The 57361-nt window shown below is 59.8% G+C and carries 53 protein-coding genes and 1 riboswitch (1 of these 54 cut by a window edge); of the genes, 16 read left to right on the top strand and 37 right to left on the bottom strand.

Going from position 1 to position 57361, the window contains the following annotated elements:
* Positions 1-1037, bottom strand: partial view of a potassium-transporting ATPase subunit KdpA gene (kdpA, locus tag FBY04_RS10635; protein WP_084318824.1) — the 5' portion only. The gene continues 658 nt to the left of window position 1, outside the view; 1037 of the gene's 1695 nt are visible here — the first part of the coding sequence; its start codon is at positions 1035-1037; its stop codon lies off the left edge, out of view.
* 8 nt (positions 1038-1045) lie between these two features.
* Entirely contained in the window at positions 1046-1135 is a 90-nt protein-coding gene (gene kdpF / locus FBY04_RS10630) for a K(+)-transporting ATPase subunit F (RefSeq protein WP_007899818.1), read from the bottom strand.
* Positions 1136-1559: 424 nt separating this feature from the next.
* Between kdpF and eat the strand changes: the two genes are divergently transcribed.
* The gene (gene eat, locus FBY04_RS10625) at positions 1560-2924 is read left to right on the top strand and encodes an ethanolamine permease (RefSeq protein WP_084322389.1); all 1365 of its coding nucleotides are present in this window, start codon (positions 1560-1562) and stop codon (positions 2922-2924) included.
* Positions 2925-3050: 126 nt separating this feature from the next.
* Complete coding sequence (locus FBY04_RS10620; RefSeq protein ID WP_064678955.1) at positions 3051-3218, top strand: DUF2897 family protein; 168 nt, start codon at positions 3051-3053, stop codon at positions 3216-3218.
* A 152-nt stretch (positions 3219-3370) separates the two neighbouring features.
* Here FBY04_RS10620 and FBY04_RS10615 read toward each other — a convergent pair whose 3' ends face one another.
* Positions 3371-4222 (bottom strand): DUF1989 domain-containing protein, encoded by an 852-nt coding sequence (locus tag FBY04_RS10615; protein ID WP_145315187.1) that lies wholly within the window; start codon positions 4220-4222, stop codon positions 3371-3373.
* A gap of 15 nt (positions 4223-4237) precedes the next feature.
* Positions 4238-4891 carry a GntR family transcriptional regulator gene (locus FBY04_RS10610; RefSeq protein ID WP_145315186.1) on the bottom strand — a complete coding sequence of 218 codons (654 nt, stop codon included), beginning with the start codon at positions 4889-4891 and terminating at the stop codon, positions 4238-4240.
* A gap of 176 nt (positions 4892-5067) precedes the next feature.
* On the opposite strand from FBY04_RS10610, the gene FBY04_RS10605 reads away from it, so the two are divergent.
* Entirely contained in the window at positions 5068-5625 is a 558-nt protein-coding gene (locus tag FBY04_RS10605; protein WP_145315185.1) for a TetR/AcrR family transcriptional regulator, read from the top strand.
* On the opposite strand, the gene fabF is transcribed toward FBY04_RS10605, so the two are convergent.
* The 3 genes from fabF to FBY04_RS10590 all read right to left on the bottom strand — a co-directional run bounded on the left by fabF (position 5622) and on the right by FBY04_RS10590 (position 8274).
* On the bottom strand, positions 5622-6896 hold the full coding sequence (fabF, locus tag FBY04_RS10600; RefSeq protein WP_145315184.1) for a beta-ketoacyl-ACP synthase II: 1275 nt from the start codon (positions 6894-6896) through the stop codon (positions 5622-5624). The genes FBY04_RS10605 and fabF overlap by 4 nt on opposite strands.
* Positions 6897-6928: 32 nt before the next feature.
* Positions 6929-7723 carry an SDR family oxidoreductase gene (locus tag FBY04_RS10595; RefSeq protein ID WP_145315183.1) on the bottom strand — a complete coding sequence of 265 codons (795 nt, stop codon included), beginning with the start codon at positions 7721-7723 and terminating at the stop codon, positions 6929-6931.
* 206 nt (positions 7724-7929) lie between these two features.
* A complete protein-coding gene (locus FBY04_RS10590; RefSeq protein ID WP_145315182.1) occupies positions 7930-8274 on the bottom strand; it encodes a helix-hairpin-helix domain-containing protein in 345 nt (114 codons plus the stop codon).
* Positions 8275-8642: 368 nt separating this feature from the next.
* Here FBY04_RS10590 and FBY04_RS10585 point away from each other — a divergent pair, with 368 nt between their 5' ends.
* Positions 8643-9668 carry a glycosyltransferase family 4 protein gene (locus FBY04_RS10585; RefSeq protein WP_145315181.1) on the top strand — a complete coding sequence of 342 codons (1026 nt, stop codon included), beginning with the start codon at positions 8643-8645 and terminating at the stop codon, positions 9666-9668.
* Positions 9669-10051: 383 nt separating this feature from the next.
* Here FBY04_RS10585 and ihfB read toward each other — a convergent pair whose 3' ends face one another.
* The 10 genes from ihfB to mtnA form a co-directional block, all read right to left on the bottom strand.
* Entirely contained in the window at positions 10052-10348 is a 297-nt protein-coding gene (ihfB, locus tag FBY04_RS10575) for an integration host factor subunit beta (RefSeq protein WP_008031786.1), read from the bottom strand.
* A gap of 135 nt (positions 10349-10483) precedes the next feature.
* Positions 10484-10762 (bottom strand): hypothetical protein, encoded by a 279-nt coding sequence (locus tag FBY04_RS10570; RefSeq protein ID WP_084322380.1) that lies wholly within the window; start codon positions 10760-10762, stop codon positions 10484-10486.
* A 216-nt stretch (positions 10763-10978) separates the two neighbouring features.
* Entirely contained in the window at positions 10979-12673 is a 1695-nt protein-coding gene (gene rpsA / locus FBY04_RS10565) for a 30S ribosomal protein S1 (protein WP_007939922.1), read from the bottom strand.
* Positions 12674-12793: 120 nt separating this feature from the next.
* Positions 12794-13483, bottom strand: a complete 690-nt coding sequence (gene cmk, locus FBY04_RS10560) for a (d)CMP kinase (protein WP_084322379.1) — start codon at positions 13481-13483, stop codon at positions 12794-12796.
* Positions 13480-15687: a bifunctional prephenate dehydrogenase/3-phosphoshikimate 1-carboxyvinyltransferase gene (locus FBY04_RS10555; RefSeq protein ID WP_235864464.1), complete on the bottom strand. Its 2208-nt coding sequence runs from the start codon at positions 15685-15687 to the stop codon at positions 13480-13482. The genes cmk and FBY04_RS10555 overlap by 4 nt, the downstream gene beginning before the upstream one ends.
* A 28-nt stretch (positions 15688-15715) precedes the next feature.
* Entirely contained in the window at positions 15716-16828 is a 1113-nt protein-coding gene (gene hisC / locus FBY04_RS10550; protein WP_084322377.1) for a histidinol-phosphate transaminase, read from the bottom strand.
* A 10-nt stretch (positions 16829-16838) separates the two neighbouring features.
* Positions 16839-17933: a prephenate dehydratase gene (gene pheA, locus FBY04_RS10545; protein ID WP_007899727.1), complete on the bottom strand. Its 1095-nt coding sequence runs from the start codon at positions 17931-17933 to the stop codon at positions 16839-16841.
* On the bottom strand, positions 17933-19018 hold the full coding sequence (gene serC / locus FBY04_RS10540; RefSeq protein ID WP_084322376.1) for a 3-phosphoserine/phosphohydroxythreonine transaminase: 1086 nt from the start codon (positions 19016-19018) through the stop codon (positions 17933-17935). Before serC ends, pheA begins: the two co-directional genes overlap by 1 nt.
* Before the next feature lie 223 nt (positions 19019-19241).
* Positions 19242-21896 carry a DNA gyrase subunit A gene (gyrA, locus tag FBY04_RS10535; protein WP_084322375.1) on the bottom strand — a complete coding sequence of 885 codons (2655 nt, stop codon included), beginning with the start codon at positions 21894-21896 and terminating at the stop codon, positions 19242-19244.
* 436 nt (positions 21897-22332) lie between these two features.
* Positions 22333-23409 (bottom strand): S-methyl-5-thioribose-1-phosphate isomerase, encoded by a 1077-nt coding sequence (gene mtnA, locus FBY04_RS10530; RefSeq protein ID WP_084322374.1) that lies wholly within the window; start codon positions 23407-23409, stop codon positions 22333-22335.
* Positions 23410-23516: 107 nt separating this feature from the next.
* Between mtnA and FBY04_RS10525 the strand changes: the two genes are divergently transcribed.
* The 5 genes from FBY04_RS10525 to FBY04_RS10505 all read left to right on the top strand — a co-directional run bounded on the left by FBY04_RS10525 (position 23517) and on the right by FBY04_RS10505 (position 28482).
* Positions 23517-24851: a TRZ/ATZ family hydrolase gene (locus tag FBY04_RS10525; protein ID WP_145315180.1), complete on the top strand. Its 1335-nt coding sequence runs from the start codon at positions 23517-23519 to the stop codon at positions 24849-24851.
* Between the two features lie 57 nt (positions 24852-24908).
* On the top strand, positions 24909-25607 hold the full coding sequence (gene ubiG, locus FBY04_RS10520) for a bifunctional 2-polyprenyl-6-hydroxyphenol methylase/3-demethylubiquinol 3-O-methyltransferase UbiG (protein WP_038982154.1): 699 nt from the start codon (positions 24909-24911) through the stop codon (positions 25605-25607).
* A 4-nt stretch (positions 25608-25611) separates the two neighbouring features.
* Entirely contained in the window at positions 25612-26283 is a 672-nt protein-coding gene (gene mupP, locus FBY04_RS10515; protein ID WP_145315179.1) for an N-acetylmuramic acid 6-phosphate phosphatase MupP, read from the top strand.
* A 158-nt stretch (positions 26284-26441) separates the two neighbouring features.
* On the top strand, positions 26442-27182 hold the full coding sequence (locus tag FBY04_RS10510; RefSeq protein WP_145315178.1) for a YciK family oxidoreductase: 741 nt from the start codon (positions 26442-26444) through the stop codon (positions 27180-27182).
* 373 nt (positions 27183-27555) lie between these two features.
* Positions 27556-28482, top strand: a complete 927-nt coding sequence (locus tag FBY04_RS10505; RefSeq protein ID WP_145315177.1) for a GGDEF domain-containing protein — start codon at positions 27556-27558, stop codon at positions 28480-28482.
* A gap of 97 nt (positions 28483-28579) precedes the next feature.
* Here FBY04_RS10505 and FBY04_RS10500 read toward each other — a convergent pair whose 3' ends face one another.
* The 4 genes from FBY04_RS10500 to FBY04_RS10485 form a co-directional block, all read right to left on the bottom strand.
* On the bottom strand, positions 28580-30454 hold the full coding sequence (locus FBY04_RS10500) for an MFS transporter (RefSeq protein ID WP_084322370.1): 1875 nt from the start codon (positions 30452-30454) through the stop codon (positions 28580-28582).
* Between the two features lie 100 nt (positions 30455-30554).
* Positions 30555-31706: a TDT family transporter gene (locus tag FBY04_RS10495; protein WP_145315176.1), complete on the bottom strand. Its 1152-nt coding sequence runs from the start codon at positions 31704-31706 to the stop codon at positions 30555-30557.
* A 106-nt stretch (positions 31707-31812) separates the two neighbouring features.
* Positions 31813-32124 (bottom strand): cupin domain-containing protein, encoded by a 312-nt coding sequence (locus FBY04_RS10490; protein ID WP_084322392.1) that lies wholly within the window; start codon positions 32122-32124, stop codon positions 31813-31815.
* Between the two features lie 44 nt (positions 32125-32168).
* A complete protein-coding gene (locus FBY04_RS10485) occupies positions 32169-33359 on the bottom strand; it encodes an MFS transporter (RefSeq protein ID WP_145315175.1) in 1191 nt (396 codons plus the stop codon).
* Positions 33360-33451: 92 nt separating this feature from the next.
* Here FBY04_RS10485 and FBY04_RS10480 point away from each other — a divergent pair, with 92 nt between their 5' ends.
* Complete coding sequence (locus FBY04_RS10480) at positions 33452-33991, top strand: TetR/AcrR family transcriptional regulator (protein WP_084322367.1); 540 nt, start codon at positions 33452-33454, stop codon at positions 33989-33991.
* 238 nt (positions 33992-34229) lie between these two features.
* The gene (locus FBY04_RS10475) at positions 34230-37700 is read left to right on the top strand and encodes a hybrid sensor histidine kinase/response regulator (RefSeq protein ID WP_145315174.1); all 3471 of its coding nucleotides are present in this window, start codon (positions 34230-34232) and stop codon (positions 37698-37700) included.
* Between the two features lie 16 nt (positions 37701-37716).
* Here the strand turns inward: FBY04_RS10475 and rmuC are convergent, their stop codons facing one another.
* Positions 37717-39081, bottom strand: coding sequence for a DNA recombination protein RmuC (gene rmuC, locus FBY04_RS10470; RefSeq protein WP_178118273.1), 1365 nt, complete (start codon positions 39079-39081; stop codon positions 37717-37719).
* Positions 39082-39256: 175 nt separating this feature from the next.
* Positions 39257-39580: a sel1 repeat family protein gene (locus FBY04_RS10465; RefSeq protein WP_145315172.1), complete on the bottom strand. Its 324-nt coding sequence runs from the start codon at positions 39578-39580 to the stop codon at positions 39257-39259.
* 985 nt (positions 39581-40565) lie between these two features.
* Between FBY04_RS10465 and FBY04_RS10455 the strand changes: the two genes are divergently transcribed.
* The 3 genes from FBY04_RS10455 to FBY04_RS10445 all read left to right on the top strand — a co-directional run bounded on the left by FBY04_RS10455 (position 40566) and on the right by FBY04_RS10445 (position 42964).
* Positions 40566-40790, top strand: coding sequence for a hypothetical protein (locus tag FBY04_RS10455; protein WP_008031832.1), 225 nt, complete (start codon positions 40566-40568; stop codon positions 40788-40790).
* A gap of 275 nt (positions 40791-41065) precedes the next feature.
* On the top strand, positions 41066-41548 hold the full coding sequence (locus FBY04_RS10450) for a hypothetical protein (RefSeq protein WP_084322391.1): 483 nt from the start codon (positions 41066-41068) through the stop codon (positions 41546-41548).
* A 144-nt stretch (positions 41549-41692) separates the two neighbouring features.
* The gene (locus FBY04_RS10445) at positions 41693-42964 is read left to right on the top strand and encodes an OmpP1/FadL family transporter (RefSeq protein WP_084322363.1); all 1272 of its coding nucleotides are present in this window, start codon (positions 41693-41695) and stop codon (positions 42962-42964) included.
* 174 nt (positions 42965-43138) lie between these two features.
* Here FBY04_RS10445 and FBY04_RS10440 read toward each other — a convergent pair whose 3' ends face one another.
* The 14 genes from FBY04_RS10440 to cobO all read right to left on the bottom strand — a co-directional run bounded on the left by FBY04_RS10440 (position 43139) and on the right by cobO (position 54739).
* Positions 43139-43690 carry a glutathione peroxidase gene (locus tag FBY04_RS10440; RefSeq protein WP_145315171.1) on the bottom strand — a complete coding sequence of 184 codons (552 nt, stop codon included), beginning with the start codon at positions 43688-43690 and terminating at the stop codon, positions 43139-43141.
* A 55-nt stretch (positions 43691-43745) separates the two neighbouring features.
* The gene (locus FBY04_RS32665; protein WP_256666840.1) at positions 43746-43868 is read right to left on the bottom strand and encodes a hypothetical protein; all 123 of its coding nucleotides are present in this window, start codon (positions 43866-43868) and stop codon (positions 43746-43748) included.
* Positions 43865-45073, bottom strand: a complete 1209-nt coding sequence (locus FBY04_RS10435) for an MFS transporter (protein WP_084322361.1) — start codon at positions 45071-45073, stop codon at positions 43865-43867. Before FBY04_RS10435 ends, FBY04_RS32665 begins: the two co-directional genes overlap by 4 nt.
* A gap of 52 nt (positions 45074-45125) precedes the next feature.
* Positions 45126-45530, bottom strand: a complete 405-nt coding sequence (locus tag FBY04_RS10430) for a MarR family winged helix-turn-helix transcriptional regulator (RefSeq protein ID WP_084322360.1) — start codon at positions 45528-45530, stop codon at positions 45126-45128.
* Between the two features lie 189 nt (positions 45531-45719).
* Positions 45720-46451, bottom strand: coding sequence for an adenosylcobinamide-GDP ribazoletransferase (locus FBY04_RS10425; protein ID WP_145315170.1), 732 nt, complete (start codon positions 46449-46451; stop codon positions 45720-45722).
* Positions 46452-46453: 2 nt separating this feature from the next.
* A complete protein-coding gene (cobC, locus tag FBY04_RS10420) occupies positions 46454-47029 on the bottom strand; it encodes an alpha-ribazole phosphatase family protein (protein WP_145315169.1) in 576 nt (191 codons plus the stop codon).
* Positions 47026-48081 (bottom strand): nicotinate-nucleotide--dimethylbenzimidazole phosphoribosyltransferase, encoded by a 1056-nt coding sequence (gene cobT / locus FBY04_RS10415; RefSeq protein WP_145315168.1) that lies wholly within the window; start codon positions 48079-48081, stop codon positions 47026-47028. The genes cobC and cobT overlap by 4 nt, the downstream gene beginning before the upstream one ends.
* The gene (gene cobU / locus FBY04_RS10410) at positions 48078-48599 is read right to left on the bottom strand and encodes a bifunctional adenosylcobinamide kinase/adenosylcobinamide-phosphate guanylyltransferase (protein ID WP_145315167.1); all 522 of its coding nucleotides are present in this window, start codon (positions 48597-48599) and stop codon (positions 48078-48080) included. Before cobU ends, cobT begins: the two co-directional genes overlap by 4 nt.
* Before the next feature lie 149 nt (positions 48600-48748).
* Complete coding sequence (locus FBY04_RS10405) at positions 48749-50200, bottom strand: cobyric acid synthase (protein WP_145315166.1); 1452 nt, start codon at positions 50198-50200, stop codon at positions 48749-48751.
* Positions 50197-51189 (bottom strand): threonine-phosphate decarboxylase CobD, encoded by a 993-nt coding sequence (gene cobD, locus FBY04_RS10400; protein WP_084322354.1) that lies wholly within the window; start codon positions 51187-51189, stop codon positions 50197-50199. The genes FBY04_RS10405 and cobD overlap by 4 nt, the downstream gene beginning before the upstream one ends.
* Complete coding sequence (gene cbiB, locus FBY04_RS10395) at positions 51182-52090, bottom strand: adenosylcobinamide-phosphate synthase CbiB (protein WP_145315165.1); 909 nt, start codon at positions 52088-52090, stop codon at positions 51182-51184. Before cbiB ends, cobD begins: the two co-directional genes overlap by 8 nt.
* The gene (bluB, locus tag FBY04_RS10390; protein ID WP_145315164.1) at positions 52087-52737 is read right to left on the bottom strand and encodes a 5,6-dimethylbenzimidazole synthase; all 651 of its coding nucleotides are present in this window, start codon (positions 52735-52737) and stop codon (positions 52087-52089) included. Before bluB ends, cbiB begins: the two co-directional genes overlap by 4 nt.
* Entirely contained in the window at positions 52734-54131 is a 1398-nt protein-coding gene (locus FBY04_RS10385; protein WP_145315163.1) for a cobyrinate a,c-diamide synthase, read from the bottom strand. The genes bluB and FBY04_RS10385 overlap by 4 nt, the downstream gene beginning before the upstream one ends.
* Positions 54128-54739 carry a cob(I)yrinic acid a,c-diamide adenosyltransferase gene (gene cobO / locus FBY04_RS10380; RefSeq protein ID WP_084322350.1) on the bottom strand — a complete coding sequence of 204 codons (612 nt, stop codon included), beginning with the start codon at positions 54737-54739 and terminating at the stop codon, positions 54128-54130. Before cobO ends, FBY04_RS10385 begins: the two co-directional genes overlap by 4 nt.
* A gap of 80 nt (positions 54740-54819) precedes the next feature.
* Positions 54820-55055, bottom strand: a riboswitch (cobalamin riboswitch).
* A gap of 154 nt (positions 55056-55209) precedes the next feature.
* Between cobO and FBY04_RS10375 the strand changes: the two genes are divergently transcribed.
* Positions 55210-55794, top strand: a complete 585-nt coding sequence (locus FBY04_RS10375) for a hypothetical protein (protein WP_145315162.1) — start codon at positions 55210-55212, stop codon at positions 55792-55794.
* 67 nt (positions 55795-55861) lie between these two features.
* Positions 55862-57175: a sorbosone dehydrogenase family protein gene (locus tag FBY04_RS10370; RefSeq protein WP_145315161.1), complete on the top strand. Its 1314-nt coding sequence runs from the start codon at positions 55862-55864 to the stop codon at positions 57173-57175.
* Positions 57176-57361: the final 186 nt, after the last annotated feature.

Genomic DNA, 57361 nt, shown 5'->3' with positions numbered 1-57361 from the left:
GCTGCCGTCGTGGTCACCGACCACAGCACCGTGGCGGTGGTACCGAAGCGCGCTTCCTTGCCTTCAAGCGGCGCGGTCTGTTCGACGGCGACGTTGTTCAGGGTCGGATTCGGTTGGTACTCGGCCCACAGCGAAGTCGCGCCGCCAATCAGGAACAGCGCCAGCATGCAGGCGATGATTGCGCGACTCTGACGCAGGTCTTTCACGTAGTGGCCGAAGGTGAACACCAGGGCAACCGGGATCAGGATGATTGAGGCCACCTCGAACAGGTTGCTCCACGCCGTCGGGTTCTCGAACGGATGCGCCGAGTTGACGCCGAAGAAGCCACCACCGTTGGTACCCAATTGCTTGATCGCAATCTGGCTGGCGGCCGGGCCGAGCGGGATCACCTGATCGACGCCTTGCATCGTCACGGCATTCACGTACTGCGCGAAGGTTTGCGGCACGCCCTGCCAGACCAGATACAGCGCCAGCAGCAGGCACAGCGGCAGCAGGCCATAAAGGGTGGCGCGGGTCATGTCGACCCAGAAATTGCCCAGGGTTTTGGTCGACTTGCGACCGATGCCGCGACACAACGCAACCAACACGGCCAGACCGGTGGCGGCGCTGACGAAGTTCTGCACGGTAAGGCCGACCATCTGGCTCAGGTAGCTCAGGGTCGCTTCGCCACTGTAGGACTGCCAGTTGGTGTTGGTCATGAAGCTGACGGCGGTATTGAACGCCTGTGTCCACTCCTGGCCCGGCAGGTTTTGCGGGTTCAGCGGCAGGTGGTCCTGGAACAACAGAATCGCGAACAACAGCAAGAAGCCCGCAAGGTTGAAGGCGAGCAAGGCCAGGGTGTATTTCTGCCAGCTCTGTTCGGCCTGCGGATCAACACCGGCCACCCGATAACAGCCCCGCTCCACCGGCCCTATGATCGGTGTCAGCCAGGTGCGCTGCCCCTCCATGACCTTGTAGTAGAACCGCCCGAGAAACGGTGCCGGGATCAGCACCACGGCGAAGAAGGCCAGGATCAGCCAATAGTCATAACTGTGCATAGCCGCTCCTAGTTCCGATCCGCGCGCAACAGCGCAACCAACAGATAAATGAACAGCCCCACTGCCAACAGCAGTGACACCCCGTCCAGAACGCTCATGGAAGTTCTCCGTGTTACGGCGTATTGCCGCGTGTGGAGTCATTGTCGGAAGGAAGGCTGTAAAGGAACGAGACCGAGGGTGTTGGCTGTGCATAAAGAAAGCGTAAAGAGTGGGTTTATGCCTTCGTTACAGCCGAGTTTGCGGCATTTATTCGGGCCTCTTCGCGAGCAAACCCGCTCCCACATTTGGTTTCCAGCGAACATAGATTGGGTGTTCGACGCCAATCAAATGTGGGAGCGGGCTTGCTCGCGATGGCGGCAGAACAGACGACAACGCCCTCAACTGGCGCACAAAAAACGGTAATTCGGTGGCAAACATCCCCGATACGACACCTTTTTACGCTTTACGACTGCCACCACAACACTGGCACGCCCACTGCACACGCCCTCCCCCGAGCTTTACAAACCGTTCAGGGAGCAAACGATGAACACACAACTCAAACCCACTCTGGGCACGCTGCACCTGTGGGGCATTGCGGTCGGACTGGTAATTTCCGGTGAGTATTTCGGCTGGAGTTACGGCTGGGGCGTGGCCGGGACACTTGGATTTCTGGTGACCTCCTTCATGGTCGCCACCATGTACACCTGCTTCATCTTCAGTTTCACCGAGCTGACCACCGCCATTCCCCACGCAGGTGGCCCCTTTGCCTACAGCCGCCGCGCCTTTGGCGAGAAAGGCGGATTGATCGCCGGATTGGCGACGCTGATCGAATTCGTCTTCGCCCCACCGGCCATTGCGCTGGCCATCGGCGCGTACCTGAACGTGCAGTTCCCGGCACTCGATCCGAAGCACGCGGCGGTCGGCGCCTACATTGTGTTCATGGGCCTGAACATCCTCGGCGTGAAACTGGCGGCGACATTCGAGCTGGTGGTCTGCGTCCTGGCAGTCGCCGAGTTGCTGGTGTTCATGGGCGTGGTGGCGCCGGCGTTCAGCTTCAGCAACTTTGCGCTCAATGGCTGGGCCGGTTCCGATGTGTTTGGCGCACCGGCGATTGCCGGGATGTTTGCGGCGATTCCATTCGCGATCTGGTTCTTCCTGGCCATCGAAGGTGCAGCCATGGCCGCCGAAGAAGCCAAGGACCCGAAACGCACGATTCCGAAGGCGTACATCAGCGGCATTCTGACCTTGGTGCTATTGGCCATGGGCGTGATGTTCTTTGCGGGCGGCGTCGGCGACTGGCGCACCCTGTCGAACATCAACGACCCACTGCCACAAGCAATGAAAACCGTGGTCGGCGAAAGCTCCGGCTGGTTGCACATGCTGGTATGGATCGGCCTGTTCGGCCTGGTGGCGAGTTTCCACGGGATCATCCTCGGCTACTCGCGGCAGTTCTTCGCCCTCGCCCGTGCCGGATATCTGCCGGCATCGCTGGCCAAACTCTCGCGTTTCCAGACGCCACACCGGGCGATCATCGCCGGTGGCGTGATTGGCATCGCGGCAATCTACAGCGACGGTTTGATCAACCTGGGCGGCATGACGCTGACGGCGGCAATGATCACCATGGCGGTGTTCGGCGCAATCGTGATGTACATCATGAGCATGCTCAGCCTGTTCAAACTGCGTAAAACCGAACCGAACCTGGAACGCACATTCCGCGCGCCGTGCTACCCGCTGGTGCCGTTCATTGCATTGGTACTGGCGGTGGTGTGCCTGGTGGCGATGGCCTGGTTCAACACATTGATCGGGTTGATCTTCCTCGGTTTCATGGCGGCGGGTTTCGTGTACTTCATGCTGACGGCGCAATTGCGCGCCGATGCGCCGGCGGATGCGATGCTGACAGGCCTCTGAATCGCAGCAGGTGTTGCGGGCAGATCAGGCATAGAATGGAACCACTGCGAAACTGAATCGCTCAAAGTGGTATGCACGATCGGTTGGCGAAACCCGTCAGCCGGCCTGCCCTCAAGGAGAGCCTTTATGCCCTGGTATGCCTGGTTGATTCTGGTCGTTGCAATCGGCTCGATCGTGGGTGGTTTGATGATGCTGCGTGACACCGCCAACAAGGTCGAGCTGACCGAAGAGCAACGTAAACGCGTCGCTGAACGCAATGCGCAAGCGGATGCCAAGGATGCGCAGGACCGCTGAAACAAAAATCCGCTGTTGTGAGCGGAGTTTGTTTTTCACCCTTTAGGAGCGAGCTTGCTCGCGATGGACGTTAACGATAACGCGTGTTTACTGGCTAAACGCGGCGCTCTTGAGTCCATCGCGAGCAAGCTCGCTCCTACAAGTGACTGGGTTTATTTTTCCCAATCGGCCTTGGCGATGTGCAAGCCATGCAGCCCTTTGTAGGCCGCACGCTCCGGTTGGCTCCAGCCTTCCAGCAACGAATCCTCCACCCTGTAAATCTCTACCCCCAACGGGCGACACACGCTGAGTGGGTCCTGCGCATCCGGCCCCCACATGGCCAGCGACAGATCGCCTCCCGGACAGGTCGACAGCGCACACAGCAAATCGATCTCGGCAAAAAACTCCAGGTAATCGCCCTTCTGCGCCGGACAGGCTTTCATGAAGTACATGTCGTCGTGATTGAGCCCCGTGCACTGGAAAATGTTCAGCACGTCATGCACGTCGAACTCAGTCAAGCCACGGGGCAACACGGCACGTGTCAGGTTCGAGTGGCAGTGATGATGGAAGTCTTCGCCGGTGAGCATTTTGTTCACGTAAGGATCGCAGCGAGTGCCCAGCAAGTCGTGCAGGCGACCGCCATGTTCGTCGATGCCGTAACCGGCCAGGCTGTCATCGGTGATGGTCACCAGCGGCCGTAAAAAAGGCAGGTTCGACCAGAGCCGGTCATGGGTGCTGACGTGCGCGCCCTGCAACTGGCGGGTTCGCGCCGCCCACAAGCGTTCACGCGGATCATTGGCGTTCCAGACGTTGAAATCGCCGACTTGCGGACCGACCGGCGTGGTCACGCGAAACACTTGTCCGGCCGGGACTTTCCAGGCGCGACCGGTGCGGATCGGCACTTCGAACTGCTCGATCAACGTGCGACGGTCCTTGCTGTCGCGGATCCGTTCGTAAAAGGCTTTGTCCACCTGCAACGCCGAGCCTTTGCTGACTTGATAAGCCGCCGGATAGTCTTTGTACATGGCACGAATCCTCGATCAGTGATGGGAGTGTGGAGCAAGCATTTGCAACAGGAGCTGTTCGGAGTCGTCGAGATAAAGGCTCATGGCATCCCCGGCAGCGCGTTTGTCACCTTCGGCGAGCAACTCATGGATCTGCCGGTCGCGCGCCAGCCACGGCGCCTGGAACCTCGACTCATCGGGAGCGGTGCAAAACACCAGGCGCAATTGCGCGACGACATTGGTGAAGAACTCATCGAACAACGGACTGCCCAGCAGCCCGACGATGTGTTGATGAAACGCCAGGCTGTGCGTACCGACGGCACGCCAGTCCTCGCGTTCATGGGCCAGTTCGGTGGCTTCCAGCGCCTCCAGCATCCGGTCGGACTGATAGTCGCGCAGCGGCTGGCTCGCGCTGATGGCTTGCAGTTCGAGGGTGCGACGCACGTTGAACAGGTCCCGCACATCCCCGGCCCCGAGCCTGCGCACCATCACGCCTTTGTTTCGCACATAAAGGGTCAGCCCCTCCTGCCCCAAACGATGCAAGGCTTCACGAATAGTGTTGCGGGAAGCGTTGTAGGCCGAGACGAGGTCGTTTTCCACCAGCGCCATGCCGGGCAGCAAACGTCCGCCAATGATGTCGGCACGCAATTCCAATGTGATGTGATCGACCAGGGACAGTCCGCTGTTCATGCTCATCGCCTCATGATTGTTCAACAATCGTCAGCGAACGAGTAATCAATATCCGTGCCAGCTCATTCGATGAGCTCTGACGGCGTTGGACGCATCTGCATGCTTTTTAGAAGTAGAAGTACAGTCACCATCCAATTTCCATTGGTTAAGATGGCGCATTGTTGCGGAGATTCCAGATGCGTTACTCGCAGGACCATAAAGCCCAGACCCATCAACGCATCATCAAGGAAGCCTCAGCGCGATTTCGCCGTGACGGTATCGGCGCGACCGGCCTGCAACCTCTGATGAAAGCACTGGGTTTGACTCACGGTGGCTTTTACTCGCATTTCAAATCCAAGGATGAGCTGGTCGAAAAAGCCCTGCAGGCGGCTGGCGAACAATGCGACGCTGTCTGCGCCGAGCTGTTCGCCCAGGAGCACCCGCTGGAGGCGTTCATCGACACCTATTTGTCCGAATGGCACCAGACTTCACCCGATCAAGGGTGTCCGCTACCGACCATGTCATCGGAGCTCGGCCTGCGTGGACAGCCAAGCCCGACTTCGGATGTGGTACTCAACGCGAGGCTCGAACAAATACAAGGCACCCTTGAGGGCGAGAACGCCGCCGACCAGAGCATCTTCATCATGTCAGCGCTGGTCGGGGCGTTGCTGCTGTCACGCAGTGTCGAGAGCCCCGAGCTGGCTCAGCGGATTCTCGACATCACACGCACATTTCTCAAAGAGCCCCGGGATTAACCCTGCCAGCGTTTGAACAATACGCTGGCGTTGACCCCGCCAAAGCCGAAGCCGTTGGACAGCGCGTATTCGATTGCCATCGGCCGCGCCTTGCCGTGGACGATATCCACACCTTGCGTGGCCGGGTCCGGGTTATCGAAATTGAGAGTGGCCGGCGCAATCTGATCGCGGATCGCCAACAGCGTGAAGATTGCCTCGATCCCGCCCGCCGCGCCGAGCAAATGCCCGGTGGCCGACTTGGTCGACGTGACCGCAATCTTGTTGTCTGAGCCGAACAACGACTTGATCGCCGCCAGCTCCCCCGCATCCCCGACCGGTGTCGAAGTGGCGTGAGCGTTGAGGTGCTGCACCTGGTCCGCAGAAATACCCGCCTGAGCCAGCGCCAGCGACATCGCCCGTCGCGCACCGCTGCCGTCTTCGGGGCCCGCGGTCAGGTGATAGGCATCGGCACTGGTGCCGTATCCGACCAGTTCCGCCAGCGGTTGCGCGCCACGAGCCAGAGCATGTTCCAGGGATTCGATCACCAGAAGACCTGCACCCTCGCCCATGACAAAGCCATCGCGATCGCGGTCGAAGGGCCGCGAAGCACGTTCCGGGGTGTCGTTGAAACCGCTGGACAAGGCCCGGGCAGCGGCGAAACCGGCAAGGCTGACGCGATCGATCGCCGCTTCCGCGCCGCCGCACACTGCAATATCCGCTTCGCCACAACGAATCAGCCGCGCCGCATCGCCAATCGCCTGAACCCCGGCAGCACACGCCGTTACCGGAGCACCCAGCGGACCTTTGAAACCATGCTGGATCGACACATGGCCCGCGGCCAGATTGACCAGGAAAGAAGGAATGGTGAATGGCGACAAACGTCGTGGGCCACGGCTGTCCGTGGTGCGCACCGCATCGGCAATCGCGCCGAAACCACCGACGCCCGAACCGATGATGGTAGCCGTGCGCTCCTGAGCATCAGCGGTTTGCGCCTGCCAACCGGCTTGCTCGATCGCCTGACGCGCCGCTTCCATGGCGAACAGGATGAACCGGTCCATCTTCTTCTGTTCTTTGGGCGGGGTTGCCCGGTCCGGGTCAAAACCAGCCTCGGCATCATCGGCCAGCGTCGGTACTGCACCGCCGACCTTGGCCGGCAGATCCGCCACGACTTCCTCCGGCAAAGTGCGCAAACCGGAGCGTCCGGACAACAGACGTGCCCACACCGCTTCGACACCACTACCCAGCGGCGACACCAGCCCCATGCCCGTTACAACCACTCGACGATCACTCATACCGCAATATCCTCATGCCGATTGCTGGCGCTTTATTTGTAACGCGCAGCGGCTTTGCTTTTGGAAAGGTTTGGCGCCATCACGTGTCGCGCCGCAACAAAGGCGTGCCACTCGCTGGCATCCGGCAACGACGGAATAGTGATCAGCTCGCCCTGGTCCAGACCCGACAGCGCCGCGTCGACCATCTCCCCTGCTTCCATGACCATATCCGCCGGGATCTGGGTGGCGTCGATACCAGAGCGCTCCCAGATTTCGGTGCGTGTTACGCCGGGCAACACAACCTGCACCTTGACACCCGTGCCATCGAGCTCGGCATTCAACGACTGGGTCAGGCTTAACACATAAGCCTTGCTGGCGCTGTAAGTGGCGTTGAAACGCTCAGGGAACAACGCCACCACTGACGCGATATTGATGATCGTGCCTCGACCCGCCTTGGCAAAACTGGCGGCCGCCGCCGATGCCAGCCGCGTGACCGCCGTCACGTTCAGTTGAATCAAGCGCTCCATCTGCTCCATATCGGAGTTGGCCAGCAAACCATCGGCCGCAACACCGGCATTGTTCAGCAACAGGCTGATGCTCGAATCACTGCGAAGGCGCTGCTCGAGCTTGAGTACATCATCCTTTTGCGTCAGATCCGCCTTGAGCACCTCGACCTGAACACCGTGCTCGGCGCGTAGCTTGCTCGCCGCCGCCTCCAGCCGCTCCTGATCACGAGCAACCAACAACAAATCAAAACCGCGCGCTGCCAACCGCTCAGCGTAGATGGCACCAATACCGGAGGAAGCACCGGTGACTAGGGCTGTGCCTTGGGTCTGGAGAGAATTCATGACAGTGCTCCTGAAAAAGTGTGTAGGGAAGACAATGCCCGCGCTTCAGAACGCTTCGGCCGATAACGAATTTATTATAGGCATAATCTAATAACAATATGATAGTCGTAATTTTTTCCATGCCGACGGGAGGTACTCAAGCGCTACTGACGTCAAAATGCAAAAAGGCCGGTCAATGACCGGCCCCTGGCGCTGAATCTACAAGCTTAGTTCACCTCGAGCTTTTCGCGGTTCTTATCCAGGATGGCTTTGCCTATCCCCTTCACCTCGAGCAGTTCATCTATCGAGGAAAATGGCCCGTTACTCTCCCGATACGCAACAATCGCTTTGGCTTTCGCTTCCCCTACGCCGGCCAGCTCACGCTGCAGTGTCGAGGCGTCGGCGTGGTTCAAGTCCAACTTGTCAGACTGGACCTGAGGTGAAATCTCCATGACCAGAGGTGCGTTGTCTGCACCGGGCTTGGCCGTCGGCGCAGCAACAGCTGCAACAGCTGCAACAGAGGTGCTGGTGAGCAGGGCAAAAACCAGGGAGTAGAAGTAGCCAGTACGCATAAGTGAAGCTCCATGACATCGATTGAGAAAGCAGCTTTTCCGAAGCTGCCTTCCAAACTTAGGCGATGTACGGGGTCTGTCAAAAATGGGTTGGTTACAGAATATGAAACAGTCGACGGCGACGGGGGGACGGATGAACCACGATAACGCTGCCGAGAAAGTTGGCAAAGGTGCCCGACGGACCAGTTATACTTGCTCCCATACCTCGCAGGCACCGCTCTCTTGGGTAAAAAGGCAATGTCCCAGCGACTGTGCGGATCGTTCCAAGTCGATATCACCCCTATTCGTAAACTTTCAGGCAGCCTCCCAATGAGCGTGAATGAAGCGCTGGGAAACACTGCGATGCATTTTCGGGAACATCAATAACAATGATTTACTTGTGGCTGGCACCGGCTCTTGCTCTTCTTTCTCTCGCGTTAACTGCCGCCCTGCGGCGATATGCGTTGTCTCGAAGCATCATCGATATCCCCAATGCCCGTAGCTCCCATACCATTCCAACACCGCGTGGTGGCGGGGTTGCTATCGTTGTGACATTCCTGCTTTCACTACCGGTTTTTGGGGTATTGGGACTGGTTCCTTGGCAGCAGCTGATCGCAATAGGCGGAAGCGGAGCGATCGTGGCTGTTATCGGGTTTATGGACGATCATGGCCATATCGCTGCCCGGTGGCGACTGCTCGGGCATTTTGCAGCCGGTATCTGGGCGCTTGCCTGGCTGGGTGGGCTTGCTCCGGTAGTGTTTTTCGGTATCACCCTGAACCTGCATTGGATCGGTAATTGTCTGGCGGTGGTTTATCTGGTCTGGCTGCTGAATCTTTACAATTTCATGGACGGAATCGATGGCATCGCGAGCGTTGAAGCATTGTCCGCTTGTCTCAGCGCATGTTTGCTCTACGGGTTAAGTGGCGCGTCGATGCTTATCTGGGGACCATTGACCATGGCCGTGGCCGTAGTGGGCTTCCTGTACTGGAATTTCCCGCCAGCGCGAATTTTCATGGGGGACGCAGGGAGCGGATTCCTGGGCATTGCCTTGGGAGTTTTGTCTTTGCAGGCTGCTTGGGTTTCTTCAGATTTATTCTGGGCCTGGCTGATTCTGTTAGGCGTATTCATCGTCGACGCAACCTTCACGCTGATACGTCGACTGCTTCGCGGCGATAAGGTCTATGAGGCTCATCGCAGCCATGCCTATCAGTTCGCATCACGCCAATATGGCAAGCATTTACCAGTAACGCTCGCCGTCGGCGCCATCAATTTGTTTTGGTTGTTGCCAATAGCTTACTGCGTAACTCAATTGGGCCTTGATGGTACTTGGGGAGTGGTTATCGCTTATGCCCCGCTGATTATTCTCGCCTCGAAATATCATGCAGGCCAGCTTGAGGCTTCTGTTCCGACTTGATTGTCTTCAGGCGCTCTGGAGTGGACCGACTGCGAGCGCCAAGAACAGTGATTGAGTAATGGCAGTTTCAGGAGCGGGGCCTTTGCATAGAGTGCTCCGCTTCTCATCCAGCTCAATCCTTTAAGCCGTCTCTGCGCTTGCCTCGACGCCTGATTCCCTTACCTATAACCAGACTCATTACCGGACCGGCGCCCCACCCGAACAACAATGCCAGGACGATATAGGCTGCTAACGGTAGTTGCGGAGTAGACCATCCGAAAAAGGTTAGCGCTGCAGGCTGATTGTTTTCAAGAATGAATACGATCACCAGCGTAACTAGCAACACTATCAACGTCAGTGCGATTACTCGCTTTGCGCTAGTCATCTACACCTCTTGCCGATAATCAGAGATCATTCTCTTCATCCTCATTCACCCGATCCCGCAACTCTTTCCCCGGCTTGAAATGCGGAACGAATTTACCGTCAAGGCTGACGGACTGGCCGGTTTTCGGATTGCGACCCACGCGTGGCGCGCGGTAGTGCAGGGAGAAGCTGCCGAACCCACGGATCTCGATGCGATCACCGGTGGCCAGGCATTGGGACATTTGCTCGAGCATGGTCTTGATAGCCAGCTCTACATCCTTAGATGAGAGCAGCCCTTGATGGGTGACAATTCGTTCGATCAACTCCGACTTCGTCATATTTTTCCCTTCTTTTTCAAGCAGCTAGGAAAAGCGCTTCAAAGGTTTTAGCATGCCCGGAAGAATTTGAACAGCCCGAGGTCTGACATATCTTTAGCGGTATTCAGCGCGAGCATTGATCCCGCCTTGCCCTGCTCATCTGCAGATGACCAGCATGGTGCGCGTCACGAAACCGGCGGGATTGAAGCCGAAAGGATATTCATCTTCGTCTTTGGCATCATCGGATCTCGTGACCACCTTGTAACCAGCTCCCTTGCACTCCTTGGCTGCGCGCTTGTGACACTTTTCCCACCCCGACCCTAACCCGGAACAATCGACCTCGATACCACTAACCCCGCGCACTGCATGAGTCTTGGCATTAGTGGTACAACCCGCCAATGTCAGTAATGCTATTGCGACAATCAGCTTGTTCATTCTTTTCCTTATGCCGGGCGCCCTGCCCGACTGCGTTCGCTTTTGGCTAAAGATTAGCTGCAAATAAACGATTGATCCGATTAAAGAAAGAGACAGCTTCGCAGGACTGTTGGTTTCATGGGCAGGCATTTTCACGCCAGGCATCCCTGGTCGCATCAAATCGCAGGCACAAAAAAGGGCGACCGAAGTCGCCCTTTTTCTATGGTCTGACAGAACTTAGTTCTGCTTTTCCATTTGTGCACGCAACAGGTCGCCCAGAGTGGTAGGACCAGGAGCAGCAGTGTCCGAAGCTGGCTTGTCGCGCAGGCTCTGGATTGCTTCTTTCTCTTCTTCAACGTCTTTCGACTTGATGGAGAGCTGGATTACACGGCTCTTGCGGTCAACGCTGATGATCTTGGCTTCTACTTCTTCGCCTTCTTTCAGAACGTTGCGCGCGTCTTCAACGCGGTCACGGCTGATTTCGGAGGCTTTCAGAGTCGCTTCGATATCGTCGGCCAGAGTGATGATGGCGCCTTTAGCGTCAACTTCTTTCACGATGCCTTTAACGATTGCGCCTTTGTCGTTCTCTTGAACGTACTCGGAGAACGGATCGCTTTCCAGTTGCTTGATACCCAGGGAGATGCGCTCGCGCTCTGGGTCAACCGACAGGATAACGGTGTCCAGCTCGTCGCCCTTCTTGAAGCGGCGAACGGCTTCTTCGCCCACTTCGTTCCAGGAGATGTCGGACAGGTGAACCAGACCGTCGATGCCGCCGTCCAGACCAATGAAGATACCGAAATCGGTGATCGACTTGATGGTGCCGGAGATTTTATCGCCCTTGTTGAACTGGCCAGAGAAATCTTCCCATGGGTTAGATTTGCACTGCTTGATGCCGAGGGAGATACGACGACGCTCTTCGTCGATGTCCAGAACCATAACTTCCACTTCGTCGCCGACTTGTACGACTTTCGAAGGGTGGATGTTCTTGTTGGTCCAGTCCATTTCGGAAACGTGTACCAGGCCTTCAACGCCTTCTTCCAGCTCAGCGAAGCAGCCGTAGTCGGTCAGGTTGGTTACACGAGCGGTAACGCGAGTGCTTTCTGGGTAACGGGCTTTGATAGCAACCCATGGATCTTCGCCCAGTTGCTTCAGGCCCAGGGAAACACGGTTGCGTTCGCGATCGTATTTCAGAACCTTAACGTCGATTTCGTCACCAACGTTGACGATCTCGGAAGGATGCTTGATGCGCTTCCAAGCCATGTCGGTGATGTGCAGCAGGCCGTCCACGCCACCCAGATCGACGAATGCGCCGTAATCGGTGAGGTTCTTGACGATACCTTTGACTTGCTGACCTTCCTGCAGGGATTCCAGCAGAGCTTCACGCTCGGCGGAGTTCTCGGCTTCGAGGACGCTGCGACGGGAAACGACAACGTTGTTGCGTTTCTGGTCGAGTTTGATGACCTTGAATTCCAGCTCTTTGCCTTCCAGGTGCGTAGTATCGCGCACAGGACGGACGTCAACCAGGGAACCTGGCAGGAACGCACGGATGCCGTTAACGTCGACAGTGAAGCCGCCTTTAACCTTACCGTTGATAACGCCCTTGACCACTTCCTCGGCTGCGAAGGCAGCTTCCAGAACAATCCAGCATTCAGCGCGCTTGGCTTTTTCACGGGACAGCTTGGTTTCACCAAAGCCGTCTTCAACCGAATCCAGCGCTACGTGAACTTCGTCACCGACGTTGATGTTCAGTTCGCCAGCGTCGTTGTAGAACTGCTCAAGCGGGATGAGTGCTTCAGACTTCAGGCCAGCGTGAACGGTTACCCAGCGAGCTTGGTAATCGATATCAACGATAACACCGGTGATGATGGAGCCTGCCTGAAGGTTCAGGGTTTTTAGGCTTTCTTCAAAGAGTTCCGCAAAGCTTTCGCTCATTTTAATTCCTGTTGATGAGGGCGAAGAATACGCCCATCTCCACATCCCAGACGATGTGGGTTAGTTTCATTTAAAAGAAGCACCCCAGGACTATGACTGGTCCCCTGCGAAGCTTCTTGGTCATCCGGCGATATCGCGAATGGCGATCTCACTCATGATGCGTTCCAGCACCTGATCGATGGATAATTCCGTGGAATCCAGCTGGATGGCGTCAGCCGCCGGCTTGAGCGGGGCTACCGCTCGCTGGGTGTCACGCTCATCGCGGACACGTATCTCATCTAGCAGACTCGACAGACTAACACCATCGACTTTGCCCTTCAACTGCAAGTATCGACGGCGCGCACGCTCCTCGGCACTGGCAGTGAGGAATATCTTCAGCGGCGCATCGGGGAAAACCACGGTGCCCATGTCGCGACCATCGGCCACCAGGCCCGGTGCTTCCTGAAATGCCCGCTGACGCTGCAGCAGAGCGTCGCGCACGGCCGGCAAGGCGGCCACTTGCGAGGCCCACGCGCCCACTTGTTCGTTGCGCAGGTCATCGGTGACATCGTCACCTTCGAGGATGATGCGCTGCGGATGACCTTCGGTCGCCCCGACGAACTGCACGTCCAGATGAGCCGCGAGCAGTTTCAGCGACTCTTCATTGGTCAAGTCCACGCCGTGGTTGCGCGCGGCAAATGCCAGCAGACGGTACAACGCACCGGAATCCAGCAGGCACCAGCCCAGACGCTTGGCCAGAATCCCGGCGATAGTGCCTTTGCCCGACCCGCTCGGGCCGTCGATGGTGATGACCGGTGGCTTGATATTCACGACTGAGCCTCTTGGGCAACACGGATACCGACCTGTGCGCACAGCGCCAGGAAGTTCGGGAACGAGGTCGCGACGTTGGCGCAATCATGAATGCGGATCGGTGCAGTGGCGCGCAGGGAAGCAACGCTGAAGGCCATGGCAATCCGGTGATCGCCGTGACCATGCACTTCGCCGCCGCCGATCAGGCCGCCGTCGATGATGATGCCGTCCGGCGTCGGTTCGCATTTGACGCCCAGTGCCAGCAAGCCATCGGCCATGACCTGGATCCGGTCCGATTCCTTGACGCGCAATTCTTCGGCGCCACGCAGGATGGTGCGCCCTTCGGCACAGGCCGCCGCCACGAACAGCACCGGGAATTCGTCGATAGCCAATGGAACCAGCGCTTCGGGAATCTCGATACCTTTGAGTTTAGCTGCACGCACGCGCAGGTCCGCTACGGGTTCGCCGCCGACTTCACGCTGGTTTTCCAGGGTAATGTCAGCGCCCATCAGACGCAGGATGTCGATTACGCCGGTGCGGGTCGGGTTGATGCCGACGTGCTCGAGCACCAGCTCGGAACCTTCGGCGATCGATGCCGCCACCAGGAAGAACGCCGAGGACGAAATATCGCCGGGCACTTCAATGTGGGTCGCGGTCAGCTTGTGCCCGGACTCGACCGAAGCGGTTGCGCCATTGACAGTGACCGGGTAGCCGAAACCGCGCAGCATGCGCTCGGTGTGGTCGCGGGTTGGCGCAGGCTCGGTGACGGTGGTCTTGCCTTCGGCGTACAGCCCCGCCAGCAGCAGGCAGGATTTAACCTGGGCGCTGGCCATCGGCATGGTGTAGGTCAGGCCTTTGAGTTTGTTGCCGCCACGGATGGTCATTGGCGGACGACCTTCTGCAGCGGTCTCGATCACGGCGCCCATTTCACGCAGCGGATTGGCCACGCGATTCATCGGACGCTTGGACAGCGAGGCGTCCCCCGTCAGGGTGCTGTCGAAGTTCTGCGCAGCCAACAGGCCGGACAGCAGGCGCATCGAGGTGCCGGAGTTGCCCAGATAGATCGGGCCCGGCGCAGGCTTCAGGCCATGCAGGCCGACACCGTGGATGGTCACGCGCCCATGGTGCGGACCTTCGATCACGACACCCATGTCGCGGAAGGCCTGCAAGGTCGCCAGGGCATCTTCGCCCTCAAGAAAACCTTCCACTTCGGTGGTGCCTTCGGCGAGGGAGCCGAGCATGATCGAACGGTGGGAAATCGATTTGTCGCCCGGTACACGAATCCGCCCAGTCAGGCGGCCACCAGGTTGTGCCAGGAAAATCAGGTCGTTGGAGTTCATAGCGTCCACATAAGCCCGGCGGGCCAGGATTTTACTGAAATGTTCGCGGGCAACCCGGGCGCGAGTGAATACGCCCAACAATTGGTGCCCATCCCCTGCATCGACCGCGTCGCGCAAGGCGTCGAGGTCGCTACGAAATGTATCGAGTGTGCGCAGGACAGCTTCGCGGTTGGCGAGGAAGATGTCGTGCCACATGACCGGGTCACTTCCCGCGATTCTTGTGAAATCGCGGAAACCGCCGGCAGCGTAACGGAAGATCTCAAGGTTTTCATTGCGTTTGGCCAGTGAGTCGACCAAACCGAACGCCAGCAAGTGTGGCAAATGGCTGGTCGCCGCCAGCACTTCGTCGTGACGTTCGACCTGCATATGCTCGACATCGGCGCCCAGTTCACGCCACAAACGGTCGACCACGGCCAGCGCGGCCGGATCAGTTTGATCCAGCGGTGTCAGAATCACTTTATGGCGACGGAACAGCTCGGCATTGGAGGCTTCCACCCCGCTCTGCTCGGAACCGGCAATCGGATGGCCCGGCACGAAACGCGCCGGCATGCCGCCAAACGCTTCGGTCGCGGCGCGTACGACATTGCCTTTGGCGCTGCCGACGTCGGTCAGAATCGCCTGGCCAAGGTCCATGCCGGCCAAACGGCCGAGCATTTTCTCCATGGCCAGGATCGGCACGGCCAGCTGAATCACGTCTGCGCCCTGGCAAGCAACCGCCAGGTCGTCTTCGCAGCGATCGACCACACCCAACTCAACCGCGAGCTTGCGCGACTGCGGATCGAGATCGACACCGACGACTTCGCGACACAGGCCGCTTTCACGCAACCCCTTGGCAAACGAACCGCCAATCAGTCCCAGACCGACCACCACCAGGCGACCGATCATAGGTTCAGCAGATTGCAGAGCAGTGACATCAACCACGAGCCAGGACCTTGGTCAGCGCCTCAAGGAAGCGGCTGTTTTCCGCCGGCAGGCCGATGGTGATGCGCAGGTGGTTCGGCATGCCATAGTTGGCCACTGGACGCACGATCACGCCTTCGCGCAACAACCCCTGGAAAACCGGAGCCGCCACACGACCCAGATCGACGCAGATGAAGTTACCCTTGGACGGAATCCAGCTCAGCCCGAGCTCGCGGAAACCCGCTTCAAGCTGCTGCATGCCAGCTTCGTTCAGGCGGCGGCTTTCAGCCAGGTAGTCGGCGTCTTGCAACGCAGCGCACGCGGCGGCCAGGGCCAGGCTGTTGACGTTGAACGGCTGACGGACGCGGTTCAGCACATCGGCAACCACCGCGGTGGACAAGCCATAACCGACCCGCAGCGCCGCCAGGCCATAAGCCTTGGAGAAGGTGCGCGAAACCAGCAAATTCGGGTAGGCCGCCAGGTAGTCGAGACCATCCGGCAGGTCGCTGCCTTCGGCGTATTCGATGTAGGCCTCGTCCAGCACCACCAGCACGTGTTCCGGTACGTCCTGCAGGAACTCGTCCAGCGCTTCGGCGCCAAACCAGGTTCCGGTCGGGTTGTTCGGGTTGGCGATGAAGACCACGCGGGTATCGGCATCGATGGCAGCCAGCATGGCCGACAGATCATGCCCCCAGTCTTTGGCCGGAATCACTTTGGCGGTTGCGCCGACGGCTTGCGTGACGATCGGATAGACCGCAAACGCATGCTCGCTGAACACCGCGTTCAGGCCCGGCGCCAGATAAGCGCGAGCGACCAGCTCCAGAATGTCGTTGGAGCCATTGCCCAGCGTCACCTGATTCAGCTCGACGCGGCACTGGTCGGCCAGCAGGGTCTTGAGCGCAAAACCGTTGCCATCCGGATAACGGGTCAGTTCGGCCAGCTCTTCACGAATCGCCGCCAGCGCCTTCGGACTGGCGCCCAACGGGTTTTCGTTGCTCGCCAGCTTGACGATGCTGGCCGGATCGATATCCAGCTCGCGCGCCAGTTCGTCCACAGGCTTGCCCGGAACGTAAGGCGAGAGTTGTTGCACGCCTGGCTGTGCCAGAGCGAGGAAGTTGCCACTCATTTGCTACCCCTTAGAGAACTGCTTTCGGGTAGGAACCCAACACTTTAAGTGCCACTGCTTCCTGACTGATTTTTTCCAGCACACCTTTGACCAGCGGATCGCGGTGGTGACCGACGAAGTCGATAAAGAACACGTAGGTCCATTTACCGCTGCGCGAAGGACGCGTCTCGATACGCGTCAGGTCGATGCCGTTGTCGTGGAACGGCACCAGCAACTCGTGAAGCGCACCGGGTTTGTTGCTCATCGACACGATGATCGAGGTCTTGTCGTCGCCGGTCGGCGGCACTTCCTGGCTGCCGATCATCAGGAATCGCGTGGAGTTGTCCGGGCGATCCTCGATTTTCTCGGCCAGACGGGTCAGCCCGTACAAGCCTGCGGCCATGTCGCCGGCGATCGCCGCCGAGTTCCACTCACCCTTGACCCGCTTCGCCGCTTCGGCGTTGCTCGAAACCGCCACGCGCTCGACATTCGGGTAGTGTGCGTCCAGCCACTTGCGGCACTGGGCCAGCGACTGGGCGTGGGAATAGATGCGGCTGATGCTGTCGGTCTTGGTGTTTTCACCGACCAGCAAGTGGTGGTGAATCCGCAACTCGACTTCGCCACAAATGACCATGTCGTGTTCGAGGAAGCTGTCGAGGGTGTGGTTGACCGCGCCCTCAGTGGAGTTTTCCACCGGAACCACGCCAAAATTCACCGCGCCCGCCGCCACTTCGCGGAACACTTCGTCGATCGCTGCCATTGGCTTGCTGATCACCGCGTGACCGAAATGCTTCATGGCCGCCGCTTGAGTGAAGGTGCCTTCAGGGCCGAGGTAAGCCACTTTCAGCGGCTGTTCGAGGGCCAGGCACGAGGACATGATTTCGCGGAACAGCCGCGCCATCTCTTCGTTGCCCAGCGGCCCCTGATTGCGCTCCATCACACGCTTGAGCACCTGAGCTTCACGCTCAGGACGATAGAACACCGGCACTTCGCCTTCGGCCAGCGAGGCCATCTTTACTCGCGCAACTTCCTGGGCGCAGCGTGCGCGCTCACTGATCAGCTCCAGGACTTTTTCGTCCAGGGCATCAATGCGCAGGCGCAGTGCCTTGAGTTCTTGCTCAGACATTAGCCGTGTTCCTTCTCGAACTCTGCCATGTACGAAACCAGTGCGTTGACCGCAACGATGTCGACGGCGTTATAGATGGAGGCGCGCATGCCGCCCACGGAACGGTGACCCTTGAGATTCAGCAGGCCACGCTCGTCGGCACCGGCCAGGAATGGCTTGTCGAGACGGTCGTCAGCCAGACGGAACGGCACGTTCATCCACGAGCGGTCGGACTTGTTGATCGGGTTGCTGTAGAGGCCACTGGCATCGATGAAATCGTACAACGTGCGCTGTTTCACTTCGTTGAGCTTGCCGATGGCTTCTACACCACCTTGCTCTTTCAGCCACTCGAACACCAGGCCGGACAAGTACCAGGCCAGGGTTGGCGGGGTGTTGTACATCGAACCGTTATCGGCCGCGACCTTGTAGTTGAGCATGGTCGGGCACAGGGAACGGGCGTGACCCAGCAGGTCTTCGCGAACGATGTTGACGACGATACCGCTCGGGCCGATGTTTTTCTGGGCGCCGGCGTAGATCATGCCGAAGCGCGAAACATCGATCGGGCGCGAGAGAATGTCCGAGGACATGTCGGCGACCAGCGGAACATCACCGGTTTCCGGGACCCAGTTGAATTCCAGACCGCCAATGGTTTCGTTCGGTGCGTAGTGAACGTAGGCCGCGTCTTTCGACAGCTTCCACTCGTTCTGACCGGGGATAGCGAAATAGTCGTAAGGCTTGGCGGTAGCGGCAACGTTGACGTTACCGTAGCGCGACGCTTCTTCGATGGCTTTCTGCGACCAGATACCGGTGTCGATATAGTCGGCAGTGCCGCTTTCCGGCAACAGGTTCAGAGGGATCTGAGCGAATTGCTGGCTGGCGCCACCTTGCAGAAACAGCACTTTATAGTTCGAGGGGATATTCAGCAGATCACGCAGATCCTGCTCGGCCTTGGTCGCAATGGACACGAACTCATCGCTGCGATGGCTCATTTCCATGACCGAGAGGCCCTTGCCGTGCCAATCAAGGAGTTCACCCTGGGCGCGCTGCAGGACAGCTTCGGGAAGTGCCGCAGGACCGGCACAGAAGTTATAGGCTCTCTTGCTCACATCCAATCTCGCTCTGATTTGGTGGTATCACATATCAGTCGACACCGACCTGATATGGGTGCGGGCTTGCTCGCGAAAGCGGTGTAACAGGCGACATCTGTGCTGAATGTCAGTCCGCCTTCGCGAGCAAGCCCGCTCCCACATTTGATCTTCGTGGGTGTCGATATTTCATTACGGACAAACAACAAGGGGGCGAATTTTCATCCGCCCCCTGTTTGTCCGCTTACTCTTGCGGTTCTTCGTCAGCGGCGGCGTCGAGCTGCTGGTCTTCAGCAGCGTCGTCGATCACGACTTCACCGTCGAACACTGCACCCTCTTCACCCTCCAGCTCTTCGCCTTCGACTTCCGACGGCTCCTGAACCCGTTCAAGACCTACCAGCGTTTCATCGCTGGCCAGCTTGATCAAGGTTACGCCCTGGGTGTTACGACCCAGGCTGGAGACTTCGTCGACACGGGTACGAACCAAAGTACCCTGGTCGGAAATCAGCATGATTTCCTCGCCGTCGAGCACCTGAACCGCGCCGACCAGACGGCCGTTACGGTCGTTGCTGACCATCGCGATAACGCCCTGACCGCCACGCTTGTACTCAGGGAACTCGGTGATCGCCGTGCGCTTGCCGAAACCACGCGCCGAAGCGGTGAGGATCTGGCTGCCTTCTTCCGGAATCAGCATGGAAATCAGCTTCTGGCCTTCCGGCAGACGCATGCCGCGGACACCGCGAGCGGTACGGCCCATGGCGCGAACGTCGGTTTCCTTGAAGCGAGTGACCTTGCCGCCGTCGGAGAACAGCATGACTTCGCGATCGCCATCGGTAATGGCGGCGGAAATCAGTACGTCGCCTTCATCAAGTTCCAGCGCGATCAGACCAACGCTGCGTTGACGGCTGAAGGATTCCAGCGGGGTCTTCTTCACGGTGCCTTTGGCGGTGGCCATGAAGATGAAGTGACCCTCGGTGTATTCCTCGACCGGCAGCATGGTGGTGATGTACTCATCACTGTCCAGCGGCAGCAGGTTGACCAGCGGACGACCACGGGCAGCGCGGGACGCTTCCGGAATTTCGTAGGTTTTCAGCCAGTACACCTTGCCTTTGCTGGAGAACAGCAACAGCGTGGTGTGGCTGTTGGCGACCAGCAGGTGAGCGATGTAGTCCTCATCCTTGACGCCGGTAGCCGATTTGCCTTTACCGCCACGACGCTGGGCCTGGTACGCAGCCAATGGCTGGGTCTTGGCGTAGCCACCGTGGGAAATGGTCACGACGCGCTCTTCTTCCGGGATCATGTCACCCAGGGTCAGATCGAGACGGGCATCGAGAATTTCGGTGCGACGCACGTCGCCGTATTCGGCACGAATCACTTCCAGCTCTTCGCGGATCACTTCCATCAGGCGCGTGGCGCTGTTGAGGATGCGGATCAGCTCGCCGATCTGGTTGAGGATCTCTTGATACTCGGCCAGCAGTTTTTCGTGTTCCAGACCGGTCAGGCGGTGCAGACGCAGTTCCAGAATGGCTTGCGCCTGTTCCGGCGACAGGAAGTACTTGCCTTCGCGCAGACCGTATTGCGGATCGAGGTTTTCCGGACGGCACGAATCGGCACCGGCACGCTCGACCATCGCGACCACGGCGGAGGATTCCCAAGGCGTGCTGATCAGCGCTTCCTTGGCTTCCGACGGGGTTGGCGAGGCCTTGATCAGGGCGATGACCGGGTCGATGTTCGACAAGGCAACCGCTTGACCTTCCAGAATGTGACCACGCTCGCGCGCTTTACGCAGTTCGAACACAGTACGACGGGTAACGACTTCGCGACGGTGACGAACGAAGGCTTCCAGCAGATCCTTGAGGTTCAGGATCCGCGGACGGCCGTCGATCAGTGCAACGATGTTGATGCCGAACACCGCTTGCAGCTGGGTCTGGGCGTAGAGGTTGTTGAGGATCACCTCAGGCACTTCACCACGACGCAGCTCGATCACGACGCGCATACCGTCCTTGTCGGACTCGTCGCGCAGCTCGGTGATGCCTTCGAGTTTCTTCTCTTTCACCAGCTCGGCGATCTTCTCGATCAGACGCGCCTTGTTCAGCTGGTAAGGGAGTTCGGTGATGACGATCTGCTGACGGCCACCGACCTTGTCGATGTCTTCGATGATCGAGCGGGCACGCATGTAAATACGGCCGCGACCGGTGCGGTAGGCTTCGATGATGCCGGCGCGACCGTTGATGATCGCGGCGGTCGGGAAGTCCGGGCCGGGGATGTATTGCATCAGCTCATCGATGGTCAACTCTGGGTTATCGATGAGCGCCAGGCAACCGTCGATGACTTCACCGAGGTTGTGCGGCGGAATGTTGGTCGCCATGCCCACGGCGATACCGCTGGAGCCGTTGACCAGCAGATTGGGAATACGGGTCGGCATGACCGCCGGGATCATTTCGGTGCCGTCGTAGTTCGGCACCCAGTCCACGGTTTCCTTGTGCAGGTCAGCCAGCAGCTCGTGCGCCAGCTTGGTCATGCGCACTTCGGTGTATCGCATGGCCGCGGCGTTGTCGCCGTCCACCGAACCGAAGTTGCCCTGACCGTCTACCAGCAGGTAGCGCAGCGAGAATGGCTGCGCCATCCGAACGATGGTGTCGTACACCGCGGTATCACCGTGCGGGTGATACTTACCGATCACGTCACCGACAACACGGGCAGATTTCTTGTACGGCTTGTTGAAGTCGTTGCCCAGCTCGCTCATCGCGAACAGCACACGCCGGTGCACGGGCTTCAAGCCATCGCGCGCATCCGGCAGTGCCCGCCCGACAATTACGCTCATCGCGTAGTCGAGGTAGGACTGCTTCAGCTCGTCTTCGATATTGACCGGGAGGATTTCTTTGGCCAGTTCGCCCATGAGAAGCCTGATTCCTTTTTCTGGTGAAACTTCGTCACATCCATATGGGACGAACGAAGCTCGCCGATGCAGGCTGAGTGCCAATGCACCGACTTACGACAAATCAACGAGTTATGCCATGGATCTGCGCAGTAAAGGCAGCCGCATCGGGCTACCTTGGAAACCGCCGGATGTTATCACAAGAGCCGCCACGCACCTATCCCCCAGATGCGCATGGAGCATAGTTAGTTGACCGATGACAGGCTGATAGGGGACGAGAGAGGCTTAGAGGCCTTTTTAATGAAGAATTTCGGGGGGAATGGGGGTTGTTTGGTGGCAGCGAGGGGCCCTTCGCGAGCACGCCCGCTCCCACAGCTGACCGAGTTCTCAAGTCAGATACGGTCGAAGGTGGGAGCGGGCTTGCTCGCGAAGGCGGTTTATCAGCCGCCACAGTTCATCAATGCAGACGCTTGCGGCACATCAACTGCGCCATCTTCGCGGTGTCCGGGCGCTCGACAATGCCTTTTTCGGTCACGATCGCATCGATCAAGTCCGCAGGGGTCACGTCGAACACCGGGTTGAACGCATCGACATCCGCCCCGACCCGCTTGCCGCCCACTTCCAGCAACTCGCGGCCGTCACGCTCTTCAATCGGAATGTCGTCGCCACTGGCCAGGTTCATGTCGATGGTCGAACTGGGCGCCACCACCATGAAACGCACGCCGTGATGCATGGCGTTCACCGCCAGTTGATAAGTGCCGATCTTGTTGGCCACGTCGCCATTGGCGGTGATCCGGTCAGCGCCGACGATGACCCAGGTAATGCCTTTGGTCTTCATGATATGGGCGGCGGCGGAGTCGGCATTGAGGGTCACGGGAATGCCTTCGTTGGCCAGTTCCCACGCCGTCAGGCGCGAACCTTGCAGCCAGGGGCGGGTTTCATCGGCATAAACGCGCTCGACCATGCCTTCGATGAACGCCCCGCGAATGACACCCAGCGCCGTACCGAAACCGCCGGTTGCCAGCGCGCCGGTGTTGCAGTGGGTCAGGATCGCCTGCGCGTTGCCCTGATGCTTGCGGATCAGGTCCACACCCAGTTGCGCCATCGTCAGGTTGGCTTCGCGGTCACTTTCGTGAATGGCAATGGCCTCCGCTTCCAGCGCCGCCAGCGGGTCGGCATCGCCCTTGAGGCGATCCAGGCGGTCACGCATGCGACTCAAGGCCCAGAATAGATTCACTGCCGTCGGACGAGAATCGGCCAGCAACGCGTAATCCTCTTCCCACGCGGCCTGCCAGTCACCGCCCTCGGCAAAACGGGCGCGGGCTGCCAGCACCATGGCATAAGCAGCGCTGATGCCGATCGCCGGAGCGCCGCGCACCACCATCGAACGAATGGCTTCGGCCACGCCAGCAGCGCTGGTGTAGGCAATCCAGGTTTCCTCGAACGGCAAAATACGCTGATCCAGCAGATACAGGGCGCCATCACGCCAATCGATGGCTTTCACCTTCTCCGCAGCCAACAGTCGATCGCGCATCCCACACCCCGTACTCAGTAACAAAGCGGCCGATTATAGCGATCCCCCCGCGAAGACGCTCGGGTATACTTCGCCATCCTTTACAAAAGCACTGGAACCGACTCTCGATGCCGAACACTGCCGCTGCGCTCGACCTGTTATTGCTGCCGACCTGGCTGGTACCCGTCGAACCCGCTGGCATTGTCCTCAAAGAGCACGGCCTGGGCATCCGCGACGGGCGCATTGCCTTTATCGGCCCGCGCGCGGCTGCGCTGAAGCTGGGCGCAACCGAAGTCCGCGAACTGCCGGACATGCTGCTCAGCCCCGGCCTGATCAATGCTCACGGGCATGCGGCGATGACACTGTTTCGCGGTCTGGCAGACGATCTGCCGCTGATGACCTGGCTGGAAAACCACATCTGGCCCGCCGAGGCCAAGTGGATTGATGAAGCCTTTGTACGCGACGGTACCGACCTTGCCATCGCCGAACAGATCAAAGGTGGCATCACTTGCTTCTCTGACATGTATTTCTTCCCGAAGGTTGCGAGCGAACGTGTGCACAACAGCGGCATGCGCGCACAAATCGCAATTCCGATCCTCGATTTCCCGATCCCGGGCGCCAGTACGGCGGACGAAGCCATTCGTCAGGGCGTCGAACTGTTCAACGATCTCAAGCACCACGAGCGCATCAAAGTCACCTTCGGCCCCCATGCGCCTTACACCGTGGGCGACGAAAACCTGGAGAAAATCCGGGTGATCGCCGAAGAACTGGACGCGTCGATTCACATGCACGTCCACGAAACAGCCTTCGAAGTGCAGCAGGCGGTCGAGCAGCGCGGTGAACGCCCGCTGGCCCGACTTGCACGCCTGGGCCTGTTGGGCCCGCGCTTCCAGGCAGTTCACATGACTCAGATCAGCGATGAAGACCTGGTGATGCTGGTAGAAAGCAACACCAATGTGATTCATTGCCCGGAGTCGAACCTGAAGCTGGCCAGCGGTTTCTGCCCGGTGGAGCGTTTGTGGCAGGCGGGCGTCAACGTGGCTATCGGCACCGACGGCGCGGCCAGCAACAATGACCTCGACCTGCTCGGCGAAACCCGCACCGCCGCATTGCTCGCCAAAGCCGTCGCCGGCTCGGCCACCGCGCTGGACGCTCATCGCGCCCTGCGCATGGCCACGCTCAACGGTGCCCGTGCGCTGGGGATCGAAGCGGAGGTTGGCTCGCTGGAAATCGGCAAAGCCGCGGACATGGTCGCGTTCGACCTTTCCGGCCTGGCGCAGCAACCAGTCTATGACCCGGTTTCGCAGCTTATATATGCCACCGGCCGCGACTGCGTGAAACACCTTTGGGTGGGTGGCAAGCAACTGCTCGACGACCGTCGCCTGACGCGTCTGGATGAAGAACAACTTTGCGCCACCGCCAAGGCCTGGGGCCAGCGCATCAGCGGCCACACCGAATCGTAAGCACCCCGGGGCCAACCGCCGGGACTACAGGATTTTTCAAGTTTTAGAGGATGAACCATGAGTAACGTCGACTACGCCGAAATCGCCAAATTCGAAGCCCTGGCCCATCGCTGGTGGGACCGCGAAAGCGAATTCAAACCGCTGCACGACATCAACCCGCTGCGGGTCAACTGGATTGACGAGCGCGTCAACCTGGCCGGCAAGAAAGTCCTCGACGTCGGTTGCGGCGGCGGGATCCTCAGCGAAGCCATGGCGCAGCGCGGCGCGACCGTGATGGGCATCGACATGGGCGAAGCGCCGCTGGCCGTCGCTCAGTTGCATCAGCTGGAATCCGGCGTAAGCGTCGAATACCGCCAGATCACCGCCGAAGCCCTGGCAGAAGAAATGCCCGAGCAATTCGACGTGGTCACTTGCCTGGAAATGCTCGAGCACGTGCCGGACCCATCGTCCGTGATCCGCGCCTGCTTCAAAATGGTCAAGCCGGGCGGCCAGGTGTTCTTCTCCACCATCAACCGCAACCCGAAGGCGTACCTGTTCGCCATCGTTGGCGCCGAATACATCATGAAGCTGCTGCCGCGCGGCACTCACGACTTCAAGAAATTCATCCGCCCTTCCGAGCTCGGTGCCTGGAGCCGCATGGCTGGCCTGACCGTCAAGGACATCATCGGCCTGACCTATAACCCGCTGACCAAGCACTACAAACTGGCCTCCGACGTGGACGTCAACTACATGATCCAGACCCTGCGCGAGGAGTAAGCCGATGCGTATCAGAGCAGTCCTTTTCGACATGGACGGCACGCTGCTCGACACCGCGCCGGACTTCATTGCGATCTGTCAGGCGATGCGTGCCGACCGCGGCTTGCCGCCGATGAACGACAAGCACATCCGCGACGAGATCTCCGGCGGCGCCAAGGCGATGGTCGCCGTGACGTTTTCCATGGACCCGGAATCTCCGGGTTTCGAAGAACTTCGCCTGGAGTTCCTCGAGCGTTACCTCGCGGGCTGTGCTGTTCACAGCAAGCTGTTCGATGGCATGGCTGAAGTGCTGGCTGACATCGAGAAAGCCAACCTGATCTGGGGCGTGGTCACCAACAAGCCTCTGCGGTTTGCCGAGCCGATCATGCAGCAACTGGGGCTGGCCGAGCGTTCGGCGCTGTTGATCTGCCCGGATCACGTGAAGAACAGCAAACCGGACCCTGAGCCGTTGATCCTGGCGTGCAAGATGCTCGACCTCGATCCGGCCAGCGTGCTGTTCGTGGGTGATGACCTGCGTGATATCGAGTCTGGCCGCGATGCTGGCACCCGGACGGCCGCCGTGACCTACGGCTACATTCATCCGGACGATAACCCGCGGCATTGGGGGGCGGATGTGGTGGTTGATCATCCGTTGGAGTTGCGCAAAGTGTTGGATAGCGCACTTTGCAGCTGTTGAGTCGAATCGCTTTCTTTGTAGGAGCGAACTTGCTCGCGAAAAACCCGAGAACTCCGCGGGGTGTCAGGCTTGTCGCGTAATCGTTGACGACCATCGCGAGCAGGCTCGCTCCCACAGGGATAGCGCGTGACCTGAAGAATTTTTGTTGAGGTTTTCCTATGTTTGATTATTCCGCCCGCCCTGAATTGCTCAAGGACCGGGTCATTCTGGTCACCGGTGCTGGTCGCGGCATCGGCGCTGCCGCTGCGAAAACCTATGCCGCCCACGGCGCCACCGTATTGCTGCTTGGCAAGACTGAAGCCAACCTGACGCAGGTCTATGACGAAATCGAGGCGGCCGGCCATCCACAACCGGCCGTGATCCCGTTCAACCTGGAAACCGCCCTGCCCCATCAATACGATGAGCTGGCAGCCATGATCGAGACCGAATTCGGCCACCTCGACGGCTTGCTGCACAACGCGTCGATCATCGGTCCGCGCACACCGATCGAACAGCTGTCCGGCGAAAACTTCATGCGAGTCATGCAAGTCAACGTCAACGCCATGTTCATGCTCACCAGCACGCTGTTGCCGCTGCTCAAGCTGTCGCAGGACGCTTCGGTGGTGTTCACTTCCAGCAGTGTCGGCCGCAAGGGCCGGGCGTATTGGGGCGCTTACGGGGTCTCCAAATTCGCGATCGAAGGCCTGATGCAAACCCTGGCCGACGAAGTCGACACCGTGGCCCCGGTGCGCTCCAACAGCATCAACCCCGGCGCCACCCGCACCAGCATGCGCGCCCAGGCTTACCCCGGTGAAAACCCGCTGAACAACCCGACGCCTGAGGAGATCATGCCGGTCTATCTCTACCTGATGGGGCCGGACAGCACAGGCATCAACGGCCAGGCGTTCAACGCGCAGTAACACCGTGCGTCGCTTTTGTGCCGTGGCGAATTTCCGTCACGGCACCGGACAAGCGTCATAACTGCGGTTTACCCCAGTCAAACAAATGTCACAAAATCAGCCGAACACCGTCCAGACGCCCTTCAAGACATTGATTTAAAAGCGCTTTAATTCGAATGAACCGAATGGCACGACTTTCGCTCTATATCTGCTCAGACACGCAGTGTGAAAGCAGATGGGCCGACGTTAGCGTCGATAGGTTACTAATCTTCAACAAAGCAGATTAGACTTGCGCCAAATGTCCTACGGGACTGATGGACCAGTATGACGCGCAGCCCAAAGCCGCTCTCACCCAGCCTGTAAGACAGTCTTACTGCTTAGGGGTGCACGCCATATGAAATCACCTTCCCAGACCAACGCAATTGACTTCGATAGCGCCAAATTGCAACGCCTGGGCTTTGGTCAACAGCCCCCGCTTCTCAAGAGGCCGGTCAGCCTTGCGCAAGTGCGCCAGCAACTGAGCCTGCAACTGCAAACCAGTCTTGAGCCACAACGCATTCTCGGGCTCTTCTTCCGTGAAATTCACCGACTCGTGCCGCTCGATGCCTTGAGCTACCAGCACAAGGCCAGCGACTTGCGCCTGGAGTTCGGTCTGCGCGGTCACCACTCGATCAGCTACACCCTCAGCCATGAAGGCGAGCACCTGGGCGAACTGGTATTCCGCCGCAATCAGCGTTTCAGCGAGCAAGAACTGGGCAACCTCGAGTCGCTGCTGTCCGCATTGCTGTACCCAATGCGCAATGCCCTGCTCTACCGCGCCGCCACCCAGAGCGCCCTGCGCGACCCCCTTACAAACACCGGCAACCGCATTGCCATGGACCAGACGCTGCAACGGGAAATCGATATGTCGCGTCGGCATCTGCAACCCCTGTCGCTGCTGATGCTGGACATCGATCACTTCAAACTGATCAACGACACACACGGTCACAGCGCCGGCGATGATGTACTCAAGGCCGTTGCAGCCTCGATCAAAGGTCAGCTGCGTAACGTCGACATGGTGTTTCGCTTTGGTGGCGAAGAGTTCCTGATTGTGCTGTCCAACACCGGCCGCGAGGCGGCGGCCATGGTCGGCGAACGGCTGAGATTTGCCGCGCAGGCCAACGATTTTCTGGCCGATGGCAAGTTGATCGAGCTGACCGTCAGCATCGGCTGCTCGACCCTGCTGCCCGGCGAGTCATCCGAAAGCCTGTTGCGACGGGCCGACAGCGCGCTGTATGTGGCCAAGCGAGAAGGACGCAACCGATTGGCGATGGCGGGCTGAAAACCCGCCAGTGCGGGGAGCTTAAAGGCGCCGCGCTTAGCTGGTAAACACGCGCTATCGTTAACGACCATCGCGAGCAAGCTCGCTCCTACAGCAGTCAACGGACAGCGCCGCGCAGCTCCCCGACCAGCCCTTGCAACTTCGCCGGTTCTGCCGCTTCTACAGCCACCGCCGGCCCCGCCACCAGGGTCACCCGCGACCACAACCGACGGAATACGCCTTTGTCGGGATCGCGACTGAAGAAACTCCCCCACAACCCCTGCAATGCCAACGGAATGACCGGCACCGGCGTCTCTTCGAGAATTCGCCTCAGCCCGCCCTTGAACTCGCTGATCTCACCATCAGTGGTCAGCTTGCCTTCAGGGAAGATGCACACCAGCTCACCGTCCTTCAGGTATTGGGCAATGCGCGTGAAGGCCTTTTCGTAAATCTGAATGTCTTCCTGGCGCCCTGCGATCGGAATCGTCCCGGCCGTGCGAAAGATGAAGTTCAGCACCGGCAGGTTATAGATCTTGTAATACATCACAAAGCGAATCGGCCGACGCACCGCACCACCAATCAGCAACGCGTCGACAAAGGACACGTGATTGCACACCAGCAGCGCCGCGCCTTCATCCGGAATCGCCTCCAGATTGCGATGTTCCACGCGGTACATGGAATGGCTGAGCAGCCAGATCATGAAACGCATGCTGAACTCAGGGACGATTTTGAAGATGTAGGCGTTGACGCCGATGTTCAGCAGCGACACCACCAGGAACAGGTGCGGGATCGACAACTTGGCCAGGCTGAGCAACACGATCGAAACAATCGCCGAGACCACCATGAACAGCGCGTTGAGAATGTTGTTGGCGGCAATCACTCGCGCCCGCTCGTTCTCTGGGGTGCGTGACTGGATCAGCGCGTACAGCGGCACAATGTAGAAACCGCCGAAAACCCCGAGGCCGAGAATGTCGATCAACACCAGCCAGGTGTGACCAAAGCCGAGAATCTCGATCCAGCCATGGCCGTTGACGCTGTCGGGAATGCCGCCGGAATGCCACCACAGCAGCAAGCCGAACACCGTCAGACCGAACGAGCCGAACGGCACCAGACCGATCTCGACTTTGCGTCCGGAGAGTTTTTCGCAGAGCAACGAACCGAGCGCGATACCCACCGAGAACACGGTAAGAATCAGCGTCACCACGGTTTCGTCGCCGTGCATCCACTCCTTGGCATATGCGGGGATTTGCGTCAGGTAAATCGCCCCGACAAACCAGAACCATGAGTTGCCGACAATCGAACGCGACACCGCCGGGGTTTGTCCCAGGCCCAGTTTCAAGGTGGCCCAGGATTGACTGAAGATGTTCCAGTTCAGGCGCAGTTGCGGCGATGAGGCCGCAGCCCGTGGAATGCTGCGACTGGCCAAGTAACCCAGCACGGCAATGCCGATGATCGCCGTGGACACGATGGGCGCGTAATGCGCGGACGACATCATGATCCCGGCGCCGATGGTCCCGGCGAGGATCGCCAGGAAGGTGCCCATTTCCACCAGACCGTTGCCGCCCACCAATTCTTCTTCGCGCAAGGCCTGGGGCAGAATCGAGTATTTCACCGGCCCGAACAGGGCCGAATGCGTCCCCATGGCGAACAGCGCGACCAGCATCAGCGACAGGTGATCGAAGACAAACCCGACTGCGCCGACCGCCATGATGGCGATTTCCCCGAGCTTGATCAGACGGATCAGCGCGTCCTTGGCGAACTTTTCGCCAAACTGTCCGGCCAGCGCCGAAAACAGAAAGAACGGCAGAATAAACAGCAACGCACACACATTGACCCAGATCGAGCGATCACCCGAGAGGGTCAACTTGTACAGAATGGCGAGGATCAACGATTGCTTGAAGACGTTGTCGTTGAACGCCCCGAGGGACTGGGTCACGAAAAACGGCAGGAAGCGCCGGGTGCGAAGCAGGCTGAACTGTGAGGGGTGACTCATCTTCCGTGTTCCTGAAGTTGGAAAGCCTGGTGATGGCGTGGATTCTATTATTGGAATGTCGATTGTCGATCCAGGCCACACCTTACCTAAACTTTGCAGGTTATTTGTTTAATCCTGCGATACACGGAGAGACAAACAACTCTCCCCGCCATGCGCCTTGCACCGTGCGTTTGGCGACGATCAGCCACATCACCGTCAGCAGCGCCACCAGCACACAGCCAAAGGCACTGAAAAACGTCAGGTTCAAGGTGCTGGCCAGTTTCAACGTTGCCAGAGAATAGACACCCAGCGGAAAGGTGAAACCCCACCAGCCAAGGTTGAAGGGAATGCCGGCGCGCAGGTAACGGCCGGTGATCAACAACGCGATCAGCATCCACCACAGACCAAAGCCCCACAACGTGATCCCGGCCACCAGCCCAAGCCCGGCGGCGATCTCACCGATTCCCGACAAACCGTTGGCGGCAAAGATCGCCGGCGCGTCGGCCCCCAGCAGCAGCATGCCCAGCGCTCCAGTGCCAATCGGGCCGAGCGCCAGCCAGCTCGAAGCCGCCATGTTCTCGTGGGGCAGTTTGTGCAGCGCCATGCGCAGCAACAGGATCGTCAGAATGCTGAACGCCACCGGCAGGGAAAACGCCCAGAGCACGTAGCTGGTGACCAGCACCACCAGTTGCGAATGGGTGTCGGCCAAGTGCGGCGCCAGCAGGCCACCGCTGGCCGCCGCCACTTCCGCAGCCACTACCGGCAACAGCCAGACGGCGGTCATCTGATCGATGCTGTGTTCCTGACGGGTAAACATCATGTAGGGGATCAGCACACCGCAGGCCAGCGACATCGCCACGTCCAGCCACCACAGCACTTCAGCCACATGAATCACGCCTTCGCCCCAACGCGGCAGACCGAACAACAGGAAACCGTTGATGATGGTCGCCAGCCCCATGGGAATCGTGCCGAAAAACATCGATACCGTGGAATGGCCGAAAATCCGCCGTGCTTCGTCGAAGAACAGCACCCAGCGTGCCGCGTACAGCGCCGTGAACAAAGCGAACAGAAAGATATTGAACAGCCAGAGGGATTCGGCAACCGCGTGCAAACCAGGGCTCGCGACCGGCAACTGCGCCATCGCCAACGCTAAAACGCCGGTGCCCATGGTCGCGGCAAACCAGTTCGGGGTGAACTGACGGATCACCTCGCGCGGATGCTGCAAATGACTGAAGGGTTTGATGCCGGGTCTGACGGCATTAGGGCATGTCATGGTCGAACTCCTGTCCTCTGTTGAGGTGGAGCCCATGGTAGATCCGAATCGAATATCGATATAACGGGTAATATCTCTAACTGTTATCTGTTTTGCCGATACGCCATCAGACACTGCCTTCCGATTCGATCACCAATATCCTCGCCACCCCCAACGGATGCGCCACATGCTCGGTGCCCACGGAGGCGTAAAAGATATCTCCTACGCTCAACACCACCTCTTTCTCCAGACCCTCTTCGCGGTAATGCATGTGCACCTGACCATCGAGCACGACGAACACTTCCTGGCCGTCATTGATGTGCCATTTGTAGGGCTGATCGGTCCAGTGCAAGCGGGTGGTGATGCCGTTCATGTTGGCGATGTCGAGCGCCCCCCAGGCACGGTCGGCAGTGAAGGATTGGCTGCGGATGATTTTCATGGACGGTCCGTCGAGATGAATGGCGCTGCCAAGGCTAGCGATCATTAAACATCGACGCTACAGACTTTGATGGACTGCTGACGCATCAACCCGAGTAACGCACCGACAGACAGGATGATCAGCACCACGCCATAACCATCGGTGGTCGCCACCAGGCCAAACGTCCGCGTCAGACTCCCCGCCAGCAACGACGGCAAACAGAACGCCAGGTAACTGAGCACATAAAATGCCGACATCAACCCTGCCCGCTCATGGGGCAGCGCCAGGGGTACCAGACTGCGCACTGAGCCAAGGAAACCGGCGCCGAATCCGCAACCGGCCACCAGCGTGCCAAGGAAAAACAAAGGCAGGCTTGCGCTGTGCACACCCAGCAAAAGCAACACGACGCCCGTTGGCAGGAACGTACCGCCCAACCGCAGCGCCTTCGCGGCGGGTTGGTGACGCAGGGTAAAGATCATCAGCGCGCCGGTCAGGGTCAATGCTGCGACTGCCGCCCCACCTATCAGATTCGAGGTCGAGCCGGTGGCCGTGCGTAGCAGCAAGGGCGAGAGCGAGGCATAAAAACCGCCGAGCGCCCAGGTCGAGAGATTCAGCGGCAACACCCGCCACAAGGTGGCGCGCGCCTGCGTCGGCACATGCAGGGTTGGACGCAACGAGGCCCATGCCCCCGGTTGCGGACTGACGCTTTCTGGCAGGCGCCAGACGTACAGCGCCTGCATCACAAACAGCGCAATCAGCACCCAATAGGTCAACTGCAACGGCAGCGGCGCAAACTCGGCCAGCAAGCCGCAGCCCATGCCACCAATCGCCATGCCGAGCAGCGGCGCAACGCTGTTGACCAGCGGCCCCTGCTGACGATCGGTGTCCAGTAGCGCGGCGCTCAATACGGCGGTGGCCATCCCGGTGGCAAAACCCTGAAGGACCCGCGCACTGATCAACCACGCCACGCTGTCCGCATTGATAAACAGCAGCATCGCCAGCAGATTAAGTATGACGGCCGTGAAAATGACCGGCTTGCGCCCCAGATGATCCGAAAGCGAACCGACCGTCAGCAGCGCCGCCAGCAAACTGATGGCGTAGACGCCAAAAATCACGGTCAGGGTCGCTGCCGAGAATTGCAGCTGCTCCTGATACAAGTGATACAACGGCGTCGGCGCCGTGGAAGCGGCGAGAAAACTCAGTAAAGTGATCGCCAGAAACCACAGGATTGAACGGTTGGAAGCTTTATTCGACATGCGCACACCCCCACAAAAGCTAATTTTTTGCTTTTGCGGAGTGTGCTACTCGCTAACGCTTAAAGCAAATTCTTTGTGTTAAGGTCCGATGCATGGCTATTAAAGAAGGTTTACGCCCCGGCGGCCGCAGTGCCCGGGTGCAAGAGTCAATTCATTCGGCCGTCCGAGCGCTCCTTGAAGAACAGGACCGCGCCACCGTGACCGTCCCGCAAATCGCTGCACGTGCGGGCGTTACACCGTCGACCATTTACCGGCGCTGGGGCGATTTATCGGCGTTGCTGGCAGATGTCGCCCTTGCGCGCATGCAGCCCGACAGTGAGCCGGCCAACACCGGCAGCCTGCGCGGAGATGTGCGGGCGTGGGCGGAGCAGTACCTGGACGAAATGAGTTCCGAACCTGGCCGCAACATGTTGCGCGATGTGCAATCGAGTCTGACACCGGGCTTTTGCGCGACGCTCATTGGCGGGCAGTTGCAGACGATTCTGGATCGCTATCCTGACCAGCCGAAACCGAGTGTTGACCGACTGATCAATCTGGTAGCGGCGCCTTCGGTGTTTCGCATTCTGTTTTCGAAGGCACCGCTGGAGGTTGAGGAGCTGCATAGGTTGATCGAAATTGCGTTGAGTCAGTGAGACCCCTTCGCGAGCAAGCCCGCTCCCACATTCAACCGAGTTTTCCCATAAGAATGCAGTCGAATGTGGGAGCGGGCTTGCTCGCGAAGGGGCCCAAAAAAACACCTCAGAGACATCTGCCCCACCGCCTGCGACACCCCACCACGCCACGACCTTGGTCGACACTGACTAACTTGGACGGTCGTGCGAGACTGTCTGTCCGGGCGGGAGTCCCGGGTGTCTTTTGTCTGGAGTTCCCATGTCGCTGTCCAGCGGGCTGATCGCCGCCGTCGCCCTGGCCTATATGGCCATCATGTTCGCCATCGCTTTCTACGGTGACCGTCGCAGTGCGCCGTTGCCGCCGCGGGTGCGCGCCTGGGTGTACAGCCTGTCGCTGGCGGTCTATTGCACCAGCTGGACGTTCTTTGGCGCCGTCGGCCAGGCCGCCGAACAACTCTGGTCGTTCCTGCCGATCTACCTCGGGCCGATCCTGCTGTTGGTCTGCGCACCGTGGGTCCTGCAAAAAATGGTGATGATCAGCAAGCAGGAGAACATCACCTCCATTGCCGACTTCATCGCCGCCCGTTATGGCAAATCCCAGTCACTGGCGGTTGTCGTGGCGTTGATCTGCCTGGTCGGCGTGCTGCCCTACATCGCGTTGCAGCTCAAGGGCATCGTGCTCGGGGTGAACCTGCTGATCGGTGCCGGTGCCGACGCCATGGGCACTCGCGCCCAGGACACGGCGTTGATCGTGTCGCTGGTGCTCGCGTTGTTCACCATTGTGTTTGGCACGCGCAACCTCGACGCCACCGAACACCACCGCGGCATGGTGCTGGCGATTGCGTTCGAGTCGCTGGTCAAGCTGTTCGCGTTTCTGGCGGTCGGCGCGTTCGTGACCTACGGCCTGTACGACGGTTTCGACGACCTGTTCGATCAGGCAATGCTCGCACCGCGCCTCGAAGCGTATTGGAAGGAAACCATCAATTGGCCGTCGATGGTGGTGCAGACCGGCGTGGCGATGATGGCAATCATCTGCCTGCCCCGGCAGTTCCACGTGACGGTGGTGGAAAACATCGACCCACAGGATTTGCGCCTGGCCAAGTGGGTCTTCCCGGCGTACCTGGCGCTGGCGGCCTTGTTTGTCGTCCCGATCGCTTTGGCCGGTCAGATGCTGCTGCCCAGCTCGGTGTTGCCGGACTCGTTCGTCATCAGCCTGCCACTGGCCCAAGCCCACCCCGCGCTGGCGATGCTGGCCTTTATCGGCGGTGCCTCGGCGGCGACCGGCATGGTGATCGTGGCCAGCGTTGCGTTGTCGACCATGGTTTCCAACGACATGCTGTTGCCTTGGTTGCTACGCCGCAATAACGCCGAGCGGCCGTTCGAAGTGTTCCGCCAGTGGATGCTTTCGGTCCGCCGCGTCAGCATCGTGGTGATTCTGCTGCTGGCCTATGTCAGCTATCGCCTGCTGGGCTCCACCGCGAGCCTGGCGACCATCGGCCAGATCGCCTTCGCCGCCGTGACCCAACTGGCACCGGCCATGCTCGGCGCGCTGTACTGGAAACAGGCTAACCGCCGCGGCGTGTTCGCCGGCCTCGCCGCCGGGACATTCCTGTGGTTCTACACGCTGATTCTGCCAATTGCCGCCCACAGCCTCGGTTTGTCGTTGAGCAGTTTCCCCGGCCTGGCCTGGCTGCACAGCAACCCGCTGAACCTGCCGCTCACCCCGCTGACCCAAGGCGTGGTGTTGTCACTGGCGGCCAACTTCACCTTGTTCGCGTGGGTATCGGTGCTTTCGCGCACACGGGTTTCGGAACACTGGCAGGCTGGCCGTTTCATCGGCCAGGAAATCAGTGCCCGCCCCAGCGCCCGCTCGATGCTGGCGGTGCAAATCGACGACCTGCTGCAACTGGCCGCACGGTTTGTCGGTGAAGAACGCGCCCGTCAGAGTTTTATCCGTTTCGCCTATCGCCAGGGCAAAGGCTTCAACCCGAACCAGAACGCCGACGGTGAATGGATCGCCCACACCGAACGCTTGCTGGCCGGTGTTCTCGGCGCCTCTTCGACACGTGCCGTGGTAAAAGCCGCCATCGAAGGTCGGGAGATGCAACTCGAGGATGTCGTCCGAATCGCCGACGAAGCCTCGGAAGTGCTGCAGTTCAATCGCGCATTGCTGCAAGGTGCGATCGAAAACATCACGCAAGGCATCAGCGTGGTCGACCAGTCATTGCGACTGGTGGCGTGGAACCGGCGTTATCTGGAGCTGTTCAACTACCCGGACGGCTTGATCAGCGTCGGCCGGCCGATTGCCGACATCATTCGCTACAACGCCGAACGCGGTCTGTGCGGTCCTGGCGAAGCCGAAGTGCACGTCGCCCGACGTTTGCACTGGATGCGTCAGGGCCGCGCCCACACCTCTGAACGACTGTTCCCCAATGGCCGTGTGATCGAGTTGATCGGCAACCCGATGCCGGGTGGCGGTTTCGTCATGAGTTTTACCGACATCACCGCGTTCCGCGAAGCCGAGCAGGCGCTGACCGAAGCTAACGAAGGCCTGGAGCGGCGAGTCACGGAGCGCACGCACGAGCTGTCGCAACTGAACGTGGCACTCACCGAAGCCAAGGGCACCGCCGAGTTGGCCAACCAGTCGAAAACCCGTTTCCTCACGGCGGTCAGTCATGACCTGATGCAACCGCTGAACGCCGCGCGACTGTTTTCTGCAGCCCTGTCCCATCAGGACGACGGCTTGTCCAGCGAAGCGCAGAAACTGGTCCATCACCTGGATTCGTCATTGCGCTCGGCCGAAGACCTGATCAGCGACCTGCTGGACATTTCCCGCCTGGAAAACGGCAAGATCAACCCGGATCCGAAGCCGTTCGTGCTCAATGAACTGTTCGACACGCTCGGCGCAGAATTCAAGGCGCTGGCCCGGGACCAAGGGCTCAAATTCAGGGTTCGAGGCAGCGCGTTGCGGATCGACAGTGACATCAAACTGTTGCGACGGATCTTGCAGAATTTCCTGACCAACGCCTTCCGCTACGGCAAGGGGCCGGTGCTGTTGGGGGTTCGTCGGCACAAGGGTGAACTGAGCCTGGAAGTCTGGGACCGAGGGCCGGGGATAGCGCAAGACAAACTGAAAGTGATATTCGAAGAATTCAAGCGCCTGGACAGCCACCAGACCCATGCCGAGAAAGGTTTGGGCCTGGGACTGGCGATTGCCGATGGACTGTGTCGCGTTCTCGGTCACACCCTGCAAGTACGCTCCTGGCCGGGGCGCGGCAGTGTATTCAGCGTCAGCGTGCCGTTGGCCAAGGCGCAAATCCCGGCACCGGCCAACGTCACCGAGCTCAACGGCAAACTCATGAGCGGCGCGCAGGTGCTATGCATCGACAACGAAGACAGCATCCTCATCGGCATGAACAGTTTGCTGACCCGCTGGGGTTGTCAGGTCTGGACGGCGCGCAATCGCGACGAATGCGCGGCGCTGCTGAACAATGGCATGCGTCCGCAACTGGCGCTGGTGGATTATCACCTGGACGATGGCGAGACCGGGACTGACTTGATGGCCTGGTTACGGACCCGCTTGGGCGAGCCGGTACCTGGCGTGGTGATCAGCGCCGATGGGCACCCGGAAACGGTGGCTCAGGTGCATGCGGCGGGGTTGGATTATCTGGCGAAACCGGTGAAACCGGCGGCGTTGCGGGCGTTGTTGAGTCGGCATTTGCCGTTGTAGCTGCGATCTTTTGATCTTACTCAGGCAACTCGGCCAACCCATCGACATCGGTCATCGCCCGCTCCAGCAGATCCGCCGGCAGACTTTTGCTCGCTCGCGCGCCCAGCAACTTGAGCTGCTCGCTGCGACTGACCAGATTGCCGCGGCCTTCTGTCAGCTTGTTGCGCGCAGAACTGTAGGCCTTGTCCAGTTGCTGCAAGCGATTGCCGACTTCATCCAGGTCCTGAATGAACAACACGAACTTGTCGTACAGCCACCCTGCCCGCTCGGCGATTTCCCGGGCATTCTGACTCTGACGCTCCTGCTTCCACAGGCTGTCGATGACACGCAGGGTGGCCAGCAACGTGGTCGGGCTGACGATCACGATGTTGCGGTCGAAGGCTTCCTGAAACAGGGTTGGCTCCGCCTGCAACGCCGCGGAAAATGCCGCTTCGATGGGCACGAACAGCAAGACGAAATCCAGGCTGTGCAAACCGTCGAGTCGCTTGTAATCCTTGCCGGCCAGGCCTTTGACGTGAGTGCGTAACGACAGCACGTGCTGCTTGATGGCGATCTGGCCAATGGCATCGTCTTCCGCCGCTACGTATTGCTGATAAGCCGTCAGGCTGACCTTGGAGTCGACCACCACCTGCTTGTCACCCGGCAAATAGATAATCACGTCTGGCTGGAACCGCTCACCGTCCGGACCTTTGAGATTGACCTGGGTCTGATACTCGCGCCCCTTCTCGAGGCCGGCGTGCTCAAGCACCCGTTCAAGAATCAGCTCGCCCCAGTTACCCTGGGTTTTCTGGCCTTTCAAGGCGCGGGTCAGGTTGGTGGCTTCGTCGCTCAGGCGCAGGTTCAGTTGTTGCAGGCGCTCCAGCTCCTTGGCCAGCGAGAAGCGCTCACGCGCCTCGGCCTGATAACTTTCCTCGACACGTTTTTCAAACGACTGGATGCGTTCCTTCAGAGGATCGAGCAACTGGCCCAGACGCTGCTGACTGGTTTCAGCGAAACGCTGCTCGCGCTCGTCGAAGATCTTGCCCGCCAGTTCGGCGAACTGGGCACGCAATTCGTCTCGCGAGCCTTGCAGGTCGTTGAGGCGCTGCTGATGGCTTTCCTGCTGCTCGCGCAGCTCGGCGTTGAGGGAGGCGGCCTGGGCGTCCAGACGCCGCAACTCAGCCTCTTTGCCGGCGCGTTCGATGTTCCAGGCGTGGGCGGCATCGCGGGCGTCATCGCGCTCGATCTGCAACAGTTCGACTTCACGGCGCATCGCGGCAAGGTCTGCCTGTTTGGCGGCGTTGGCCAGTCCCAGATCAGCGATTTCGTCACGGCAGGATTCGAGTTGGGCGTTCAACCCATCCTGGGCCAGTTGGGCCATGGCCAGACGCTCTTCCAGCAGCGCAACATCCGACTGCGAGGCGCTCGCCCGGCGCTGAAGTTGCCAGGCCAATGCCAACAACGGCAGTGCAGCTCCCGCCAGACCGAGCAATATGCTGGTCAAGTCCATCGCCATCGCCATTCCTGCCCATTCGATAAAGCTTGAAGGTTAACCAAGGTGTCAGGTCTTGGACAGCTCAGTCTTCGATCAGACCCAGTTCCTGTTGGGCTCGTCGATCCCCTGCCCGCGCGGCCTGACGCAAAAGGTCCTGGCCGATACGACGATCCCGGGCATTCCCGCATTCGCGGCACATCAACCGGCCGAGACGGCTTTGCGCAGCCACCACACCTTCGCGGGCCGGTTGCTTGAGCAAACGCCCGGCGAAGTGTTTGACGTTGCTGTTTTCACCCAGGCGCGGGCTGTCGAGCAGCCACTCGGCCACACGCATCGAAAATCGCTTGGGCGGGGGAACACGGGGAGGTGTAGAGGTAACGGAATCTGGTACTGAGCGAAACTTCATAAAGCACTGTGGGGCAGATCGGAAGGCGCGCCACTCTACTCTTTTTTTCTTACAGGTAAAGCCTAAAAAACCCGGCACGCCCGTGCTAGAGCAAGCGCTCGGGACAATCCACAGAAGCTGTGGATAACTCAGTGGACAACCGCCCCTGAACTCTCGCAAAGCCCTGTGGAATGGGGCTCGCAGTCAAACTGACGATTTTTTCACCAGTAAAAAAAAGCGATGTTTTTCATTGACTTAAATTTTGGTTACAGGCACCCACTGTGCTTGAAGGCAAGATGACAGTGGGGTGACAACGCGCGCAACTTATGTGCACAAGTACCTTCGCGGCAGTTATATCGATGCGCCCTTTCGGCGCATTCTGTTACCCGGTCTGGGGATAAACCTTGGCAAACCCTTGATCCAGGCTGAGCTGGCCCGATGAACGTGACCGACCGACTGTCGGATTTTGGGCTATAGAAGGGCAAAGCGGAGGGTCAAGACCATCAATGAGGCTTTGGGGGTCGGCGTGCACGCAGAGGTTTTTTGCTAACACACTTCCATTCGGCAATTCAATCCGTTATTATCCACGGCGTTAGTACCAAGCTGAAAGTCAATTCTGGTCGAACAAATCCTCCCGGTCAGCCTTCCCAAAGGAAGCCTCTACCGAACAAGCGGGATCGACCACCTCGATGGTTTCCAGGTAAACCTTGCGTCAACACTGCCTTTGAATCGAAAGCAAAGGGTGTTGCGAAGCTCACTTACTCTGACCGAACCAGCCTGCAAATTGATCAGGATCTTCACCCCGGGCCCAGAACCTTTGCCCTTGATGTGTTGCCTGCCCTCCTAAGTACCTACCTGCCAGCCCAAGCGCGCCAATTTAATCAGCGCTTCAAACTGGCTGCTTTGTTCCAGTCGGGTTCTTCGTTCGACCAATGGTGGTCGTCGTCACTGGAACGTTTTAATTTTGCACGGTTCTTATCCGTGTCGCTTGTAGGAACACCCATTAATGACTACTCAAATCCACACCCAGGATGCCATCCGCACCCTAACCAATGCTTTTGCACCAATGAACTGCCTGATCATGGCCGCTCGCAAAGGCTGCTTCAGCTTCACACTGGTCAACGAACACGGCATCGCTCGTCACAGCGAACGCCTGTACCCCGATCAATACTCCAGCGCCGAGCCGCTGCAGGCCGTGATCGAGCGTACCCGTCAGGCACTGGTTGCCTGATACGCCACAAAGGCTGAAAACCTCAGAAGCCTCGCTGAAAAGCGGGGCTTTTTATTGCCCGATATTTCTCTTTGCGTGTCCGCCGCGTAAGCACTAACCGATATAACAGTTATAACTGGCCGCCGGAAATATTTTAAAAACAGTCCTTTACAGCGCGAATATGACACTACACTTCAACTCAAGCGGCTCAAGCCGCTTCCGGCGAGCCTGATTCGATCCACCCGCTGCCAACGCTACCTTCAGGACTCGCCGACCACTTCATGTTCGAGGGTTTTATGGGTATCGCTGCCAGCGAACTGTGCCGTTATGTGATACGTCCGACATTGATTTACCTTGGGCGCCATAGCGCAACCGCCGAATCCCTGCTGCTGGGCATCGCCGCCAGTCAGTCAGCGCTGGGATCCGCCCTTCACGATCGCCGTGGACATGGCCTGTACCGAATCGCCGAACCCCGCCACCAGGCACTCTGGGACCATTACCTGGCACTTGATCCGGAACGCGCCAGCCTGGTCCGCGGCTTGGCCAGCCAACATGCTTTTCTGAGCGGCCCCCACCTCGAACTGACCGTCAACCTGCGTTATGCCACCGCCATCGCCTGGCTGCTGGTCGAAGAACAGAATACTCCGCTCCCCGAATCAGACGACCTGCTGGGAATGGCCCGCATCTGGCGCCAGACCTTCCAGCCTCAAGGACGCCTGAGAGACTTCACCTATGCCTGGCAAACTTGTGTTTCACCACTGAACCAGGTCGCCTGCTGATCCCCCTTTCCGAAGATCGCGCAACATGCCGCGAATTTGGTCGGATTGTCCTACAAAACCGCTCTAAATCAAGCATTACAGCCTATGGCGCTGGGACGAAAATGTTGGTAATTTCCGCCCCGGTGATCACCAGGAGTTCTAATAATGAAAAAAGTAATGCTCAAAACCACCCTTAGCCTTGCCGTTGCCGTGGCATCCACCCAAATCTTCGCAAGTGGTTTTGCCCTCAACGAACAAAGCATCAGCGGAATGGGGACAGGTTTTGCCGGGCGATCCTCTGCTGCCGACGACGCATCCACCGTTTTTGGAAACCCTGCCGGCATGGCTCGCCTCAAGCGCGAACAAGTGACTGGTGGTGTTGCATTTATCGACGCACATGCTGACATCAGTGATGCCAGCTCCCGCCCTAATAGTGGTACCAACAAAGGTGACATGGTCCCTTTCATGGGCGTCCCTATGGGTTACTACGTCAAGCCAATCGATGACCATTGGGCATTCGGTATCGGTGTATACGCACCGTTCGGCCTGGTGACCGACTACGAGAACAACTTTGCCGGCCGTTATTTCGGTAGCAAGAGTGAAGTCAAAATCGTCACCGTGCAGCCAACCGTCAGCTATGCCTTCAACGACAAGGTGTCGATCGGTTTCGGTCCGACCATCAACCGTATTGACGGCACCCTGGAATCGAACCTGTCGGCCACGCAGGCCCGTCCAGACGGCAAAGTCAAGATCGAGGGTGACGACACTGCTCTTGGCTACAACTTCGGTATCCTGGTTCAAGCCACCGATAGCACTCGCGTCGGCCTGACCTACCACTCGAAAGTGAAATACAAGCTCGAGGGCAACACCAAGGTCGACTACCAACTCTTCGCGCTGCAGGGTCAGAACCCGAGCCAGAAGTACGACGCATCGCTGGACATCACCACGCCTGAGTCGGTCGACTTCTCGGTGACTCATCAGTTGGACGATCAATGGACTCTCTACGCAGGCAGCACCTGGACTCGCTGGAGCCGCCTGAAAGAGATCACCGTCGAGAACGAAGGCGTCCCAGCTGCCCTGCGTTCCCAGTTCGGCACCATCACCGAAGAACAGAACTGGCATGACACCTGGGCTCACGCCATCGGTGCTTCGTATCAGGTCAACAAGCAATGGGTCCTGCGTACCGGTTTCTCTGTCGATCAGGCACCGACCAACAACGAGAACCGTTCCCCGCGCATCCCGACTGGCGATCGCAAGATTTTCAGCCTGGGCGCCGGCTGGAGCCCGACCGAGGACCTGACCATCGACGTCGCGTATTCGTACCTGATGGAAGAGTCGGTCAAGATCAACGAGACCAACGCTCGCAACCAGAACTACACCGCCAAGTATGAGAACTCGGCGAACGGTTTCGGTGTTGGTGCAACCTACCGCTTCTAATGATTCCCGGCGAACCTGAACCACTCGCCGCCCGAATCAAAAAGCCCCGCTCTCTTGTACAGAGGCGGGGCTTTTTTGTAGGAGCCGGCTTGCTGGCGATCCAGACGCCGCGGTTAGCAGGCAAACCGCGTGATCGTTCATCGCCAGCAAGCCGGCTCCTACAAATGGAATTGATCAGGGTTGCGAGGCCAGCGCCTTTTCCACAGCCTCGATAAACTTGGGGTCATCAGGCTCGGTCAGGCTGGAAAAATTGGCAATGACTTTGCCCTTGCGATCGACCACGTATTTGTAGAAGTTCCACTTGGGCTCATCGCTTTGTGCAGCGAGCACCTGGAACAGGTGAGCCGCGTCATCACCGCGCACTTTCTGCGGCTCGGTCATGGTGAAGGTCACGCCATAATCCACGTAGCACACCTTGGCGGTCTGCTCAGCGTCCCTGGACTCCTGCTTGAAGTCATTGGAAGGCACACCGATCACCTCCAGCCCCTGCGCTTTGAAACGCTGATTCAGCGCCTCCAGGCTTTTGAACTGCGGGGCGAAACCACAAAAGCTCGCGGTATTGACCACCACCAGCGGTTTACCGGCGAAGCGCTGGCACAAGTCGATCGTTTCCTTGGCGCGCAGCTTGGGCAACGAGCCTTGCAACAGCTCCGGGCACTCGCTGGCTTGTGACAAGCCGGTAAACGCCATCAGTAACGCGGGAACGGCAAGCCAGCGCATCAGCATGTCCATGCCTCCTTGAAAAGTCGCCTGAAACGAACTTACTCGCCCTCACGTCATGCTAGCAAGCGCCCATGCCCAATTGCATCAACGCCAGCCCGCCCTGATGCCAACCCCACCACGCCAGGGACAGCAGCAAGACGCCGCCCGCCGTTATGGCAATCCGCGGCCAGAGGTTGTTCATGTCGCACTCATCCGGGTTTGCAGGCGCTCCACCGGCCGCTCACGCACCGGCCAGTTCAAGGCAGCGGCCAACAGACTCAAGAGAATCGCTACCTGCCAGATCAAGTCATAGCTCCCGGTCCGGTCATACACCACCCCGCCCAACCAGCCACCGAGGAATGATCCGAGCTGGTGAAACAGGAAAACAATCCCACCGAGCATGGACAGATTTCGCACGCCAAACAAGGTCGCCACGGTGCCGTTGGTCAATGGCACCGTCGACAGCCACAGGAAGCCCATGGCCATGCCGAACAGATAAGCCGTGGTCGTCGTGACCGGCGCCCACAGAAACAGCGCAATCACCACGGCCCGCACCAGATACAGACCGGTAAGCAAACGTGGCTTGGACATCCGTCCGCCGAGCCAGCCTGCTGTGTAAGTCCCGAAGATGTTGAACAAGCCGATCAGCGCCAGCACGGTGGTTCCGACGGAAGCAGGCAGGTGCTGGTCCACCAGATACGCCGGCAAGTGCACGCCGATGAACACCACCTGGAAACCGCAGACAAAAAAGCCGAACGACAACAGCCAGAATCCTGAATGAGAACAGGCTTCGCGTAGCGCTTCGGTCAGCGTTTGCTCATGACCGAGGACCGGCAACGGATTGTCCTTGAGCATGCTCACCAACGGCACGATCAGCGCCACCAGCAGGCCCAGCACCAGCAATGCCGCCGACCAGCCGAGCCAGCCGATCAACCCCAGCGTACCGGGCAACATGGCGAACTGGCCGAAGGAGCCGGCGGCACTGGCAATGCCCATGCCCATGCTGCGTTTCTCCGGCGGCACCGCGCGGCCGACCACGCCGAGGATCACCGAGAACGAAGTGCCCGACAGACCGAGACCGATCAACAGACCGGCGCTCAACGACAAGGTCACAGCCGAGTCCGACATGCCCATGAAAACCAGGCCCAATGCGTAGAGTACGCCACCGACCAGCACCACTTTCGCCGCGCCGAAGCGGTCGGCCAGCGCGCCGGTGAAGGGTTGCGCCAGTCCCCAGATCAGGTTCTGCAAGGCGATGGCAAATGCAAACGTCTCGCGCCCCCAGCCAAATTCGGCACTCATGGGCGCCAGGAACAGCCCGAAGCCATGTCGCACTCCCAGAGACAACGCAAGGATCAGCGCACTCCCCACCAATACCCAACCGCAAGTACGCCACATCGATGTCATTCTTATTCTCCGGTAGCGGGTATATACCCGCTTAAGATCGGAAAAACCGGCGTCAGGCCAGTTCGTCCAGCAGCTTCAGCAAGATTTCGCGTTTTTCGGCACCCAATCGGTCAACCAGTCGCTGTTGCGCCGCCTCCCAGGCTGGCAAAGCCGCAGTCAGGCGTTCAGTGCCGGCCTCGGTCAGCTTGACGATGCGATTGCGCATGTCTTCGCCCTCGACCAGCCTGACCAGGCCTTCGCCCTCCAGCACTCGCAGATTGCGACCGAGGGTGCTGCGGTCCAGGCCCATGGCTTCCGCCAGGACGGAAATACTTGGTGCATTCAGACGCTGCAGATTACACAGCAAAGAATACTGGGCAACGTTGATTCCGAAGCCGTCGAGTGCGCCGTCGTAATGCCTGCTGACGCCACGGGCGGCGCGACGCAGGTTGATGCATAAACATTGGGATTCGAGCATGGTGCGTGTATATACCCGCGAGTGTGTTAAATCAAGTTACAGATGGGGTTCGTTCACAGTATTGAAGTGTCTGGCAGACCGCCTTCGCGAGCAAGCCCGCTCCCACATTTGATCACCGGCGTTTACAGTAGAACAAATGTGGGAGCGGGCTTGCTCGCGAAGGGGCCGAAAAATCCCGCACATAAACCATCAGACCAACGCCAGCCCCACCAGCACAGCAACCTCCAGCAATTCCAGCAACGCCCCCGCCGTATCGCCCGTCGCCCCGCCCAATCGCCGAAGCATCACTTGCCGCAGCCAACCGAAAACCAGCGCCGCCAACACCACAGCAAAAACACCACTGAGCCCGGCAATCAGCACACAACCCAACGCACTGACCGCCAGCACCCACTTGCCCGCCAATCGCGGAAGATGATCCGCCAGCGCCTGCCCCAGACCACCGGCCCGCACATATGGCGTGGTCAGGAACAACCCCAACAACGCGGCACGGCCAATCAACGGAACGATGATCAGGAAAACGCTGTGCTGCTGCTCGATCAATGCCAGCACCGCGGCGAACTTGAGCAGCAACACCAGCACCAGCGTCACTACCGCGATCGGACCGCTGCGCGGATCTTTCATGATCGTCAGTGTGCGTTCACGGTCGCCGAATCCACCGAGCCAGGCATCAGCGCTATCGGCCAGGCCGTCGAGGTGTAACGCGCCGCTGAGCAACACCCAAACCGTCAACAACATCGCTGCGTGCAGTAACAACGGTGTGCCGAACAACACCTCGTTCAGCGCCCACAAAATCGCGCCAAACAGCAGCCCCACCAACGGATAAAACAGCAGCGAACGCCCCAACTCCTGAGGCGCCGGCATGCCCGGCAGACGAATCGGCAGGCTGCTCAAAAATTGCAGGGCGATCCAGAACGGCAGCATGGTCAGCTCGCTTCCTTGAGGATGACGCCAGTCTCGACGCTCAGAGAAAACAGCGCACCATGCGCAACTTCAACGTTGAGCAACTGCTCACGCGGCAAGCCTCGTGCCTGCGCCAGCAACAAACGCATGACGCCGCCATGACTGATCACCAAAACACGTTCGCCCGCATAAGCCTCGTGCAACCGAGCGACGGCCGCCAATACCCGGGTCGAAAAATCCTCGACCCGCTCCCCTTGAGGTGGCGTAAACGAATAAGGGTCGGCCCAGAACAGGCCCAACGCTTCGGCATCGGTTTCCATCAACGCCGCCGCGCTTTGCCCTTCCCACGCACCGAAATGCAGTTCCTGCAGATCTTTATCCAGCTGCACCGGCAAACCCAGTTGCGCCCCGAGCTCTTGCGCGAACCGCGCACAGCGTTGCAACGGCGAACTGACCAGTCGATCCCAAGGTCCCTGCTCGACCACCGCCGCGCGCATCTGCGACCAACCTGTGTCTGTCAACGCATCGTCGAGGCTGCCGCGCAGGCCGCCGCCGAGTTCGGTTTCACCGTGGCGCAACAGGTCAAGGCGCAAGGTCATGCCGGACGGTCCGCCACGGCCGCTTCGGCGAACGTCGCCATTTGTCCGTGAAGGTCGCAGGCCAGACGCAGCAGCGGCACGGCCAACGCGGCGCCGCTGCCTTCGCCCAGACGCAGGCCGAGGTCGAGCAAGGGTTCGGCGTTCAGGGTTTCCAGCACATGGCGATGACCCGGCTCGGCGCCGCGATGACCGAACAACAGCCACGGCCGGCAGTCAGGATTCAAGCGCACCGCCACCAACGCGGCGACGCTGCAAATGAACCCGTCCACCAGCACCGCCACGCCTTCCTGGGCACACGCCAGATACGCACCGACCAGCGCTGCAATTTCGAAACCGCCGAGGTTGAACAGGGTTTGCAATGCATCGCCACGCTGAGCGCTGTGCAAGGCCAAAGCACGTTCGATGACCTGAGCCTTACGACTGACGCCTGCCGCGTTGAGGCCGGTGCCCGGCCCAGCCAGGTGCACCACCGGACAATCCAGCAAGGCACAGGCCAACGCACTGGCCGACGTGGTGTTGCCGATGCCCATCTCGCCGCCGATGAACAACTGCGCGCCCGCCGCAATGGCGCGCCGCACGCTGTCGCGACCGGCCTGCAAGGCAAGTTCACCCTGGGCTTGAGTCATGGCCGCGCCGTCGACAAAATTCGCGGTGCCGGCACCGATGTTCAAGTGGCGCACGCCCGGCAGATTCAACGACGGCGTCACCGTGCCGAGGTCGACCACTTCGAGGGACGCGCCGAGTTGACGCGCCAGCACACTGATCGCCGCGCCACCGCTGACAAAGTTGTGCAGCATCTGCCCGGTAACTTCCTGGGGAAACGCCGATACGCCTTCGGCGACGACGCCATGGTCACCGGCAAAAATCGCGATCCACAGCTGATCCAGGCTCGGTTTGACCTGCCCCTGCAACCCGGCCAATTGCACCGCCACCGACTCGAGTCGCCCTAGGGAACCGGCGGGCTTGGTCAGCTGCTGTTGCCGCGCCTGGGCCTGTTCGACGGCGTGGGCGTCAACCGGCTTGCATGGGTTCAGCCACCAGGATTGGGTCATAACGCAGTTCCTTTCAAAGTCAGGGGCAGGCCGGCGACGGTCAGGACGACTCGCTGACAGCGCTCGGCCAAGGCTTGATGCAGCCAACCGGCTTCATCGACATAGCGGCGAGTCAATTCGCCCAGCGGCACGACACCCATTCCGGTCTCGTTGCTGACAAAAATGATTTCGCCCGGCAATTCAGCCAGGCAGTCCAGCAAGGCTTCACGCTCGGCGGTCAGGCGCCCGGTGTCATCGAGCATCAGTAGATTGGTCATCCACAAGGTCAGGCAATCCACCAGCAGGCAACGATCGGCTCGGGCGGTTTCGCGCAGGACGCGGGCGAGTTCAACGGGCTCTTCGATCAGCGCCCATTCGGCCGGACGGCGTGCGCGGTGATGGGCGACCCGTTCGTTCATTTCACCGTCCAGCGGTTGGCTGGTGGCGATATAGGTCACGGGCAGGTGGCTGTCGGACGCGAGTTTCTCGGCCAGGCGACTTTTGCCGGAGCGGGCGCCGCCAAGGATCAGTTGCAGCATGGTTACATCCTTAAAATATTCGGTGAGGCGACTGCCGCCTTCGCGAGCAAGCCCGCTCCCACACTGGATCTACAGCGAACATAAATGTATGTTCGGCGCCGATCAAATGTGGGAGCGGGCTTGCTCGCGAAGGGGCCAGTCCGTTCAACTTAAATCCCGCAGAGCTCACGCAACAGTCGGGTATCCAGATGCTTCTCCACCAAATCCGCCAACCGCTCAATATCTCGCTCACGCAGCGCGTGGTAGTCCACTTCCTGTACATCCTGCAAACCCGCCCAGCGCAACAGTGCACTGCACGCTGCCGGCGATTCGAACAGGCCATGCAGGTAGGTGCCGAAAATCTGCCCGTCGCCACTTTGCGCACCGTCGCAACGGCCATCGTCCAACTGCACGGCGGCGTTTTCCAGTGCCGGACCGGTGGTGACGCCGGCATGAATTTCATAGCCGCTGACCGGCGCATCTTCCAGCGCCAGACGCCCGCGCACATTGCGCAACTGCTTCTCTTCTTCCAGTTGCGTTTCGAACGCCAGCAACCCCAAACCGGCGCTGGAGCCCGGCGCACCTTCAAGGCCCAAAGGATCGTGCACCTGCTCGCCGAGTATTTGCAGGCCGCCGCAAATACCCAGGACTTTTCCGCCGTAACGCAAATGCCGGGCGATGGCGGTGTCCCAGCCATTGGCGCGTAAATACGCAAGGTCGCTGCGCACGCTTTTCGAGCCGGGAAGAATGATCAGGTCAGCGGGCGGAATCGCCTGGCCGGGGCCGATGAATTGCAGGTCGACTTGGGGATGCAGGCGCAGCGGATCGAAATCGGTGTGGTTGCTGATGCGCGGCAACACCGGCACCACCACTTTCAACACTTGATCGGCCTTGTCGGTCTGGCGCTGATCGATACCGTCCTCGGCTTCCAGGTGCAGGTCCATCACGTAAGGCAGAACGCCAATCACCGGTTTGCCGGTACGTGCTTCCAGCCAGTCGAGGCCCGGTTGCAGCAAGGCGATGTCGCCGCGAAAACGGTTGATGATGAAGCCTTTGACCCGTGCCTGCTCGCTCGGCGACAGCAGTTCCAGAGTGCCCACCAAATGCGCGAAGACCCCACCGCGATTGATGTCGGCGATCAGCACCACCGGGCAATCCACGGCCTCGGCGAAGCCCATGTTGGCGATGTCGCCGGCACGCAGATTGATCTCGGCCGGCGAGCCTGCACCTTCGACCATGACCACCGGATACGCCGCGCTCAGCCGCGCATGGGAGGCCAGTACCGCTTGCATGGCGATGGCTTTGTAGTCGTGATATGCGACCGCGTTCATCGTCGTGACGGCGCGACCATGAATGATCACTTGCGCGCCGGTGTCGCTGTTGGGTTTGAGCAGCACCGGGTTCATGTCGGTGTGCGGTTCGAGATGGGCGGCCTGCGCCTGCACCGCTTGCGCACGTCCAATCTCGCCACCGTCGGCGGTCACAGCACTGTTGAGCGCCATGTTCTGAGGCTTGAACGGCACGACGCGTACGCCCTGGCGCGTGACCCAGCGACACAGCGCCGTCACCAGTGTGCTTTTACCGGCATCGGAGGTGGTGCCTTGCACCATCAACGTAGTCATCGGGTTTCCTTGGCGTAGGCATCGAACGCTTGATCGAGTCGGGTCCAGTCGGCTTCTTCGCCAGGCAAGCCGAAACGCAGGCTGCTGTTGTGGGTGAACAAGCGCAGCAGAATGCCGTGCCGGGCCATGAACTCATGCAGTTCTTCGGCGCGATCGGTGGTCAGCCACTGAAACAGCGCACAACCACCCTGAGGTTTGAAACCGTGTTTTTCCAGCAGCACCGCCAGACGTTCGCTGGCTTGTTCGGTACGCACGCGTTGCCTGGCATGGCCTTCGGTATCCTGCAAACAGGCTTGGCCCAACACCCGAGTCGGTCCGCTGACGGCCCAGGGCCCGACTTGCTCGGCGAGCAATTTGAGCAGCTTGCGCTCCGCCAGCACGAACCCCAACCGCACACCGGCCAGACCAAAAAACTTGCCGAAAGAGCGCAACACGATCAAACCGACCTGATGGGCACACGGCGCCAGGCTCAGTTGGGGTGTGTTGTCCATGAACGCTTCGTCCACCACCAGCCAGCCACCGCGCTGGGCCAGTCTGGAATGCCAATCGAGAAGACGACTCGGAGTCAGGCTCAGGCCCGTGGGATTGTTCGGGTTGACCACCACCAGCACGTCGAGGCTGTCGAGGAAGAAGTCGACCTCCTGCTCCATTACTTCACGCACGACGTAGCCATTACGGCGCCACGCTTCGGCGTGCTCGGCGTAACACGGCGACAGCACGCCGACCTTGCCGACCCGACGCAAACGCGGCAGCAACTGGATCGCCATTTGCGAACCGGCCACCGGCAGCGCCTGCGCGGCACCGTAATAATCGCAAGCTGCTTGTTCCAGCCCGTCATCGCTTTCCGGCAATCGCGCCCAGGCGCGCAACGGAATGTCCGGGACTGGAAACGCCCAGGGCGCGAGGCCGCTGGACAGGTCAAGCCAATCGGCTTCGGCGATGCCGTATTCGAGCGCGGCCTTGCGCAACCGTCCACCGTGTTCAAGCATAGAATTCAGCCCCCACGCAAAGAATCAGCAGCCATAACCATACCCCGCGCTGGACCAATTGCCAGCCACGGTCAATGGAGTCGGCATCCGCCGGCACGCCTTCGCCCAACGGCGGACGCTGATGCAATTCGCCGTGATAAATCGCCGCCCCGCCCAACTCGACGCCCAGCGCACCGGCACCGGCGGCCATCACCGGACCGGCGTTCGGGCTGTCCCAGGTCGGGCCCTGGGTGCGCCAGCATTTCAGGGCGAGTCGGGTTTTGCCCAACAGCGCGTAGGTCAATGCGACCAGTCGCGCAGGAATATAGTTGAGCACGTCGTCGATCTTCGCTGCGGCCCAGCCGAAACGTTCGAAGCGCTCGTTGCGATAACCCCACATCGCATCCAGCGTATTGCTCAATCGGTAGAGCACCACGCCGGGCGCACCGGCCACGGCAAACCAGAACAGCGCGGCAAACACCGCGTCACTGCCGTTCTCCAGGACGGATTCGGTGGCGGCACGAGCGACTTCGGTTTTATCCAGTTCACTGGTCTGGCGACTGACCAGGTAACCGACACGCGTGCGCGCTTCCTCCAGATCATCACTGCGCAGCGCCTTCGCCACAGGCGTGACGTGTTCACCGAGGCTGCGCATGCCGAGCGCGCAATAGAGCGCGAGAATCTCGACGATCCAGCCGACATAAGGCGCCCAGGAAAAAGCCGTGGCGAGCAAGGTCAGCGGCACGACCGCGATCACCCAGGCGGTAACGCCGTGGCTGCGCCAGCCGCGTCCACCGCCATTGAAACGTTGTTCGATGCGGTCGGCAAAACGGCCGAACGCCACCAGCGGATGCCAGCGCCTGGGTTCACCCAGCAGCGCATCCAGCGCAACTGCGGCGATACTCAACAACGCCACACTCATTGACTCACTCCCCAAAAATTCTCATACAGCAATTCACTTAGCGGACGCGCCTGCGCCCAGCCTTCGAGTACCAGCATCGGCGCCGGATAGAATTCCTTGACCGGCCCGAGGCAAAGAATCGCCAAGGGCTTGGCTCCGACGGGCAACCCCAGCAGATCGGCCAAGGCTTGCGGTTCGAATAAAGAGACCCAGCCCATGCCGAGTCCTTCGGCACGGGACGCCAGCCACAGGTTCTGGATTGCGCAGGACAGCGAGGCCATGTCCATTTCCGGCAAGGTCCGGCGACCGAAAATGTGGCGTTCACGATCGTCCATCAGCGCGGCGACCAACACTTCTGCGCAATCGTTGATGCCTTCGACTTTCAGCTTCATGAATTCGTCGGTGCGTTCGCCGAGGGCTTCGGCGGTGCGGATGCGTTCTTCTTCCACCAGCAACTGGATCTTTCCGCGCAGGGCGCGATCGCTGATGCGGATGAATCGCCAGGGCTGCATCAGGCCGACGCTTGGGGCCTGATGCGCGGCTTCGAGCAGGCGCCGGAGCAACTCGGGTTCGACGGTGCCACCGCTGAAGTGGCGCATGTCTCGGCGCTCGGCTATCGCGCGATACACCGCCTCCCGTTCGGCCGGACTGAATGCGTTGTCGGTCATGGCCTCTTCGCGAGCAAGCCCGCTCCCACAGGGGTTAGGTGATCCAGTGTGGGAGCGACGGTGCGACGATTCGACGTGTTCGCGATGGCGTCCTCACGGTCAGGCGCAAACAACGCGGCAACAGCCGTCGGATTGGACGGAAAATAAAAATGCACGTAGGAAGCCGTCATCCGTCCCTCACGATAAACCGCTTCCGCACCCCGCCCGCCGTTAGGGCTCAGGCCACGGGCAATCGGCTCAAGTTCGGTACTGGTCAACGAATGGTGATAGGTATGCCCACGCAGCGAACCTTCGGGTAACTCGACCGCCTGCAACGCCAGTGCCGCCAGCCGTTTCTGCATCACCGCGTCACCGGCCAGCAAACCGACCAGCTCTGCGCGAGTACCTTCGACATCGGTCAACGAATCGAGCAAATACAACATCCCGCCACACTCGGCCAACAATGGCTTGCCCGCCGCGTGGTGAGCGCGGATGGCATTGAGCATCGGGGCGTTCTGCGCCAGCGCCACATGGTGTAACTCCGGGTAACCGCCCGGCAGATAGAGGCTGTCAGCCTCCGGCAATTGCGCGTCGCGGATCGGCGAGAAAAACAGCAACTCGGCACCCATGGCTCGCAGCAAGTCCAGACTTGCGCCGTAGGTGAATGCGAAGGCTTCGTCGCGGGCCACGGCAATTCGCACACCGGCCAACAACGGCTCGGCGGCGATCACGTCCGGCGCAGCGAATTCCACTGCGGGTGGCAGCGCGACTTCGCAACTGCTGGCCAAGGCATCGGCCGCCGCATCCAGGCGCAGATCGAGATCGTTCAATTCACTGGCCTGGACCAGGCCGAGGTGCCGACTCGGCAATTCAATCCCGGTTTCCCGGGACAACGCGCCGTACCAGCGCAAGCCTTCAGTGAGGCTGCCTTCAAGCAATTGCGCATGGCGCAAAGTGCCCACACGGTTGGCCAGCACTCCGGCGAACGGCAGGTCCGGCTGATACTTCGCCAACCCCAACGCCAGCGCGCCGAAGGTCTGCGCCATCGCCGTGCCGTCGATCACCCCGAGCACCGGCACACCGAAATGCCGCGCCAGGTCAGCGCTGGAAGGCGTGCCGTCGAACAAGCCCATGACACCTTCGATCAGGATCAGATCCGCTTCGCCGGCGGCTTCCCACAACAGTCGACGACTTTCCTGCTCGCCGACCATCCACATGTCCAGTTGATAGACCGGCGCACCGCTGGCGCGCTCGAGAATCATCGGATCGAGAAAGTCCGGGCCGCATTTGAACACGCGCACCTTGCGCCCCTGATTGCGATGCAAACGGGCCAGCGCGGCAGTGACGGTGGTCTTGCCCTGACCGGAGGCCGGCGCGGCAATCAAGACCGCCGGGCAATGACGGGGCTGATTCACAGCTCGACGCCTTTTTGCGCTTTGATCCCGGCCTGGAAGGCGTGCTTGATGACGCCCATTTCAGTGACGGTGTCGGCCAGTTCGATCATTTCCGGCTTGGCGCCGCGGCCGGTGACGACCACGTGCTGCATTGGCGGACGCGCCTGCAAGTCGCTGAGCACCTGATCAAGATCGAGGTAACCGTGCTTGAGGGCGATGTTCAATTCATCCAGCACCACCAGACCGACCGACGGATCACGCAACAATTCACGGGAAACGGCCCAGGCGGCTTCGGCGGCGGCGATGTCACGCTGGCGGTCCTGGGTTTCCCAGGTAAAGCCCTCGCCCATCACATGAAAACGCACCTGCTCGGGAAAGCGCCGGAAAAACAGTTCTTCGCCCGTGCTGTTGCGGCCCTTGATGAACTGCACCACGCCGCACTGCATGCCGTGGCCCATGGAGCGGGCGAGCATGCCGAACGCCGAGCTGCTTTTGCCTTTGCCATTGCCGGTCAGCACCAGCAGCAGGCCGCATTCATTCGGCGAATTGGCGATGCGTTCGTCGATCACGGCTTTTTTGCGCAGCATGCGCGCCAGATGGCGTTCGTCACGATCGGGAGTATCAGTCATGGGGGAGCTCTCCGTTGAGGCTGGATAACGGCGGGCAGGCACAAGAATAGACGGCAAGAAGCCTGGCATCGCCCACCGTGATGCCGCTGGATGGATCAGGCCGGTCTCCGGGCTCATGAGCGGCGTTTCGCCTGACTGCGCGCCTTCCCATGCCGGTATCGACACAGTGGCAAAAATGCTCAGTCTTCACTCATTTACCGTTGCGGGGGCAGCGCCGGAATCGTGATTGTTCCTGAATTGAACGAACGCACTCACCGGCTTCCCTGTTTCACTCTGTCGACCAAGGTCACAGAGCACCTGAAACAAGCCGCGAAGGTTAGAGGGTTGGGGGTGGAGCGTCAATTAAAGCCGGGACGCCGTCGGGCGAATAACTGCCGCTGATCAATTTACTGACGCCAATCTTGTGCCACACTTCCAGCAGTGATATCAAAGAGCCACAACCCCACATCACAATAACAAGGGTAAGCCACATGCAAGGCATGATCATCAGCAATCCGAAGCTGGAATTCCTGCGCCCGGTTCTCGAACGCTGGTTTGACTGTATCGACCGTTATAACGCCGTGCGCGGCGATAATGACACGCCTTACTGGTACGACGAAAAAGCCAACCTCGGCTTGCTCTCGGCCGCCGCGTGGATGGCGGAAATGGTCACGCTGCAACAGACCCCCAGCCGCAAACAGAACGAGGAAGGTGAACGCAACGCCCGCGCCGACCTGTTCATCGCCACCAGCGAAGAGCGTGCCTACCTTCAAGCCACGCAACGCTGGCCGCGGGTCAACAGCCTGAACCTGACACAAGCGCTGGCCGATATCACCAGCGACGCCAGGCGAATCAGCTACGCCAGCGACCTGAAAGTCGGCTGCCTGTTCGTTGCACCGCAAAAAGCCCAGCACGGCGCTACCCCGGAAGAACTCCAGGACATGGTCGACGACCTGCAAAAGGAACACACCTGTGCCGTCGCCTGGTATTTCCCCTACGCGTATCGCAAGTTGCGCAATGAAGCGGGCAACTATCACCCCGGCATCGCCGTGCTGTTCAAGGAAGCCCGCGGCTGACGGTTGAACCATCGCGGGCTTGCGCTTCTCTACTGATCAGGTCACTGCATTTTTAGGGAAGATCAGCATGCGCAAGCCCCCGTTCGTTCTCGTCATCGTCCTCGCCGGAGGGCTCGTCGCCTGCGGCGAAACCTCCAGACTGCAAGTCTCCGACGGCACCGGCCCGTCGCCCAAACTGCCCGAACCGAACAAAACCCTGATCCCGACGGTGAACATCGCCCCGGCGATCGGCTGGCCGGACGGTGCGAAACCCATCGCCGCCGCGGGCACTCAGGTGGCGGCGTTCGCCGAAGGCCTCGATCACCCGCGCTGGCTGTATGTGCTGCCGAACGGTGACGTGCTCGTCGCCGAAACCAACGCGCCGCCAAAACCCGATGACGGCAAAGGCGTTAAAGGCTGGGTCATGAAGAAAGTCATGGGACGCGCCGGTGCCGCCGTGCCGAGCCCGAACCGCATTACACTGTTGCGGGACAAGGATCATGACGGCATCGCCGACACCCGTACGGTGTTTCTGGAAAACCTCAATTCGCCCTTCGGCATGACGCTGGTCGGCAATGACCTGTATGTCGCCGACACGGACCGCTTGCTGCGTTTCCACTATGAGAATGGCGACACGGCCATCAAGTCGCAGCCGATCAAAGTGGTAGACCTGCCGGGAGGTACGCTGAATCACCACTGGACCAAAAACGTCATTGCCAGCAAGGACGGCAGCAAGCTGTACGTCACGGTGGGTTCCAACAGCAATGTCGCCGAAAACGGCATGGATCAGGAAGAAGGCCGCGCGGCGATCTGGGAAGTGGATCGCGCCACCGGCAATCACCGGATCTTCGCCTCCGGCCTGCGCAACCCCAACGGTATGGCGTGGGAACCGCAGAGTGGAGCGTTATGGACTGCTGTGAACGAACGGGATGAAATCGGCAGCGACCTGGTGCCGGACTACATCACTTCAGTGAAGGACGGCGGGTTCTACGGCTGGCCTTACAGCTATTACGGCCAGCACGTCGACATTCGCGTCGAACCGCAAAACCCTGACCTGGTCGCCAAAGCCATCGCACCGGACTATGCAGTCGGCCCGCACACCGCGTCACTGGGCCTGACGTTCGCTGAAGGCAACTCGCTGCCAGCGCAATTCAAGGAAGGCGCGTTCATTGGGCAGCACGGTTCGTGGAACCGTAAACCGCACAGTGGTTACAAAGTGATATTCGTGCCGTTCAGTACCGGCAAGCCAAACGGGCAACCTGTGGATGTACTTACGGGTTTCCTCAATGACGAAGAGAAAGCCATGGGTCGGCCGGTGGGTGTGGTGATTGATCAGCAGGGTGATTTGCTGGTGGCCGATGATGTGGGGAACAAGGTGTGGCGGGTTTCTGCGGCGAAGTAATCTCGAACCGCCAATACATAACAAATGTGGGAGCGGGCTTGCTCGCGAATGCTGACCGACAGTCAACATTGAAGTTGAATGTTATGACGCATTCGCGAGCAAGCCCGCTTGTGTCTAGATCTAGGAATAAGCTCTGGGGTGAGAGGGGTGGATGGCAAGCTGTGAGTCCGCGGTGCTTGAAGCACG

Source organism: Pseudomonas sp. SJZ080 (genome assembly GCF_007828295.1).
Lineage (GTDB): Bacteria > Pseudomonadota > Gammaproteobacteria > Pseudomonadales > Pseudomonadaceae > Aquipseudomonas > Aquipseudomonas migulae_A.
Note: the sequence above shows the minus strand (reverse complement) of the source record. Positions and strands in the feature narration are given on the sequence as shown.

What these genes read in the sequence shown, in the direction of transcription:
- kdpF (WP_007899818.1), bottom strand. Translation starts at nt 1,135, where the DNA reads ATGAGCGTTCTGGACGGGGTGTCACTGCTGTTGGCAGTGGGGCTGTTC.
- eat (WP_084322389.1), top strand. Translation starts at nt 1,560, where the DNA reads ATGAACACACAACTCAAACCCACTCTGGGCACGCTGCACCTGTGGGGC.
- FBY04_RS10620 (WP_064678955.1), top strand. Translation starts at nt 3,051, where the DNA reads ATGCCCTGGTATGCCTGGTTGATTCTGGTCGTTGCAATCGGCTCGATC.
- FBY04_RS10615 (WP_145315187.1), bottom strand. Translation starts at nt 4,222, where the DNA reads ATGTACAAAGACTATCCGGCGGCTTATCAAGTCAGCAAAGGCTCGGCG.
- FBY04_RS10610 (WP_145315186.1), bottom strand. Translation starts at nt 4,891, where the DNA reads ATGAACAGCGGACTGTCCCTGGTCGATCACATCACATTGGAATTGCGT.
- FBY04_RS10605 (WP_145315185.1), top strand. Translation starts at nt 5,068, where the DNA reads ATGCGTTACTCGCAGGACCATAAAGCCCAGACCCATCAACGCATCATC.
- fabF (WP_145315184.1), bottom strand. Translation starts at nt 6,896, where the DNA reads ATGAGTGATCGTCGAGTGGTTGTAACGGGCATGGGGCTGGTGTCGCCG.
- FBY04_RS10595 (WP_145315183.1), bottom strand. Translation starts at nt 7,723, where the DNA reads ATGAATTCTCTCCAGACCCAAGGCACAGCCCTAGTCACCGGTGCTTCC.
- FBY04_RS10590 (WP_145315182.1), bottom strand. Translation starts at nt 8,274, where the DNA reads ATGCGTACTGGCTACTTCTACTCCCTGGTTTTTGCCCTGCTCACCAGC.
- FBY04_RS10585 (WP_145315181.1), top strand. Translation starts at nt 8,643, where the DNA reads ATGATTTACTTGTGGCTGGCACCGGCTCTTGCTCTTCTTTCTCTCGCG.
- ihfB (WP_008031786.1), bottom strand. Translation starts at nt 10,348, where the DNA reads ATGACGAAGTCGGAGTTGATCGAACGAATTGTCACCCATCAAGGGCTG.
- FBY04_RS10570 (WP_084322380.1), bottom strand. Translation starts at nt 10,762, where the DNA reads ATGAACAAGCTGATTGTCGCAATAGCATTACTGACATTGGCGGGTTGT.
- rpsA (WP_007939922.1), bottom strand. Translation starts at nt 12,673, where the DNA reads ATGAGCGAAAGCTTTGCGGAACTCTTTGAAGAAAGCCTAAAAACCCTG.
- FBY04_RS10555 (WP_235864464.1), bottom strand. Translation starts at nt 15,687, where the DNA reads ATGATCGGTCGCCTGGTGGTGGTCGGTCTGGGACTGATTGGCGGTTCG.
- hisC (WP_084322377.1), bottom strand. Translation starts at nt 16,828, where the DNA reads ATGAGTGGCAACTTCCTCGCTCTGGCACAGCCAGGCGTGCAACAACTC.
- pheA (WP_007899727.1), bottom strand. Translation starts at nt 17,933, where the DNA reads ATGTCTGAGCAAGAACTCAAGGCACTGCGCCTGCGCATTGATGCCCTG.
- gyrA (WP_084322375.1), bottom strand. Translation starts at nt 21,896, where the DNA reads ATGGGCGAACTGGCCAAAGAAATCCTCCCGGTCAATATCGAAGACGAG.
- mtnA (WP_084322374.1), bottom strand. Translation starts at nt 23,409, where the DNA reads ATGCGCGATCGACTGTTGGCTGCGGAGAAGGTGAAAGCCATCGATTGG.
- FBY04_RS10525 (WP_145315180.1), top strand. Translation starts at nt 23,517, where the DNA reads ATGCCGAACACTGCCGCTGCGCTCGACCTGTTATTGCTGCCGACCTGG.
- ubiG (WP_038982154.1), top strand. Translation starts at nt 24,909, where the DNA reads ATGAGTAACGTCGACTACGCCGAAATCGCCAAATTCGAAGCCCTGGCC.
- mupP (WP_145315179.1), top strand. Translation starts at nt 25,612, where the DNA reads ATGCGTATCAGAGCAGTCCTTTTCGACATGGACGGCACGCTGCTCGAC.
- FBY04_RS10510 (WP_145315178.1), top strand. Translation starts at nt 26,442, where the DNA reads ATGTTTGATTATTCCGCCCGCCCTGAATTGCTCAAGGACCGGGTCATT.
- FBY04_RS10505 (WP_145315177.1), top strand. Translation starts at nt 27,556, where the DNA reads ATGAAATCACCTTCCCAGACCAACGCAATTGACTTCGATAGCGCCAAA.
- FBY04_RS10500 (WP_084322370.1), bottom strand. Translation starts at nt 30,454, where the DNA reads ATGAGTCACCCCTCACAGTTCAGCCTGCTTCGCACCCGGCGCTTCCTG.
- FBY04_RS10495 (WP_145315176.1), bottom strand. Translation starts at nt 31,706, where the DNA reads ATGACATGCCCTAATGCCGTCAGACCCGGCATCAAACCCTTCAGTCAT.
- FBY04_RS10490 (WP_084322392.1), bottom strand. Translation starts at nt 32,124, where the DNA reads ATGAAAATCATCCGCAGCCAATCCTTCACTGCCGACCGTGCCTGGGGG.
- FBY04_RS10485 (WP_145315175.1), bottom strand. Translation starts at nt 33,359, where the DNA reads ATGTCGAATAAAGCTTCCAACCGTTCAATCCTGTGGTTTCTGGCGATC.
- FBY04_RS10480 (WP_084322367.1), top strand. Translation starts at nt 33,452, where the DNA reads ATGGCTATTAAAGAAGGTTTACGCCCCGGCGGCCGCAGTGCCCGGGTG.
- FBY04_RS10475 (WP_145315174.1), top strand. Translation starts at nt 34,230, where the DNA reads ATGTCGCTGTCCAGCGGGCTGATCGCCGCCGTCGCCCTGGCCTATATG.
- FBY04_RS10465 (WP_145315172.1), bottom strand. Translation starts at nt 39,580, where the DNA reads ATGAAGTTTCGCTCAGTACCAGATTCCGTTACCTCTACACCTCCCCGT.
- FBY04_RS10455 (WP_008031832.1), top strand. Translation starts at nt 40,566, where the DNA reads ATGACTACTCAAATCCACACCCAGGATGCCATCCGCACCCTAACCAAT.
- FBY04_RS10450 (WP_084322391.1), top strand. Translation starts at nt 41,066, where the DNA reads ATGGGTATCGCTGCCAGCGAACTGTGCCGTTATGTGATACGTCCGACA.
- FBY04_RS10445 (WP_084322363.1), top strand. Translation starts at nt 41,693, where the DNA reads ATGAAAAAAGTAATGCTCAAAACCACCCTTAGCCTTGCCGTTGCCGTG.
- FBY04_RS10440 (WP_145315171.1), bottom strand. Translation starts at nt 43,690, where the DNA reads ATGCTGATGCGCTGGCTTGCCGTTCCCGCGTTACTGATGGCGTTTACC.
- FBY04_RS32665 (WP_256666840.1), bottom strand. Translation starts at nt 43,868, where the DNA reads ATGAACAACCTCTGGCCGCGGATTGCCATAACGGCGGGCGGCGTCTTG.
- FBY04_RS10435 (WP_084322361.1), bottom strand. Translation starts at nt 45,073, where the DNA reads ATGACATCGATGTGGCGTACTTGCGGTTGGGTATTGGTGGGGAGTGCG.
- FBY04_RS10430 (WP_084322360.1), bottom strand. Translation starts at nt 45,530, where the DNA reads ATGCTCGAATCCCAATGTTTATGCATCAACCTGCGTCGCGCCGCCCGT.
- FBY04_RS10425 (WP_145315170.1), bottom strand. Translation starts at nt 46,451, where the DNA reads ATGCTGCCGTTCTGGATCGCCCTGCAATTTTTGAGCAGCCTGCCGATT.
- cobC (WP_145315169.1), bottom strand. Translation starts at nt 47,029, where the DNA reads ATGACCTTGCGCCTTGACCTGTTGCGCCACGGTGAAACCGAACTCGGC.
- cobT (WP_145315168.1), bottom strand. Translation starts at nt 48,081, where the DNA reads ATGACCCAATCCTGGTGGCTGAACCCATGCAAGCCGGTTGACGCCCAC.
- cobU (WP_145315167.1), bottom strand. Translation starts at nt 48,599, where the DNA reads ATGCTGCAACTGATCCTTGGCGGCGCCCGCTCCGGCAAAAGTCGCCTG.
- FBY04_RS10405 (WP_145315166.1), bottom strand. Translation starts at nt 50,200, where the DNA reads ATGACTACGTTGATGGTGCAAGGCACCACCTCCGATGCCGGTAAAAGC.
- cobD (WP_084322354.1), bottom strand. Translation starts at nt 51,189, where the DNA reads ATGCTTGAACACGGTGGACGGTTGCGCAAGGCCGCGCTCGAATACGGC.
- cbiB (WP_145315165.1), bottom strand. Translation starts at nt 52,090, where the DNA reads ATGAGTGTGGCGTTGTTGAGTATCGCCGCAGTTGCGCTGGATGCGCTG.
- bluB (WP_145315164.1), bottom strand. Translation starts at nt 52,737, where the DNA reads ATGACCGACAACGCATTCAGTCCGGCCGAACGGGAGGCGGTGTATCGC.
- cobO (WP_084322350.1), bottom strand. Translation starts at nt 54,739, where the DNA reads ATGACTGATACTCCCGATCGTGACGAACGCCATCTGGCGCGCATGCTG.
- FBY04_RS10375 (WP_145315162.1), top strand. Translation starts at nt 55,210, where the DNA reads ATGCAAGGCATGATCATCAGCAATCCGAAGCTGGAATTCCTGCGCCCG.
- FBY04_RS10370 (WP_145315161.1), top strand. Translation starts at nt 55,862, where the DNA reads ATGCGCAAGCCCCCGTTCGTTCTCGTCATCGTCCTCGCCGGAGGGCTC.